At 65.0% G+C, this 56,483-nt stretch carries 54 protein-coding genes and 1 pseudogene (2 of these 55 cut by a window edge); 12 read left to right on the plus strand and 43 right to left on the minus strand.

Features of this window, described 5'->3' with window-relative positions; genetic code table 11:
• The 8 genes from QCE83_RS25250 to QCE83_RS25285 form a co-directional block, all read right to left on the minus strand.
• Positions 1-710, minus strand: the 5' portion of a protein-coding gene (locus QCE83_RS25250) for a ribonuclease activity regulator RraA (RefSeq protein ID WP_309817832.1). 22 nt of this gene lie to the left of the window's left edge; 710 of the gene's 732 nt are visible here — the first part of the coding sequence; it begins with the start codon at positions 708-710; the stop codon falls past the left edge of the window.
• Between the two features lie 7 nt (positions 711-717).
• The gene (araD, locus tag QCE83_RS25255) at positions 718-2,451 is read right to left on the minus strand and encodes an L-arabinonate dehydratase (protein ID WP_309817834.1); all 1,734 of its coding nucleotides are present in this window, start codon (positions 2,449-2,451) and stop codon (positions 718-720) included.
• 33 nt (positions 2,452-2,484) lie between these two features.
• Complete coding sequence (locus QCE83_RS25260) at positions 2,485-3,156, minus strand: MarC family protein (protein ID WP_309817836.1); 672 nt, start codon at positions 3,154-3,156, stop codon at positions 2,485-2,487.
• A gap of 110 nt (positions 3,157-3,266) precedes the next feature.
• Positions 3,267-3,728, minus strand: coding sequence for a hypothetical protein (locus tag QCE83_RS25265; protein ID WP_309817837.1), 462 nt, complete (start codon positions 3,726-3,728; stop codon positions 3,267-3,269).
• Between the two features lie 13 nt (positions 3,729-3,741).
• Positions 3,742-4,083 carry a hypothetical protein gene (locus QCE83_RS25270; protein ID WP_309817839.1) on the minus strand — a complete coding sequence of 114 codons (342 nt, stop codon included), beginning with the start codon at positions 4,081-4,083 and terminating at the stop codon, positions 3,742-3,744.
• A 99-nt stretch (positions 4,084-4,182) separates the two neighbouring features.
• Positions 4,183-4,941 carry a flagellar brake protein gene (locus QCE83_RS25275; protein WP_309817841.1) on the minus strand — a complete coding sequence of 253 codons (759 nt, stop codon included), beginning with the start codon at positions 4,939-4,941 and terminating at the stop codon, positions 4,183-4,185.
• Positions 4,942-5,155: 214 nt separating this feature from the next.
• The gene (locus QCE83_RS25280; protein ID WP_309817843.1) at positions 5,156-6,136 is read right to left on the minus strand and encodes a hypothetical protein; all 981 of its coding nucleotides are present in this window, start codon (positions 6,134-6,136) and stop codon (positions 5,156-5,158) included.
• Positions 6,137-6,362: 226 nt separating this feature from the next.
• A complete protein-coding gene (locus QCE83_RS25285) occupies positions 6,363-7,448 on the minus strand; it encodes an alpha/beta fold hydrolase (RefSeq protein WP_309817845.1) in 1,086 nt (361 codons plus the stop codon).
• A gap of 188 nt (positions 7,449-7,636) precedes the next feature.
• Here QCE83_RS25285 and QCE83_RS25290 point away from each other — a divergent pair, with 188 nt between their 5' ends.
• The gene (locus QCE83_RS25290) at positions 7,637-8,074 is read left to right on the plus strand and encodes a DUF2000 domain-containing protein (RefSeq protein ID WP_309817847.1); all 438 of its coding nucleotides are present in this window, start codon (positions 7,637-7,639) and stop codon (positions 8,072-8,074) included.
• Positions 8,075-8,076: 2 nt separating this feature from the next.
• Here QCE83_RS25290 and QCE83_RS25295 read toward each other — a convergent pair whose 3' ends face one another.
• Positions 8,077-8,904, minus strand: coding sequence for an AraC family transcriptional regulator (locus tag QCE83_RS25295; RefSeq protein ID WP_309817850.1), 828 nt, complete (start codon positions 8,902-8,904; stop codon positions 8,077-8,079).
• Positions 8,905-8,911: 7 nt separating this feature from the next.
• Entirely contained in the window at positions 8,912-9,544 is a 633-nt protein-coding gene (locus tag QCE83_RS25300) for a TetR/AcrR family transcriptional regulator (protein ID WP_309817852.1), read from the minus strand.
• A gap of 175 nt (positions 9,545-9,719) precedes the next feature.
• On the opposite strand from QCE83_RS25300, the gene QCE83_RS25305 reads away from it, so the two are divergent.
• A complete protein-coding gene (locus QCE83_RS25305) occupies positions 9,720-9,992 on the plus strand; it encodes a hypothetical protein (protein ID WP_309817854.1) in 273 nt (90 codons plus the stop codon).
• Positions 9,993-10,005: 13 nt separating this feature from the next.
• On the opposite strand, the gene QCE83_RS25310 is transcribed toward QCE83_RS25305, so the two are convergent.
• The 8 genes from QCE83_RS25310 to QCE83_RS25345 are packed head-to-tail and all read right to left on the minus strand — an operon-like array spanning position 10,006 to position 16,837.
• Positions 10,006-11,295, minus strand: coding sequence for an MSMEG_0569 family flavin-dependent oxidoreductase (locus QCE83_RS25310; RefSeq protein ID WP_309817855.1), 1,290 nt, complete (start codon positions 11,293-11,295; stop codon positions 10,006-10,008).
• A gap of 23 nt (positions 11,296-11,318) precedes the next feature.
• The gene (locus QCE83_RS25315) at positions 11,319-11,603 is read right to left on the minus strand and encodes an MSMEG_0570 family nitrogen starvation response protein (RefSeq protein ID WP_309817858.1); all 285 of its coding nucleotides are present in this window, start codon (positions 11,601-11,603) and stop codon (positions 11,319-11,321) included.
• Positions 11,582-12,781: an MSMEG_0565 family glycosyltransferase gene (locus tag QCE83_RS25320; RefSeq protein WP_309817860.1), complete on the minus strand. Its 1,200-nt coding sequence runs from the start codon at positions 12,779-12,781 to the stop codon at positions 11,582-11,584. The genes QCE83_RS25315 and QCE83_RS25320 overlap by 22 nt, the downstream gene beginning before the upstream one ends.
• Positions 12,769-13,719: a sll0787 family AIR synthase-like protein gene (locus QCE83_RS25325; protein ID WP_309817863.1), complete on the minus strand. Its 951-nt coding sequence runs from the start codon at positions 13,717-13,719 to the stop codon at positions 12,769-12,771. Before QCE83_RS25325 ends, QCE83_RS25320 begins: the two co-directional genes overlap by 13 nt.
• The gene (locus QCE83_RS25330) at positions 13,716-14,276 is read right to left on the minus strand and encodes an MSMEG_0567/Sll0786 family nitrogen starvation N-acetyltransferase (RefSeq protein ID WP_309817866.1); all 561 of its coding nucleotides are present in this window, start codon (positions 14,274-14,276) and stop codon (positions 13,716-13,718) included. The genes QCE83_RS25325 and QCE83_RS25330 overlap by 4 nt, the downstream gene beginning before the upstream one ends.
• 2 nt (positions 14,277-14,278) lie before the next feature.
• The gene (locus tag QCE83_RS25335) at positions 14,279-15,349 is read right to left on the minus strand and encodes an MSMEG_0568 family radical SAM protein (protein WP_309817867.1); all 1,071 of its coding nucleotides are present in this window, start codon (positions 15,347-15,349) and stop codon (positions 14,279-14,281) included.
• On the minus strand, positions 15,342-16,349 hold the full coding sequence (locus QCE83_RS25340) for a Nit6803 family nitrilase (protein WP_309817868.1): 1,008 nt from the start codon (positions 16,347-16,349) through the stop codon (positions 15,342-15,344). Before QCE83_RS25340 ends, QCE83_RS25335 begins: the two co-directional genes overlap by 8 nt.
• Positions 16,350-16,354: 5 nt before the next feature.
• Positions 16,355-16,837 (minus strand): MSMEG_0572/Sll0783 family nitrogen starvation response protein, encoded by a 483-nt coding sequence (locus QCE83_RS25345; protein ID WP_309817869.1) that lies wholly within the window; start codon positions 16,835-16,837, stop codon positions 16,355-16,357.
• Between the two features lie 388 nt (positions 16,838-17,225).
• On the opposite strand from QCE83_RS25345, the gene QCE83_RS25350 reads away from it, so the two are divergent.
• Positions 17,226-18,617, plus strand: a complete 1,392-nt coding sequence (locus tag QCE83_RS25350; protein WP_309817870.1) for a PLP-dependent aminotransferase family protein — start codon at positions 17,226-17,228, stop codon at positions 18,615-18,617.
• Positions 18,618-18,629: 12 nt separating this feature from the next.
• On the opposite strand, the gene QCE83_RS25355 is transcribed toward QCE83_RS25350, so the two are convergent.
• From QCE83_RS25355 to QCE83_RS25390, 8 genes are all read right to left on the minus strand, one after another.
• On the minus strand, positions 18,630-19,532 hold the full coding sequence (locus QCE83_RS25355) for a hypothetical protein (RefSeq protein WP_404985551.1): 903 nt from the start codon (positions 19,530-19,532) through the stop codon (positions 18,630-18,632).
• A 26-nt stretch (positions 19,533-19,558) separates the two neighbouring features.
• Complete coding sequence (locus QCE83_RS25360; protein ID WP_309817874.1) at positions 19,559-21,970, minus strand: NfrA family protein; 2,412 nt, start codon at positions 21,968-21,970, stop codon at positions 19,559-19,561.
• 20 nt (positions 21,971-21,990) lie between these two features.
• Positions 21,991-24,171: a glycosyl transferase family protein gene (locus tag QCE83_RS25365; protein ID WP_309817875.1), complete on the minus strand. Its 2,181-nt coding sequence runs from the start codon at positions 24,169-24,171 to the stop codon at positions 21,991-21,993.
• On the minus strand, positions 24,168-24,812 hold the full coding sequence (locus QCE83_RS25370; RefSeq protein ID WP_309817877.1) for a hypothetical protein: 645 nt from the start codon (positions 24,810-24,812) through the stop codon (positions 24,168-24,170). Before QCE83_RS25370 ends, QCE83_RS25365 begins: the two co-directional genes overlap by 4 nt.
• 147 nt (positions 24,813-24,959) lie before the next feature.
• Entirely contained in the window at positions 24,960-26,432 is a 1,473-nt protein-coding gene (locus tag QCE83_RS25375) for a hypothetical protein (RefSeq protein ID WP_309817880.1), read from the minus strand.
• A gap of 676 nt (positions 26,433-27,108) precedes the next feature.
• Positions 27,109-27,420 (minus strand): hypothetical protein, encoded by a 312-nt coding sequence (locus QCE83_RS25380; RefSeq protein ID WP_309817883.1) that lies wholly within the window; start codon positions 27,418-27,420, stop codon positions 27,109-27,111.
• Complete coding sequence (locus tag QCE83_RS25385; RefSeq protein WP_309817886.1) at positions 27,407-28,762, minus strand: acyclic terpene utilization AtuA family protein; 1,356 nt, start codon at positions 28,760-28,762, stop codon at positions 27,407-27,409. Before QCE83_RS25385 ends, QCE83_RS25380 begins: the two co-directional genes overlap by 14 nt.
• A gap of 18 nt (positions 28,763-28,780) precedes the next feature.
• Positions 28,781-30,085 (minus strand): citrate:proton symporter, encoded by a 1,305-nt coding sequence (locus tag QCE83_RS25390; protein ID WP_309817888.1) that lies wholly within the window; start codon positions 30,083-30,085, stop codon positions 28,781-28,783.
• A 100-nt stretch (positions 30,086-30,185) separates the two neighbouring features.
• Here QCE83_RS25390 and QCE83_RS25395 point away from each other — a divergent pair, with 100 nt between their 5' ends.
• Positions 30,186-31,076: a LysR family transcriptional regulator gene (locus QCE83_RS25395; RefSeq protein WP_309817891.1), complete on the plus strand. Its 891-nt coding sequence runs from the start codon at positions 30,186-30,188 to the stop codon at positions 31,074-31,076.
• A 54-nt stretch (positions 31,077-31,130) separates the two neighbouring features.
• Here the strand turns inward: QCE83_RS25395 and QCE83_RS25400 are convergent, their stop codons facing one another.
• Positions 31,131-32,189: an NAD(P)-dependent alcohol dehydrogenase gene (locus tag QCE83_RS25400; RefSeq protein ID WP_309817894.1), complete on the minus strand. Its 1,059-nt coding sequence runs from the start codon at positions 32,187-32,189 to the stop codon at positions 31,131-31,133.
• 395 nt (positions 32,190-32,584) lie between these two features.
• On the opposite strand from QCE83_RS25400, the gene QCE83_RS25405 reads away from it, so the two are divergent.
• Positions 32,585-32,881 (plus strand): hypothetical protein, encoded by a 297-nt coding sequence (locus QCE83_RS25405; protein ID WP_309817895.1) that lies wholly within the window; start codon positions 32,585-32,587, stop codon positions 32,879-32,881.
• Here QCE83_RS25405 and QCE83_RS25410 read toward each other — a convergent pair.
• Positions 32,873-33,190, minus strand: a complete 318-nt coding sequence (locus tag QCE83_RS25410) for an HNH endonuclease signature motif containing protein (RefSeq protein WP_309817898.1) — start codon at positions 33,188-33,190, stop codon at positions 32,873-32,875. The genes QCE83_RS25405 and QCE83_RS25410 overlap by 9 nt on opposite strands.
• A gap of 159 nt (positions 33,191-33,349) precedes the next feature.
• On the opposite strand from QCE83_RS25410, the gene QCE83_RS25415 reads away from it, so the two are divergent.
• Positions 33,350-33,652, plus strand: a complete 303-nt coding sequence (locus QCE83_RS25415; RefSeq protein WP_309817900.1) for a hypothetical protein — start codon at positions 33,350-33,352, stop codon at positions 33,650-33,652.
• Between the two features lie 4 nt (positions 33,653-33,656).
• On the opposite strand, the gene QCE83_RS25420 is transcribed toward QCE83_RS25415, so the two are convergent.
• Positions 33,657-34,856: a nitronate monooxygenase family protein gene (locus QCE83_RS25420; RefSeq protein WP_309817903.1), complete on the minus strand. Its 1,200-nt coding sequence runs from the start codon at positions 34,854-34,856 to the stop codon at positions 33,657-33,659.
• Between the two features lie 337 nt (positions 34,857-35,193).
• Here QCE83_RS25420 and cyoA point away from each other — a divergent pair, with 337 nt between their 5' ends.
• The 4 genes from cyoA to cyoD are packed head-to-tail and all read left to right on the plus strand — an operon-like array spanning position 35,194 to position 39,032.
• The gene (gene cyoA / locus QCE83_RS25425) at positions 35,194-36,081 is read left to right on the plus strand and encodes a ubiquinol oxidase subunit II (protein ID WP_309817907.1); all 888 of its coding nucleotides are present in this window, start codon (positions 35,194-35,196) and stop codon (positions 36,079-36,081) included.
• A gap of 3 nt (positions 36,082-36,084) precedes the next feature.
• Positions 36,085-38,091: a cytochrome o ubiquinol oxidase subunit I gene (cyoB, locus tag QCE83_RS25430; protein ID WP_309817910.1), complete on the plus strand. Its 2,007-nt coding sequence runs from the start codon at positions 36,085-36,087 to the stop codon at positions 38,089-38,091.
• Positions 38,092-38,700, plus strand: coding sequence for a cytochrome o ubiquinol oxidase subunit III (gene cyoC, locus QCE83_RS25435; RefSeq protein ID WP_309817913.1), 609 nt, complete (start codon positions 38,092-38,094; stop codon positions 38,698-38,700).
• Positions 38,700-39,032 (plus strand): cytochrome o ubiquinol oxidase subunit IV, encoded by a 333-nt coding sequence (gene cyoD / locus QCE83_RS25440; RefSeq protein ID WP_309817914.1) that lies wholly within the window; start codon positions 38,700-38,702, stop codon positions 39,030-39,032. Before cyoC ends, cyoD begins: the two co-directional genes overlap by 1 nt.
• 48 nt (positions 39,033-39,080) lie before the next feature.
• Here cyoD and QCE83_RS25445 read toward each other — a convergent pair whose 3' ends face one another.
• Positions 39,081-39,359 (minus strand): helix-turn-helix domain-containing protein, encoded by a 279-nt coding sequence (locus QCE83_RS25445; protein WP_309817917.1) that lies wholly within the window; start codon positions 39,357-39,359, stop codon positions 39,081-39,083.
• A 14-nt stretch (positions 39,360-39,373) separates the two neighbouring features.
• A pseudogene (locus QCE83_RS25450) lies at positions 39,374-39,748 on the minus strand (thiamine pyrophosphate-dependent enzyme); the annotation flags it as partial.
• Here QCE83_RS25450 and QCE83_RS25455 point away from each other — a divergent pair.
• Positions 39,653-40,030 (plus strand): heme-binding protein, encoded by a 378-nt coding sequence (locus QCE83_RS25455; RefSeq protein ID WP_309817918.1) that lies wholly within the window; start codon positions 39,653-39,655, stop codon positions 40,028-40,030. The pseudogene QCE83_RS25450 and the gene QCE83_RS25455 sit on opposite strands and share 96 nt — an antisense overlap.
• Before the next feature lie 169 nt (positions 40,031-40,199).
• Here QCE83_RS25455 and QCE83_RS25460 read toward each other — a convergent pair whose 3' ends face one another.
• From QCE83_RS25460 to QCE83_RS25485, 6 genes are all read right to left on the minus strand, one after another.
• On the minus strand, positions 40,200-42,440 hold the full coding sequence (locus QCE83_RS25460) for a DUF262 domain-containing protein (RefSeq protein ID WP_309817919.1): 2,241 nt from the start codon (positions 42,438-42,440) through the stop codon (positions 40,200-40,202).
• A gap of 469 nt (positions 42,441-42,909) precedes the next feature.
• Positions 42,910-44,280 (minus strand): MFS transporter, encoded by a 1,371-nt coding sequence (locus tag QCE83_RS25465; protein ID WP_309817921.1) that lies wholly within the window; start codon positions 44,278-44,280, stop codon positions 42,910-42,912.
• Positions 44,281-44,313: 33 nt separating this feature from the next.
• Positions 44,314-45,075: an enoyl-CoA hydratase-related protein gene (locus QCE83_RS25470; RefSeq protein WP_309818751.1), complete on the minus strand. Its 762-nt coding sequence runs from the start codon at positions 45,073-45,075 to the stop codon at positions 44,314-44,316.
• Positions 45,076-45,163: 88 nt separating this feature from the next.
• Positions 45,164-45,949 carry an enoyl-CoA hydratase-related protein gene (locus QCE83_RS25475; protein WP_309817923.1) on the minus strand — a complete coding sequence of 262 codons (786 nt, stop codon included), beginning with the start codon at positions 45,947-45,949 and terminating at the stop codon, positions 45,164-45,166.
• Between the two features lie 19 nt (positions 45,950-45,968).
• Complete coding sequence (locus QCE83_RS25480) at positions 45,969-47,177, minus strand: CoA transferase (protein ID WP_309817926.1); 1,209 nt, start codon at positions 47,175-47,177, stop codon at positions 45,969-45,971.
• Between the two features lie 120 nt (positions 47,178-47,297).
• Positions 47,298-48,191 carry a LysR substrate-binding domain-containing protein gene (locus QCE83_RS25485; protein ID WP_309817929.1) on the minus strand — a complete coding sequence of 298 codons (894 nt, stop codon included), beginning with the start codon at positions 48,189-48,191 and terminating at the stop codon, positions 47,298-47,300.
• A gap of 845 nt (positions 48,192-49,036) precedes the next feature.
• Here QCE83_RS25485 and QCE83_RS25490 point away from each other — a divergent pair.
• Positions 49,037-50,329 carry an NAD(P)/FAD-dependent oxidoreductase gene (locus QCE83_RS25490; protein WP_309817932.1) on the plus strand — a complete coding sequence of 431 codons (1,293 nt, stop codon included), beginning with the start codon at positions 49,037-49,039 and terminating at the stop codon, positions 50,327-50,329.
• A 30-nt stretch (positions 50,330-50,359) separates the two neighbouring features.
• Here QCE83_RS25490 and QCE83_RS25495 read toward each other — a convergent pair whose 3' ends face one another.
• The 6 genes in view from QCE83_RS25495 to QCE83_RS25520 are tightly spaced (at most 45 nt apart) and all read right to left on the minus strand, a layout consistent with a single transcriptional unit that may run on beyond the window.
• On the minus strand, positions 50,360-50,914 hold the full coding sequence (locus QCE83_RS25495) for a carboxymuconolactone decarboxylase family protein (protein WP_309817935.1): 555 nt from the start codon (positions 50,912-50,914) through the stop codon (positions 50,360-50,362).
• Positions 50,911-52,248 (minus strand): AtzE family amidohydrolase, encoded by a 1,338-nt coding sequence (locus QCE83_RS25500; protein WP_309817939.1) that lies wholly within the window; start codon positions 52,246-52,248, stop codon positions 50,911-50,913. Before QCE83_RS25500 ends, QCE83_RS25495 begins: the two co-directional genes overlap by 4 nt.
• The gene (locus QCE83_RS25505) at positions 52,232-52,399 is read right to left on the minus strand and encodes a hypothetical protein (RefSeq protein WP_309817942.1); all 168 of its coding nucleotides are present in this window, start codon (positions 52,397-52,399) and stop codon (positions 52,232-52,234) included. Before QCE83_RS25505 ends, QCE83_RS25500 begins: the two co-directional genes overlap by 17 nt.
• Positions 52,396-53,739 carry an aspartate aminotransferase family protein gene (locus tag QCE83_RS25510; protein WP_309817945.1) on the minus strand — a complete coding sequence of 448 codons (1,344 nt, stop codon included), beginning with the start codon at positions 53,737-53,739 and terminating at the stop codon, positions 52,396-52,398. The genes QCE83_RS25505 and QCE83_RS25510 overlap by 4 nt, the downstream gene beginning before the upstream one ends.
• Before the next feature lie 45 nt (positions 53,740-53,784).
• Positions 53,785-55,101, minus strand: coding sequence for an MFS transporter (locus QCE83_RS25515; protein WP_309817948.1), 1,317 nt, complete (start codon positions 55,099-55,101; stop codon positions 53,785-53,787).
• A gap of 16 nt (positions 55,102-55,117) precedes the next feature.
• On the minus strand, positions 55,118-56,483 hold the 3' portion of the coding sequence (locus QCE83_RS25520; protein WP_309817953.1) for a D-aminoacylase. It continues 68 nt past the right edge of the window; the window shows 1,366 of its 1,434 coding nt (coding positions 69-1,434); its start codon lies beyond the right edge, outside the window — the gene reads right to left on this strand; the stop codon is at positions 55,118-55,120.

Here is a 56,483-nt window from a genome sequence, read left to right on the forward strand (position 1 = left end):
TCGCGGTACGCGGCGAGCGTCTGCTCGTCGGGCGGATAGGTGCCGCGTAGCACCGCGCCGTCCGCCACGCGCGCCGCGAGAAATTCTTCCAGACGTTCCTGCTCGGCCGCATCCCGCGCGACCTCTTCGGCCATGTGGCGCGGCACGATCACGACGCCGTCCACATCGCCGACGACGATATCGCCCGGATACACCGCCACGCCGCCGCAGGCCACCGGCACGTTCATGTCCACGGCGTGATGTTTCGCGAGATTGAGCGGCGCGCTCGCGCCCGCGCAGAACAGCGGCAGGCCGATATCGCCGATCGTGCCGCTGTCGCGCACGCAGCCGTCCGACACCATGCCGGCGACGCCGCGCACCTTTAGACGCATCGTGAGAATCGATCCCGTCGACGCAACGCCGCGCTCGCCGCGGCAATCCTGCACCAGCACGCTGCCGGGCGGCGCGGTTTCGACCGCCTTGCGCTGAGGATGATCCGGGTCCTGGAACACGCCGACATGATCCAGATCCTCGCGTGCTGGAATATTGCGCAGCGTGAACGCCGGGCCGACCATGTTCGGCGCGCCGGTCGAGGGCTTCACCAGCGGCGCGACGCCTTGCAGGAAGACATTGCGCAGGCCGCGCTTGAAGAGCTGGGTCGTGAGCGTCGCGGTGCTGACATGGCGCAGCAGGTCGAGCGTTTCGTCTGAAATGGCGATGGTCTGGGTCATGGCGGGATCAGTGAATTTCGGGTTCGTCGGGGGTAGCGGGCTGGGATTCGAGGAAGTCGAAGTCGCAGCCCTTGTCGGCCTGGGTCACATGCAGTTGATGCATGACGCCGAAACCACGTTCGAAAGGCCGCTTCGGCGGCTGCCATGCGGCCCGGCGCGCGGCCAGTTCGTCGTCGCTGACCGCGAGATGCAGGCGCCGCGCCGGCACGTCCAGTTCGATCATGTCGCCGTCGCGCACCAGCGCCAGCGGCCCGCCGACAAACGATTCCGGCGCCACGTGCAGCACGCAGGCGCCATAGCTCGTGCCGCTCATGCGCGCATCGGAGATGCGGACCATGTCGCGCACGCCTTGCTTCAATAATTTTTGCGGGATCGGCAGCTGGCCCCACTCCGGCATGCCCGGCGCGCCCACCGGCCCGGCGTGCTGCAACACGATCACGGAATCGGCGCCGATGTCGAGCGTGGCGTCGTCGATGCGCGCGGCCATGTCGGCGTAATCCCTGAACACCACCGCCGGGCCGCGATGCCTGAGCAGGCGCGCTTCCATCGCCGCCGGCTTGATGACCGCGCCATCCGGCGCGAGGTTGCCCGTCAGCACCGCAAGGCCGTCGCGCGGCACGAGCGGGTTGTCGCGGCGGCGGATCACGTCGTCGTTGAAGATCTCCGCATCCGCGATGTTCTCGCCCAGCGTGCGGCCATTCACCGTGCGCTGCGTGCCGTCGATCAGCGGCCCCAACTCCGCCAGCAAGGCCCGCAAACCGCCCGCGTAGAAGAAGTCTTCCATCAGGTATGCGCCCGCCGGCCGGATGTTGCCGAGCACCGGCGTCACGCGCGCCAGTTCGTCGAAACGGGCGGTCGTCAGCGGCACGCCTGCGCGCCGCGCCATCGCCACCAGATGCACGATCGCATTGGTCGAGCCGGACAGCGCCAGCACCGTCGTCACGGCGTTGTCGAATGACTTCGGGGTGAGCAGGTCGGACGGCTTCAGGTCGCTCCACACCATCTCGACAATGCGCTGCCCCGTCAGCGACGCGTGCTGCGCATGGCGCGAATCCACCGCCGGTATCGACGCGTAGCCCGGCAAGGTCAGGCCGAGCGCTTCGGCGGCGCTGGTCATCGTCGATGCGGTGCCCATCGTCATGCAATGTCCCGGCGAGCGCGCAATGCCGCTTTCGACGCCCTTCCACTCGTCCTCGCTGATCTTGCCCGCACGCAGTTCGGCCCAGTACTTCCACGTGTCCGAGCCGCTGCCGAGCGTGCGGCCCTGCCAGTCGCCGCGCAGCATCGGGCCGGCGGGCAGGAAGATGGCCGGCAGGTTCATGCTGATCGCGCCCATCAGCAGGCCGGGCGTGGTCTTGTCGCAGCCGCCCATCAGCACGCAGCCGTCGAACGGATAGGAGCGCAGGACTTCCTCGGCTTCCATCGCGAGGAAGTTGCGGTACAGCATGGTGGTGGGCTTCTGGAACGGTTCGGCGAGCGTCATCACCGGCATTTCGACCGGAAAGCCGCCCGCCTGCCATATGCCGCGCTTTACTTCCTCCACGCGCTGCCGGAAGTGCGTATGGCACGAGTTGATCTCGCTCCACGTATTGAGCACGCCGATGACCGGCTTGCCCAGATAGTCCGACGGGTGATACCCCATCTGCGCGGTGCGCGAGCGATGGCCGAACGACCGCAGATCGTTCACGCCATACCAGCGATGGCTGCGCAGCTCTTCCGGCTTCTTGCGATGCGTGGTCAAGCGCTGTCTCCTTGTTTTGCGGCGAACCTGCGTCTAGGGCAGTTTGAGCGGCACGGAGGCGAGCAGTTCGGAGAGTCCGAGCCAGAGAATCTGCACGCCGATGCAGAAGATCACGAAGGCGAACAGCCGCACGGCCACCTGCGTGCCGACCGTGCCAAGCAGCCGTTCCAGATGCCCGGCGAAGCGCACGCACACGTAGATGCTCGCGCACAGGATCAGCAAGCCGATGCCGACGCCCGCCAGATGCACCGGCTGCAGGCCGTGGCGCGGCGAGCCGGTGCCCAGCGCAATCGCGACGGCGATCGCGCCCGGTCCCACGGTAATCGGCAAGGTCAGCGGATAGAACGCCTTGGCGCGCAGGGACGCGCCGCTGCGCGGCTTGGGTGCGGTGTCGGCGGGATCGTCGGGGTCGGCGTCGGGGGCCTGGAGCAGCGTCCAGCCCGCCATCGCGACGACCAGCCCGCCCGCCACGCGCAGCACCGGTATCGAGATGCCGAAGAACGACAGCACATAAGCGCCGATCGACAGCGAAGCCAGCAGGATCGCAAAGCTGTTGATGGAAATGCGCCGGGCCAGTTCGGCGCGGTCGGCGTCGCCGATGTGCGGCAGCATGCTCAGCACCACGAGCGCGGTCGCCGGCGGGTTGATGATCGGAAACAACCCGGCGACGATCACGAGAACCGTCCTGGCGAATTCGTTGAGCATGGGCGTCGTGGTCCGCGTGTGTGTTCGTCAAGAATCACGCTCGTGCAAGCCGGGACATTGTGCACGTTCAACGACGCGCTGCGCCAGACAAACGTCCGCCGCCCGAACACTCAGTCGAGATTGAAGGCGGTGATTTTCACGTCGGACTGCTTGCACGCCTTGTCGCGGCAGACGCCGCTGAACCAGATCTCGCCATTGCCGATCATCGCGCCCTGGTCGCGCACGAAGAGCGCCGCGTATTTCTGCTGCGCGACGATGTCGACGAGTTTCGGCGTGAAGATGGACGCGTACTGCGCGATGAAGTCGCGCTGGGTGCGCAGCGTGGTTTCCGTGCCCGCGCGATGCACCGCGACCGGATACGACACCAGCGCCGCGACGGCTTTTTTGTCGTTGGCTGCGACCGCGCTCTGCAAGCGGTCGAAGAACGTCCGATACGGCTCGTGCGCGCCGAACAGCGCGTCCATGCGGGCATCGACATCCGTTTCGGTCTGTGCGCCTTGTGCGAAGGTTGCGGCGGGAAGCGCCAGCGTCGCGACGAGTCCCATTCCGGCGAGAAGCCTGGTCCAGTTCATCGTGTCTCCGTGGTCAAGCGAATGGCGCCATGAGGACCAGCGCGCATTCGGTGAAAAACGAGCCGAGCCCCACGCCGATCAGCACGCGCGCGATGATCGTCCAGATGCGGTTGTTCACGTTGCCGGCGCAGCGCCACGCGAGCACGCACCACAGGAGATACAGCGCGGAACAGACCGCGAACAGGCCCAGCATGGCGGGCCAGAACCAGACTGTGAGCAGCAGGAAGGATTCGGGAGAGAGACCGCTGGCCCAGAGGTCGAGATAGACGAACCACCACGCAAGGTGAATGGGCACGCCCAGCAACCACCAGATTTTCCAGAAGCGCTCTTCTCCGCGCCAGGCTCGACGAAGCATGCGTCGCGTCAAAGTGTAGGAGGCACGCATTTTACCAATGGATGCGTGCCGCGCCCGAAGCGCGACCCGAATGGTCCGACCAATCAGCTAACCAGCCAATCAGGCCGACAGGCTGCGGCGGCGGGCTTCCATGCGCGTGATGAGCCGCTGCAATACGCTTTCCGCCGCGCCCGAGAGCCGCGTGAAGCGAAAGCCGACGACATAGCGCACGTCGCCGCGCGGCGTGGTCACGCTGCGCGGGGAGACGAGTTCGATATCGATCGACAGGATGGTGCCCGGTCCCAGATGCAGCACGACGTCATGGAATACGGTGCCGATCTCGGTCTCCGCGAGACGCGGCGCGTCCATGCGCAGGGCGATGCCGCCGAGCGACAGGTCGTGTACTTCGTAGCGGAACGCCGCGCCGTCGGCGAAGGCGCCTTTGGCGTAGTAGGGATCGAGAATCGGCGTCGGCACGCGGAAGTATTCGCGCCGCTGGAAGTGATAGAGCTTCTCGGGGAACGAGACCTCGAAGGCCTGACGCCCTTCGTACTCGACGGCGCGCGCCGCCTGCGTCGTGAACTCCACCCGCACGCCTTCGGGCGCGGCCTTAAAGTACAGTTGCTTCGCTTCGAGCAGCGCGCGGTTGTCAAATTCGACGCCGCCCCAGTCGAACACGATGCGCGCCTCACGCGCGTCCACTTCGAGCAGCTGGGTGACGATCTGCCCGTGTCCGCTGGTGACGGTGAGCATGTCGCGGCGCAACACGAGATTGCGCAGGACGACGGATATTTCGGCGGGGATGTGTCGCGCGAAGCGTTCGTGATCTTCGGCGAATTTCTCGATGTCGGATGTATGCGGCAATGACTCGGCGAGCATGATGATCCAATCTAGTTATCGGTGTTGAGACAGCGGACTGCATGCTACTGCGAAACCCTCATACGGCATATGGTGCACTAAAAAAAACGCGGCCAGAAGGCCGGTAACAAGTAGATTTCACCGCCAATTCAGCGTTTTGCGGCGTCGCGAAGCGGGTTTCTTGCACTTTGCTTTCGCGCAGGAAAAAGGCCGGGCTTCGTGCCCGGCCTTGACGTCACATCAGCTTGTCGACTTCGCTGGTCAGCGCTCGGCGCCGCAGCGGCGCGAGTGCCGCGCCGAGCCGTTCACCGTGCGCTTCGGTGATGACGCGCCCCAGGATTTCGCCGAAACGCGGCTCATCGACACCCGATACGATGTACTGCCAGCGATACGCATCGAGCAGACCCGCATGCACGCGCGCTTCTTCATCGGACGACAGCGGGCGATCCAGTTGCGCGATGAAGTATTCGGCGTCGGCGGCGGCCTGCGCCTGCAACATGCCGTCGATCGCGCCCACCAGATCGATCAGGTCGCCAATGGCGGCGTCGCGTTCCGCCGCGCCGATGCGCGCGTCCTCGCGCATCCATTCCAGCTCGTCGATGATCGCGTGCTGCGATTCCTCCTTCCAGTGAAACAGGAAGATGTCCTTGAACAGCGGCGACAGGCTGCTGTCGCTCTCCATGCTCTGCCGGTAATGCACCTGCGTGACGATCTCGATGCAGCACGTCAGCGCCAGGATCGACCAGGTGGACTTGCCGAGCACGAAGCGCGCGACATCGTCGGCATCCGGGACGAAGCGATAGCCGGGTGGCAGCGCCTCGGCCGCGAGCGCCTCCACGCGGCGGAACAGTTCCTGATGCTTCAGTTCTTCGTCGGTGAAGCGGACGATCGCTTCCAGCGCCGTCTGGTCCGACAGCGCATGCTCGCGGCCGACTTCCATCATCTTCGCGCCGATGAAGCGCTCGATCATGCCGAACATGTTCGCGTAGGTACGGCCCTGCACCTGCGACATCAGCCGGCGTTCGGACGCGCTCAGGAACGGCAGCCGGTACACCTCGCTGAGGCCGTGCGGCATGAAGGTATGGGCGGGATCGAAATGACGGCCGCGCAGCACGTCCTGATCGATATCCCAGCGGATGCGGCGGGACACTTCGATGCACTTCGCATAGCGCTGTTGCGTGGCGGGGTGCATGGCTTGCGGGGACATTTCTTTCATGACGGCATTCATGTGTGCGGACTCCGGATGATTCAGCGTCGATCAGGGCAGGCGCGCGGCCTGGCGGGGATGAACAGATCGGCTGGGGAATCGTCAATCGTCGCGTCTCCGTTCTGTGGAGCATTCTCGGCAGATGGACGCGGTCGCACATGAGGCGCAAGTCCCGGACGACGACCGGGAAAGACTGCACAGGAGGCGGAAACCCGGGACCGGTGTCCCGGAACGGTCAGGCGGAAGGTGCGTCGAAGCCCGCGCGGCGCGCCAGCACGATGGCCTGCGCACGATTCTCGACCTCGAGCTTCGCGAAGATGCTGGTGATGTGATTGCGCACCGTCTTCTCGCTCAGCGTCAGACGCGCAGCGATCTGCGCGTTGTCGCGTCCGCCCGCCAGCAGTTCGACGATATCCCGCTCGCGCGGCGTCAGCGTCGCGAACGCGGGATCCGCCGGCGGCGCCGATGGCAGGAACGCCCGCACTTCCTCGCGCCAGCGTCGCCAGGCGGCATCGGTCTCCAGCACGAGATGGTTTTCGCTCTCCAGCGGCACGAAGCGCGCGCCGGGAATCTGGCCGGCGAGCAGGCGGCTTTCGTCGAAGGGCACGCGCGCGTCGCCGCTCGCATGCAGCACGAGCGTCGGACACTGCACTTGCGACAGCAGGTCCACCACGTCGATCTCGTTGAACACGCGCATGATGCGCGCCGCATTGCGCGGCGTGGTCGTGAGCCGTTCGAGTTCGTTGAACCAGTGATGCTGTTCCGGCGTGCCGCCCGGGATGAACTGCGTCGTGAAAAACTGGCGGAACGCGGGATTCTGCTTGCCCCAGCCCAGTTCCGCGAGCTTCACGAGCATTTCGGCTTCCTCTTGCTGCGCCGGGTCGCGAGTGCGCTTGAGCCGTCCGCGCGCATAGCCGCCGTGCAGCACCAGATGCGTGACGCGCTCCGGATGCGCCACCGCATAGGCAATCGCGATGGACGCACCCTGCGAGATGCCCAGCAGCGGAAAGCGTTCGAGGCCGCTCGCGTCGACCACCGTTTCCAGGTCGCGCAGCCACGCAGTGAAGGAGATTTCGCCGACTTCACGGTCCGACAGGCCGCAGCCGCGCTGGTCGTAGCGGATCAGCGTATGACGGCCGCACAGCTCGACCATCAGATGGCTCCAGACCGGACTCGCAAAATCCAGTTCCAGATGACTGAGCCAGTTCGCGGCCTTGACGATCGGCGGACCCGAACCGCACACCGCGTAGGCGATGTGCACGCCGTCGCTCGCGGTGCAAAGGCGGATGTGCTGGCGGGGCGTGGGCGGGCGCGTCACCATCGTTCGAAAGTGTAAGTAGGGACACCATACAAGCACGAACGCCGCGCCGGACGCGCGACTGTTCATGCTTGCGCGTAATGGAATGGAAAGTCAAGAACGTAAGGCAGCGGACGGCGTGCAACAGGATTCAAGACCTGGCCGTGCGGGACGGGTCATGATCCGGCTTTATCGATGAAAGAGGACTGTTCGTGACGGAAGCCAATCATTCGGATCAGCCGGTGCGCCCGCAGCGTTGCGTGATCGTGGTCGACCAGAACCTGCCCGCGGGCAAGGCGGCCAATGCAGCAGCCGTGCTGGCGCTGACGGTCGGGCAGCGCCATCCGGCGCTGGTCGGCGAAGCGCTCGTCGATGCCTCGGGTTGCGCGTATCCCGGTCTCATTCCTGTCGGCATTGCGGTGCTCGGGGCGGATCAGGACACGTTGTCGGCGATCCGCGACAAGGCGATCGCCGCCGCGTGCGACGTCGTCACCTTCCCGGTGCAGGGACAGCAAACCACCGACTACGGCGCGTTTCGCGATGCCGTCGCCGGTGTCGTGACCGAGGAGCTTCGCTATGTCGGGCTCGCGTTGATCGGCGATCGCAAGCCGGTCAGCAAGGCGGTCGCGAATCTCGGTTTGCTCAAATAGCGTCAGGTGCGCGTGGCCGTCTTGTATGCGCCCGGCGTCACGCCGAGCATGCGGCGGAAAGTGCGCGTGAGATGCGCCTGATCCGCAAACCCGGTGGCGGCGGCGATATCCGAGAGCGCGCCGCCGTGACGGATCATCTGCATCGCGCGGCGCACGCGGGCCTGGCGCTGGTATTCGTGAGGCGTCATGCCGGTTTCGCGGCTGAAGGCGCGAAACAGCCGGAACGGCGGCAGTCCCGACGCCGCCGCGATCTCCTCCAGATGCAGTTGCTCGCCGATACGCTCGTCCAGGAAACGGCGCGCCGCCGCCACCGCGTGCGGCTCGCGCGGCGTGGCGGCAATGCCAGCGCCTTCTTTCAGATGCCGCCCGACGAGCCGCGCCGCGAACGCCAGATAGCGTTCGTCGCGTTGCAGCGACGGCCCGTGCACCTCGGATGAGCGATGCACGTCGAAGAGCGCCGCGCACAGCGCCGGATCGCGGATGATCGGCCCGACGACGCCGCCCGGACGTCCCGCCGCACGCGCGTCGCCGGTGAGCGCGCGGAGATGCGCGACATCCACGTACAGCGTGCGCTGCGTCCAGCCGGCGTCGTCGACTGGCCAGCCGGCGTGCGGTTCGTCGGCGTCGATGGCGTACAGGTCGCCGCGCCGCGCGACGAACTCCGTGCCGCGCATGCGGATGCGGATCGCACCGCCCGTCAACAGCGCGAAGCAGGCGGTGTCGTGCGCGTGGACATCGTAGGAAAAGTCCGCGAAGCGCCCGCGCAACAGCTCCGCGCCGAGTTCGGGCGCGCGCCAGATTTGCGTGTCGGCTTTGGGCGTTGGCTTCATGAGGGGTTCAGCGCTTCGTGCGCAACGGCAGTGTCGCGATGAACTGATCGATCGCAGCGAACAGCGCGGGCTTGCGCACGCCGTCCTGCGCCTGAATCGACAGACCGGCAAACAGCGTCATGCACAGCGCGGCGAGCGCGGGGACATCAGTGCGGGCGTCGAGTTCGCCGGATTCGACCGCCTGCGCGAGCCGCGCCGCGACCGTGCTCGCAACCTTGCGCCGGAGCTTCTGCAACTCGGCGCGCAACTGCGCGTGTTCCGCGCCCACCGACATCGCGCCGAGAAAAATCATGCAGCCACGTGGATGCGATGTGCCGGTGAACAGTTCGGTGCTGGTGCGGAACATGGCGCGCAGGCCGTCGCGTACGGACACATGCGCTTGCAGATTCCGCAGCGCCGCGCCACCCTCAGCGGCGACATAGAGTTCGACGGCCTCGCGGTACAGATCTTCCTTGCTGCCGAACGCCGCGTAGAGACTGGGAGAGTTGATGCCCATGGCGTCGACGAGATCGGCCATGGAACAGGTGTCATAGCCTTTCGACCAGAACACTTCCATCGCGCTTCTGAGCGCCGTTTCACGGTCGAAGCTGCGCGGACGGCCGCGCGTCTTGAGTTGCGTTTGATGAGCCAGTGACGACATGTCTCGCTCCGCTGAATCAACCGGACTGCCCTGCGCGTCATTCCTGCGCACAGCGCAATTCTGAATTATGTGTCGATCATAACAAAATAACTGGACGTCGTCGCGTCCGGATGGTCCAATATCTGTGTCGATCGTTACATAATCAGCCGGTTTAAATTTTCAGGAGTGTGTCGTCATGAAAAAGTCCTTGTCCACGCTTGCCGTCGCGTTGCTGGTCGCGAGCCCGTTTGTTGCCGCGTCCGCCTTTGCCGAGGACACCGGCACGCCCGCGCCCTATTCCGTCTTCGTCGATCAACCGACCGGCTATACCTTCGTCAAGCTGCCCGCCGGATGGAAGTTCGTCGGCGCGGTGTCGCAGGAAGAAGCGCAGCATGTGCCTTCGAACGTGTTGACGTCGGTGCTGCCGGCCGAATCCGCCCGGTCGATCAATACCGCTTCCTCGAAGTAAGTCTACGCACCCTTCATGCGGCCGCAATCGAGACGCTCTCCGGCACAGACGCCCGCTCGGCACTGATCGCATCGACGACATGTTGAGCATCGCGCGCGACGCCCGAGAAGCGTCCCGATCCCCACGTATGCAGCCACGGCAAGCCAACGAAGTAAAGCCCCGGCACTGCCGTCACTCCGCGCGTGTGTGACGGATGACCGCGGCCGTTGAATACCGGCGCGTCCAGCCAGCCGAAATCCGGCGTAAAGCCGATGCACCAGACAATCGACGTGATGCCGCTTGCCTGAAGGTCGAGTTCCGCGCGCTCTTCATGCGGCTGCCAGAGCGGCACGTACGGCGCGGCAGGCGGCGCCTCGATGCCATGCTTCGCGATGAAGCCATCGATGCTCGCGTTGATGCGGTTATAGATATCGTCGGCTTCGTCGAGGTTCTTGCGCAGGTTGGTCGCGAAGCGCAGCGTGCCGTCACGGAAATCCTCCAGCCGCCCGAACAGTTCCATGCCTTCGAGCGCGAAGCGGCGCAAGTCGATATCCCGTCCGCCATCGCGGCCAGTGACGTAATGATTGGTGTTGTCGCGCACGCCTTCGCGCAGCGGATGATCGGTCACGGGCATGTCGTAATAGCGCATGTCCGCGAGCCAGTCCACCACGTCGCGGCCACGATGAAAACGCGCACAGCGCGGCGCTTCGCCCACGGCAAGATGCACCTTGCGGCCCGACAGATGCAGATCCTCGGCGATCTGCGCTCCGGACTGCCCCGAGCCGACGACCAGCACCGCGCCGGGCGGCAAGGCATCCGCATGCCGATATTCCGATGACTGCACCTGCGCGATGCCCGGCGGCAGGCGCTCGGCCATGCGCGGCACGATCGGCGTGTGATAGCCGCCGGACGCCACCACGAGTTGATCGGCGGTAAAGTCACCGCCCGTGCTTCTCACGTGATAGCGGCCGCCTGCATCGCGTGTCACGCGCGTGACCGCCGTGCCTTCGAGCACCGGCGCATTGACCTTCGCGATGAAGCCGTCGAGATAGGCGATGATCTCGTCCTTCTTCATGAAGCCGTGCGGGTCCGCGCCCTCATACGGATGTCCCGGCAGCGCGCACTGCCAGTTGGGCGTCACGAGACAGAACGTGTCCCAGCGCTGCGTGCGCCAGGTATGGGTGACGCTGTGCTTTTCCAGCACGAGATGATCGATGTTCGCCTTTTGCAGGAAGTGGCTGACCGAAAGCCCGGCCTGCCCGCCGCCGACGACGATCACACTGACATGCTTCGGCGCGCCGCCGGTTGAATCGATGCTGGACATGGTGCATCCCCTGAACGAATGAGTTAATCGAGCGCGAGCACGGTGACCTGAGCTTCCTGCGCATCGCGGAAACGGCGCGCATCGTCTTCGATGCGTGCGAGCTGATCGAGCGCGGCGGAGCATGCGAAACCGTATTTCTCGCGCACCCGTTCCGAGCCGATGTTCAAGGCTTCACGGGAACGCGCGACAAAGTCATCGACGGCATAGCGCTCGCCCGCTGTGAAGAACTCGCTGACGACGGTCGAAGGCGAATAGCAGTTCGCTTCGACGCCATCGGGCCAGCGGATCAGGAAGTGCATGACGGGCATGAGGTGGCTCCGTTTGAAGGTTGATCGGCGTCAAGCCACGCACGATAAAGGTCGAGATGACGCGCGGCGCTCGCTTGCCACGTGAAGCGCCGCAACAGCGCGGGCACGGCTTGCACGAAGTCGATGCCGCTATTGCCCTCGAGCGCGGCGGCAATCGATGACGCGTCATGTGGATCGGCGAAGATGCAGGTGCGGCCGTCGAGATACTCGGTGAAGGGCGCGATGCGCGAGACCACGACCGGCCGTCCGCTCGCCAGCGCTTCGAGCACCACCAGACCGAAGCCTTCGCGAAGCGAGATCATCGACACGACATCAGCGAGACGGAACAGCGCGGGCATTTCAGCGTCCGGCAGCGCGCCCGTCACGATCACCGGCGTGCCGCGCGCGCCGACTTCCAGTTTCAGCGCCGCCGCTCGCGCAAGGAAGCGGCGCGTGTAGTCGTCGTGGTCGAGCAGACTCGCGCCGCCCGCCAGCACCAGTTGCGCGCCGGGCCAACGGGCGTGCAGCAAGGCGAAGGCTTCGAGCAGCATCGACGTGTTCTTGCGTTCTTCGATGCCGCCCACCGCCAGCACGACCGGCCCTGCGCTCATGCCGAACCTTTCCCGCAACGCATGCATGTCCGAGTCGGCACAAACGCCGTAGCGCATTGCGTCGATGCCATTCGACACCGTGTGCGCCGTGATCCCGTAGGTCGAACGCATGATGCGCGTCCATGCGTCGCTGACGCAGAACACGGCATCGGCGTCCTGCCAGGCGCGGCGTTGCCAGTGGTCGAGTTGCGGGTCGTCGAAGTGGTCGAGATGATGCACCGTGCGCACGAAGCCGCGAATCGTGCGCTCATCCTTCAGTTCCGCCAGCGCATTCCCGCTGATGCTGTCCTGCGCATGCAGCACGTCGAAGCCGTCCGGACCGACGTCTGCAAGCGCACGCTTCAACGCCCGAATGCGTTGCGCGACCATGCCGGTCAGTCCCTTCGCCTCGCCTTCGATACGCGCCAATACGATCCGGCATGGCGACGCGCGAAACATCGACTCGCCCGGCCGTGCGGGTGCAAAAACGGTGACATCGTGCCCGGCGTCGTGCAACGCGCGCGCCAGTTCGAGCGTATGCACGACGCCGCCGCGCGGATTCACCGAATGCGTCAGCAGTCCAATTCGCAGTGCGTTCAGCGCGCGCATATGAACGGCTCCTCGCGGAGGTTCCACAGCAAGGCCGCTTCGTCGCCGCGCGTCACGACCACTTCGCGCGATGCGTCCACCTCGCCGATCACCGCGCTCGCAATATCGCGCGATGCAAACCGCGCGAGCACCTCGCCCACATGCTCCTTGTGTACCGAAAGCACGAAGCCGAAGCTCGGAAACGCCGTGAGCCAGCGCTCGAAATCGACTTCCGGAGGACGGGGCACCGCATCGAGATCGATACGCGCGCCGGCATTCGAGCATTCGAGCAGCATCAGCGCCGTGCCGAGCACGCCCGCCATGCTGATGTCCTTCGCCGCAGCGCACAGTCCGTCCTCGGCCAACGCGGGCAACAGTTCGAAATCGCCGCGCGCGCGGCCTTCCGGCGCGCCCACCGATGCATTCCAGAACGGATACGGTTCCTCGAAACGCCCGCGCAGATCAACCGCCAGGACGAGCGCATCGCCGGGACGGGCGTCGAAGCTGGTCAAGAGCCTGCGCGCACGCCCGACGATCGCCACCGCAAGCTGCGCGCCTTCGCTGCGCACGTTGCTGTGTCCGCCGACGATAGGCACGCCATATATCCGCGATGCCGCCGTCATGCCCGCGAGCACATCGCCTGCGGCCTGTGCGCTGCCGCTCCACAGCGCATCGACGACGGCGAGCGGGCGGCCGCCCATCGCGTAGATGTCGCTGACGTTCACCATGACGCCGCTGTAGCCGGCGAACCAGGGCATCGTCTGGACGAAGTCGCTCACCAGACCTTCGATCGCGAACAGCAGGAAGCCGTCGCCGTCGGGAATGGCGGCGCAATCGTCGCCGATGGCCACGTCGCGTGCACCGGCCGGCAAGTGCGCAAGCACGCGCGAGATATCGCTCTTGTGCTGAAAGCCCCGGCTTGCCCTGAGTCGCTCGACCCAACCCGCCAAAGGCTTCACGGCAGCCTCCGCGCGAGCGCGACGAAACCGCTCTGCGGCGTGACGCACGGCGGATAGGCATCGAGTTGCGCGCGCATCAGATGATGAGCGCGGCCGAACAGCGTTTCCTCCTGCTGCGTGTCCCAGCGCAGTCTTCGGAACAGCGGCACGTTCTGCTCCTGCACATGCGCGAGGAAGGTCTCGCAGCCGAGCGCATGCGCGCTCGACACGGCCAGCCGGATGAGCGTCGAGCCGATTTTGCCGTGCGAGCGGAATGCCGCATGCACCGCGAGCCGCGAACCGAGCCACACGCCCGGCTCGCGCTCATGGATGCGCACCGTGCCGACGACCTGATCCGGCATGCCCGCGACACAGCTCACTGCAACCAGCAACTGCGCACGCGTGTCGATCTCGTCGCGATCGTCGCCGACGAACACGCCCTGCTCGATGCAGAACACCGCGCGCCGCAGCTTGTACGCTTCCTCCGCTTCCCAGGGCAGCGTCGCCCATTTGACGCGAAATTCGACCGGCGTGTAGTCGAGATCGAGTGCATCGCCTTCAATGGCTTCGACGAACATGGTCAGGCCTCGTACGATGACAGCGACGAACACGCGCCGCATTTACCGCAGCCCGCCTTGATGTCGGCGGAGCGCATGCCGGCTTCGCCGAGCATCGCGCCGATGGGCGCCAGCACCGCACGCATGAACTCGGGCGCGGGCGCGGGATGATCTTCGAGCGGCGTGCCGCTGATCGGCACGAAGGGCACGACGAACGGATACACGCCGAGCGCGATCAGCTCGCGCGCCATCCCGACGATGTCCTCCGCGCTGTCGCCCAGTCCCGCGAGAATGTACGTGCTCACCTGGCCGCGGCCGAACACCGCGACCGCCGCTTCGAACGCTTCCATGTAGCGCGTCAGCGGCACCGTCGCCTTGCCCGGCATGATGCGCTCGCGCACGGCCGGCGTAACGGCTTCCAGATGCATGCCGAGCGTATCGATGCCGCTCGCCTTCATGCGCTCGAACCAGCGGTCGTCGTCGGGCGGCTCGCATTGCGCCTGGATCGGCAGATTCACGGCGGCCTTGATCGCGAACGCGCTCTCGCACAACACCCGCGCGCCGCGATCGGGCGTCGGCGGCGTGCCGGTCGTCAGCACCATGTGCCTGACGCCGTCCAGCAACACCGCCGCACGCGCCACTTCGGCGAGCTGCTCCGGCGTCTTGTGCGCAATCGTGCGGCCCGCCGCCAGCGACTGGCCGATCGCGCAGAACTTGCACGACTTGCGACGGCTCTCATAACGGATGCAGGTTTGCAGCACGGTGGTGGCGAGCACATCGGCGCTGTGCAGCGTCGCGATATGCGAGTACGGCACGCCGTCGAGCGTCTGCATCGCGTAGAAACGCGGCGCCTTTGGAAAGCTGATGCTGGCGATCGGGATGGCGTTGCGCGTCAGCGCGCTGATGCCGTGCGCGTCCGGCTGACCCGCGACGAACGGCGAATCCCACGCGCTGCTCGTATGCACGGGCACCATGATGGTCACGCCGTCCACCGTCACGGCCTTGTGGTCCGACGGCCCCGCGCCGCCCCGCCGGCTCGACACGCCCGCGCGTGGATCGACCAGCCGCAGGCCGGCCGACTGCAGTTCAGTCATCAATTGCCGGCTCGATGCCGGCAGTTTCTCGCGGGCGTTCATCGTCGTGGGTGTCCTTGAAAGAGGTGACGGGCGATGCCGGGCGGTCGTTGATCGCGAGGCTCAGCAACTCGGGCCGCGCATAGTGACCGACGGAATCCATCATGCGTTTGCGCTTCGTGATGAGCGCCATGTCGAGGTCGGCGATCACCATGCCTTCGCCCTCGCGCAGCGGCTCGGCGAGATGCTGGCCTTCCGGCGACACGATCGCGGTATTGCAGCCGCCGCGCAGCGCGCGTTGCAGGTTGGGATCGGGCGTGATGGCTTCGATCTGCGCATCGGTGAGCCAGCCGGTCGCGTTGACGACGAAGCAGCCCGACTCCAGCGCGTGATGGCGGATCGTCACTTCGATCTGCTCCGCGAAGATCGGTCCCACCAGCGAGCCGGGGAACTGGCTGCAATGGATCTCTTCGTGCTGCGTCATCAGCGCGTAGCGCGCGAGCGGGTTGTAGTGCTCCCAGCACGCCAGCGCGCCGACGCGTCCCACGCCGGTGTTCACCACTTTCAGACCCGCCGCATCGCCCTGGCCCCAGATCATGCGTTCGTGGAAGGTCGGCGTGATCTTGCGGCGCTTGAGGCGCAGCGTGCCGTCGGTATCGAAGATGAGCTGCGTGTTGTACAGGCTGCCGTGATCGCGTTCATTCACGCCCAGCACGACGACCATGTTGCACAGCCGCGCGTGCTCGGACACGGCCTGCGTGACCGGGCCGGGGATCACCACGGCCTGCTCGTAGAGCTTCATGTGATCCGCGCCCGATGCCACCGGCGCGCGCACGAACGAGAAGTACGGGTAGTACGGCACGAAGGTCTCGGGGAAGACGATCAGCTGCACGCCCTGCGCCGCAGCTTCGTCGATGGCCGTGCAGACGCGGTCGAGCGTGCCGTTCGGGCGCTCGAAGTCCGGTGTGATCTGCACGGCCGCCGCGCGCACGATGCGCGGTGTCGAAAGGGCATCGGGCATGATCGTCACACGGTCCAGGTGTGGATGATCAGCGCGTTTTCCTTGCGATGGAGCAGCTGGATATCCAGCACGTCGAGCGGATTGATCGGCCGGATGCCTTCGATGAGCGACGCCTCGCCGTGTCCATACAGCGCCTGCAACGCGAAGCGGCAGGCGTAGACCTTGCCGCCTTCGGCCATGAACTTCTGCAGTTGCTTGTTGAAGTTGAGGTGACCGGGGAAGGCTTCGTCGCCGAGCGTCGGAAAGCCGCGTTGCAGGCCGAGCGTGACGCCGGGGCCGTACAGCAGCACGGAGGTATCGAAGCCCTTGCGTTGCAAACGCGTGGCCTGCAACAGGTTCACGAAGCCGATCGACCCTTCGAACGCGACCGTATGAAACGTGACGAGCGCTTTCTCACCGGGCTCGGCCTTCACGTCCTCGAAGACTTTCTCTTCGTAGTCGACCAGATAATCGCCGTTCTTGTGAAGCGGTTGATTGACTGCGGGCATGACATTCTCCGATGAGTGTGAGGTTCGAGGCCGGTGCGCTCGTCCATGCAGCGCGTCGACGGGTCCTCAAACGCAACGGGTATGCCAATGATTGGCCCGCGAAATGCAATCACTTTGCAATCAAGCAAAACGAACTTGCTCGACGGAACCGAAAAATTTTTGCCGGAGCCTTGCTGGAAGGGCTTTCGCGACGCAAGCGGGAGACGGTGCGTGGTTGCGCTTCGCACGATTTCAGCGCAGACGGGCGTGAGCATGGTGCGTCGTACACCGAAGACGTGCATCGATGCGATCAATGCAATCAAGTCCAGTCTGCCGATGCGATCTTTTTCCCTTCGATTGTTTTGACATGCCAGGATCGAGCGAACCTGTGGCGAGGATCACCGCGGACATGAATCAGCCGGCACATCACTGGATCAGGAAACTCGAAGAAAGCAGGAAGCCTGCTTACCTGACGATCCCTGATCTGATCGAGGAAGATCTCGCGAGCGGCCGTCTGCGGCCACGCGACCGGCTGCCCGGCCTGCGCGATCTCGCCGGCCTGCTGAGTCTCAACTACACGACCGTCGCGCGCGCCTATGCGGAAGCACGCAAGCGCGGCCTGCTCGACGCCCGCGCGGGCAGCGGCACCTTCGTGCGCGGCAGGACGCAGACGTTGCCGCTGGCGGGTGGCGGGAGCGTCGAGATGTCGATGAACATGCCGCCGGAGCCGCCCGCGATGGCGGCACGGCTGCGGGCTTCGGCGGCGCGCCTGATGGAACGCGCCGATCCGTTCCAGCTGCTGCGCTATCAGGATTTCGGCGGCTTGCCGGTGGATCGTGCGGCGGGACGCGACTGGCTGCGTCCGCGCGTGCCCTCCTGCGAAGCCGAAACCGTGCTCGTGTGCCCGGGCATCCACGGGGCGCTGGTGGCGCTGGTGTCGCAACTGGCGCGGCCGGGCGAGATGATCTGTCTGGACTCGCTGGCCTATCCGGGCATCAAGGCGATTGCCTCGCAACTCGGCGTGCGCCTTCAGGCGCTGCCGCGCGACGACGAAGGGCCGCTGCCGCATGCGTTCGAGGCGCTGTGCAGGACAGAGCAACCGGGCGGCTTCTACTGCAATCCGACCTTGCAGAATCCGAGCACGCTGACGTTGACGCGTCGTCGGCGTGAAGCCCTCGCCGACGTGGCGCTGCGCTACAACGTGCCGATCATCGAGGACGAGCCCTACGGCATGTTGCCGCCCGATGCGCCGCCGACACTGGCCGAACTCGCGCCCGAGCTGACCTATCACGTGACCGGCTTGTCGAAGACGCTGGGCGCGGGATTGCGCGTGGCTTACCTGAGCGCGCCGACGCCGCGCCAGACGCAGCGGATTGCCGGAGCCTTGCGCGCGACCTCGGTAATGCCGAGTCCGTTCACCGTGCTGCTCGCGACGCAATGGGTCAATGACGGCACCGCCGCCGACGTGCTGGATGCAATCCGCGAAGAAGCGGCCGCACGGCAGGCGATTGCCTCAGCGGAACTGCACGAATTCGCCTTCGATGCCAACCCGCACGGCTTTCATCTCTGGCTGCCGGTGCCATCGGTATGCGACTGGAGCGCGCCGGAACTGGCTTTGCAGTTGCGCAATCAGGGAATCGGCGCGGTGGCGGGCGCGGCGTTTTCGACGGATGGCAATCCGCCGAATGCGTTGCGTCTTTGTCTGGGCGGGCCGCAGGATCGGGAGGATTGCAGGGAAGCGCTGCGGCGTGTGGCGGATATGCTGGGTGATCCGCATCACTTGCATGTGCCGATGTTGTGATGCGGGGCGGGGTTACTCACGAGACGGCGGAGAAGCGACGCTAGGGTGTCCGTGTCCGTAAGCATCCAGCAACTGCTGCACGAGCGTATTCGACACATAATGCGGACCGTCGAACAGATAGACGCGATAACCCCGATACGCATCGATCTGCGGTTTCAACTCCGCCACCGTCGCCGCCCGAAAGCCCCCTCCCACCTGCGGCCGGAACGCCTCCGCGATGATCCTGACGCGCCCCCGCCCCAGCTTCGCCGCCAGCTGATCCGCATACTCCCGCGCCACGTGCGGCTCGCGCGCATACACGCCGCAGCCGTCCTGCAGCAACACGCCGACATCGCGCGGCAGCCATTCGTCGAGCCATGCGGCCAGCGCCGTTCCGCCCACGTTCGCGCGATCGTAGACGCTGATCCACAACGGCCGCGGCAGCGCATCCAGCATCGCACGCAGCGCACCCGCGTTCTGCCAGGTCGGATCGATCTCGACAGGAAAGTAGTAACCCGTGACATGCACCGGCGGACGCGCGTCCACGAGTTGCATCGATTCGTTGAACAGCTGCGCCGTGTTCGCGCGCGCCGCGGCTTCGTCGAAGCGGCCTGCCAGCCCGATGATGACGTCGCGCCCCCACGGCTCCTGCCCGATGCGCTCCCAGTCCGGCATCCGCGCCGCCGCCCGCAGGCCCGTGCCCGGCAGGAACGAGAGACCGTCCACCGCCGTCCACTGCACGATGAGTTCGTGCGCGCCCAGCTTGTCCCAGTCGCCGTGCGGGTCCGCATGGGCGTTGTCGGGTTGCCAGACCATGCCGTGCACCAGCCGTGCCGGCGCGGTATCGGCGCAAGCAACGGAAAAAGCGCAGCACGCGACCGCCAGCACAGCGCAGCGCGCGGCCGTCAGCGGATGAAAATGCAGAAACGGGAACATGGCGCGGAAAGCGAGAGACAGTGGCGTCAGTACGAGAATACCGCACCGAAGAACACGCCTTTCGCGCGGTCGTCGCCTGCGACCCTGAAGCGGTATTGCACCGATACATCGACGAACGAACGCGGCGCGTCATATCTGCCGCCGCGGAACGCATAACGCGCCGACACGCCCGCGCCGACGCCCACCGGCACGCTGTGATCGATCGCCGAGTCGTAGTCCATGCCGACCACCGCATGCGGAAACACGGTCAGGCGCGGACTGAGCGCATCCACGCGATAGCTGCGGCCAAGACGCGCATTGGCCGTCGCGTAGCTCGAATGATTCGCGATGTAATGCCCCGCTTCGCCGTACACGGTGCCGGTCCACCAGCTCGGCACGTCGAGCCGGCGTGCGTCGCCGAAACCGTTCGAGTAGGCGGCGCGCGCCAGCCAGTCCGAGCGCACGTCCGAGCCGAGCGGCACGATCTTCTCGATGGCGAAAATCGCATTCGCCGACGCAAACGGCTTCACCCGCGCGCCGAACGCCGCCTGCAAGGTCGAGGCTCCCGACGGCCCGCCGCCCTTCACGCCAAAGTTCTCGTAGCTGCGCGCATAGACTTCGAACATGCGGTCGCCGAGGCTGCCGAACGGACGCCAGTACGCTTCCACGCCCGCCTGCCAGTTGTTCGACACGCCCGGCACCGGCGAGAACGCCACGCCCTGTTGCGCGCCGCTGCCGCGATAGTTCACCGCCGCGCTGAAGCCCCAGTCGCGCGTGGCTTCGGCGTGCGCCGCGCGGGCATCGTTCAGCGCCTGCGCGGAGAGCGCCTCGTCGGCGGGACCGTCCGCGCTGCGGTCGATGGCATGCTCCAGATAGCGCGCGCCCTCGCCTGCACGATGCATCCCGAGCGCTGCGTAACCCGCATCGGCTTGCGCGGACGCAGGCAACTTGCCGTCGCGGTCCGCACGCGCGAAGTAATGCAGCGCGAGCGCATTGTCCCCGGCGCGCTGCGCGACGAACGCCGCCTGCACGTCGGTCAGCGCGTCGAGCAGCTGCGCGTCGATGACACCGCGCGCCGCCTCCGCCGCCTCGCGCGTACGGCCCTCCGCCACGAGGTCGTCGATCAGCGCGATACGCGGCTGCGGATCGTCCGGCACGGCGGCAATCGCCGTGCGCCAGTGGTCCGCCGCCGCGCCGCGCTCGCCGCGCTGCTCCGCCAGACGCGCCGCGCGGGTCGCGGCCAGCGCCGGATCGTGTGCGTAGACATCGCACGATGCGCCGAATTCATCGGCGTGGCATTCGAACGTCGGACGCGCCAGCGGATCGACTTGCGCGGCCTGCGTCACGCCACGTCGCGCCAGCGCCTGCGCACGATGGCGGCGCAAGGCGATGGCGGCATCGGTGTCGTCTGCGGTCTTCGAGCGTGGTGGAGGCAGCGCATCGAGCGCGCCTTGCGCATCGCCCTGGGCCAGTCGCACGTCTGCGACAATCGTCCGCGCAACGCGGGCATCGCGCTCCTGCCGTTCATCATCCGATGCAACCGACACCGGCGTTGACAGCACCCGCGCGAAGTCCGCATCCGCGCCGCGCGCCGCACGCGCATAGCCGCGCAGCGCCCACGCGAGCGCATCGTCGGGATTCCGGGCGACGGCATCGCCGGTTATCCCTTCCACGCCCGCCAGATCATCGCGCGCGAACATCGTCTCGATCAGCTGCATGCGGTAATCCGCGCGCCACGGCGCATAGTCCAGCGCCTGCTGCGCGCGCCGCTGCGCTTCATCGAGATCGCCCTTCTCGCGCGCCGCATACGCCGCCCGCGACTCGGCCGGCGCAAGCCGGTCGCCGATGAAGCGACGCCGCGTACGCAAACCGTCGCTGTCGCCGAAGCGCGCCGTGGCATCGACGGCGGCGGTCCACGCGGCGGCATCGTCGCCATTGGCGGCGAGGGAGTCGATCAGCAGGACGCGCAAGCGCTCCACCTGTGGCGCAAGCCGCACCGCCTCGCGGCTCGCGCTTGCCGCGACCGCGTAGTCCTTCCGTCCATACGCCCGATATGCAGCCTGCGCCGCCTTGAGCGCCGGCGCCGGCAGATCGCCCGGCACGCCGCTCATGCCGCCCGATGCAATAAGAATCCCGATCTGTCGCCGCCGCGCCGTCAACGCAGGCGTCGGCCCCAACTGTGCGACGGCGTCATCCAGCACGTGTCGCGCTTCCTTCAGACGCCCACGCGCCGCCAGCGCATTCGCCAGCAGCAGACGCAGTTCGGGCACGTCGGGCCGCTGGCGGATCGCCTCGCGCGCGCCGGCGACGGCATCGGCGTATCGGTGTTCGTCGTAGGCCGCGAAGGCCTCGCGCGCCACGCGATACGACGCGCCGCTCAGCGGCAGCGGCAGGTTCGCATCGGCTCGGGAGGCACCCGGCGCGCACAGCGTCGCGGCGGCCCATGCGGCGATGCTCAATCGGCGAGTCAAGCGCGCCGTCACGGCTTGGCGGTCCGCGTGCGATGGCGGCGGCGCTGTTCGCCGATCGCGGCGGTCAGCGCTTCGTGCGTGATCACGCCTTCCGCCACCAGATAGTCGCCGATCCGCCCATGCCGCTCCGGCCGATACTGTTGCAACGCCGTTTCGAACGCGCCGCGCGTGACGAGCCCCATCTCGATCATGAGATCGCCGAGCAGCGGCACGCCGTCCGCCACGGGTTCATCGCCGGGTTCGGGCAAACGCTCGTCATCGAGCGCGTCCGGATGAACCAGCCGCCCGACCGCGCGCAACATCCGCAGACCCGCCGTGATCTCGCTTTCGCGCACCACCTGCAAGCTCACCGCGCGTCCCGCCGCCGCACTCAGTTCGGCGAGCGCGGCATCGTCGAGCAGGCCCGCGCAGACGAACAGCGCGTGCCCGTTCGTATCGAACCCTTGCGGCAGCGCCCGCAGCCGCACGAGTGTGTCCGACGTCGCCACCTGGGTGATATCCATGCGCAGCGGGTCGAAGCGGCCGCGCGGCAAGTCCGCCTGGAACGCGATCGCTTCCGCGAGCGTCTCTTCGTCGAGCCAGCCGCGCGTGATGAGCACACGTCCGATCGGCGCCTCGCGCGCATGCTCGGTGCGGCGCGCCTCTTCGAGCCGCTCGGGATCGATCGCCTGCCACGACACGAGCAGTTCGCCCAGTTCCTGACGCGTATCGCGCAGCCCTTCGTTGCTCGGGAAGTCGTGCATCGTCTTGTCCCACGCGAGCCTGCGCCCCGTCAACGCATGCACGATGAACAGCCGCCACGCGCGCGACACCGCCATGAAGTTGATGACATTGCCGATCACCATGCGCGGCACCGCGAGCACGCCGTGCTCCCAGCCATACAGGCGCGTCGTGAAGATGATGCGTTGCGTGACGCGCAGCATGAGCGCAATCGAATTCGCGATCAGCAACGCCTGGAGCCATCCCGAGTCGATGAACGGCGACGGAAAGAAGCGCGTCGCAATGCGAAAGTACGACGCCGCGGCGAACAGCATGAACTGCCCCGCGAGCAGATACGCGAGCATGCCGACGAACGCCGTCACGACGCCCTTGCGATCGCGCAACAGCAGATAGCGATTCGCCAGCGAGCCGCTCCAGCCCGTCAGCGCCCAGCCTTGCAGGCCGATGCCGAGCGTCCAGCGCGCGCGCTGCCGGTAGGCGGTGCGGAAGGTATCGGGGAAAAACTCGCGCACGCACAGCGGCATGGTCATGCGGATCTCGCGCTCGGGCCCGAGCCCGAACCAGCCCTTGCGGCGCGTCGTGAATTCGACCGGAAACAGCGGAAAGATGGACTGCATGCCGAGCTTGAGAATGCGCGCGCCGATGTCGTAGTCCTCGGTCAGGCTTTCGGTATTGAACGGCTGCTGTTCCGTCTGCTCGACCAGCGCGCGCATGGCGCGCCTCGAGAAGCACGTCCCGACGCCCGCCGAGGGCACCGCGCCCGCCAGGCTTTCGCGCACGACGAGATCCTTCGCGTGCCATTCGGCGAACTCGTCCATGTAGGTGCCCGCGACGAGTTCGAACCAGTGTCGTTCCAGCGACGCCACCGGCAGCTGGATCATGTCCTTGCGCGGCAGGAGATAGTTGAAGAACTTTAGCTCGACGGGATGCAGCACGTCTTCGCTGTCATGCATGACGATGCCCGCGAACTCGATGCCCGCCTCGAACTCGTAATGCATGATGGCCTGCACGAGCCAGTTGAGGCAGTCGGCCTTGCAGGTCGGGCCGTCGTGCGGCACTTCCACGCGGTGCAGATGCTTGTAGCGATGCCGCATGCGCTCCACTTCGGCGATCGTCGCGGCATCGTTCTGATAAGTGCCCACGAACACGGTGTACGCGCGGTAATCCAGCACGCGCACCAGATCCTCGATCATCGCGGCGATCACGTCTTGCTCGTGCCACGCGGGCACCATGATCGCGATGGGCTGTTCGTCGCGCGCATAGAGCTGCTCGACGGTGAGCGGCGCGTAACGGCGCTCGACCGTCACGCGCCTGTAGAGCTTGCGCGTCCAGAACCAGACGTCGATGAAGAGATCATCCACGCTCGACAGCAGGATGATGGCCGCAACCGTCGCGGCCATGTACTCCAGTCCCTGGTAGTAATCGGCGAGCAGGATGCCGCCGTACCACCTGAGCGTCTCCAGCATCACGCGCGGTCCTCGTCCTGCGCACGGCGCTGTTCGTCCTGGTGTCTGCGCCGCGCCCGTCCCGCCAGCACGATCAGCGCGAGCAGCAGCACCACCAGCACGGCCGGAATGCCCCAGCGCGCCCAGTGATGCGTGACCCAGTCGGTGCTGCTCGCGGGTTCGTCGGAGAGTTCGTCGGGATTGACGGTGTTGAACTGCTTGAGCACGCCGCTGCCGTCCACCACCGCGATATTCCCGCGCGACAGCTGGAGCTTGTCGGTGAGCACGGGCGCCGCGCCCGCCGAGCGATAGACGATGCCGCTCTGCCCGCCCGCGCTCGCCACGCTCACCACCCCGACGCGCGACAGACCCGACATGTCGAGCAGCGTGTCGCCCGAGGGCGAACTCAGCGACAGACGCTGGGCCGAATACAACGCCGGGTTCTTCTCGCCGTCGAAACTCACGTCCGCGGCGAGGAACGGGCCGTCCGGCTGCGTGGATGCCTGCGCCTGCGCCTGCGCGGACGCCACCGCGAACTTCGCGGTAGCCGGAGCAATGCCCGCTGCGCCCGTCAGCACGGCCAGACGCGGCACGCTGGCGAGCGCGTCGTCGAGATAGGCGCGCGGCACATACACCGTCGCCGACGACGCATAGCGCGCCGCCATGCCCGCAAAGCTGTCCTCGGGCGTGGCCTTTGCGAGCCGCAGATGGCTCGTCGGCAGGACCGCGACCGGATACGCCTGACGCGCCTGTCTACCGGCATCCGGATGACGTCGGAACGACTCGCGCTACTCGTTGGTGCGCGCGAGCGCTTAGCGCTGGATCGACGCCACCAGCCGCTGGCGCGCGCCATCGACATTGATAAGGCGCGCGCCGATCATCACGTCGTTGAAGTAGACGGTGGCGGTTGCGCCGCCGTTGGAGAGCGTCGGCGACGCCGCCAGATCCAGCACCACCTGCGCCGGCAGGCGTCCGTTGCCCGAGGCCGCGGCGAGGTCGAAGCGCGCGACCCACGAAGCGTCGGTCTGCACGTCGATGCTGCGCGGATCGCCGCCGAGATCCGACAACGGAATGTCGTCGCCGCGCGCCTGCTGCTCCACGTCGATGCGATGCACGATCACCCGGTCCGATACGTCGATGGGCCGCCAGCCATGCGCCAGCGCGCCGATGCCGCGCGTGTCGCCCACCACGATCAGCGCCCGTCCGCCCACGTGCGCGATGCGCACCTCGCCCGGCGCGAGCGGCGCCGTCAGTTGCGAGGCCGTGCGCTTGCGCCAGGTATCGAAGGCGGCGAGCGCATCGGCGGATGTGCCGGTCACTTGCAGCCGCAACGCATCGAGCGCCGCGCCGAGCGTGCGGCGCAGGGGTTCATCGGCGACCACCACGTCGGGGCCGAACGCCGCCCGCGGACCCAGCGCCACCAGCGCGCCCAGTTCCGCCTGATTCGCGAGCACATGCTTGCCGCCGCCGGCCAGCGCGGCGAATGCGGGGATCGCGCGCAGCGGCGCGGGAACGTCGAGCTCGCCCAGATCCACCGTATCGCCCGGCGCCGGCAGCGCCTGCATCACGGGCCGCTTGCCGTCGCGCTGCAAGAGCGCGTCGGTGCGCCACGCGGTGTCGTAGGCGCTGCTTGACAGCTTGCGGCCGGACACGGCCAGCACCGGCGCATACGGCAACGCGCTCCATGCGGTGCGCAGGTCCTGCACGTCGGCGGGATCGAAGCGGAAGGTGAGGCGCGTGCCCGGATCCACGCGCAAGACATTGCCGATGGCCGTCTGATCCGTGCAGTCGTTCTGATTGATCACCGACGCAAAGCCCAGTCCGAGCCGCACGAAGCCCGCGTTGCGCGGTGCGCCGTCTACGCCCAGATTGAGCGAGACGCCACCCGCGTCCTGCGTGAAGGCGCGCGCCAGCACCGGCGAGCCGTCGAGCGAGAGCAGCATGGTCACGCGGCCGCCGTCGCCGCGGACATAGCCGCCGTCGAACTGCAGGGCGGCGTCCTTGAGCGGCACGCCGGCGGGCACGGGCAGGAAGAATTCGCGGCGCGTATCGGGCGCATTGAGCGCGACGCTTTCAAGCAGGCCGAGTTGCCGGAGCGTGACGGTGCGCGTTTCCTGCACATCGGCGGCGAGGTGAGAGAAAGCGTCCGCGAGGCTCGGGTCCGCCGGCGTCGCGGCGGACGCCATGCGCGGCACGATGCTCGCAAACAATGCGCACGCGGCGATGAAGGTCCTGAGGATGCGTAAGGCGCCTCGTTGCTGCCGCTTGAAGTTGTCGTAGATCAAGTTACTTGACTCGTATTTGACGCGATGCGGCGCAGTGGCGATGTCAATGCGTCACCGGCGCCCGGTCGATACCGGTTGCCGTCGAACGTGCATTGACATCGCGAACGCCGCGATAGCGTGAGACCCGAATTCTGGCGAATGACTCAGTGCTGGGTGTTGCTCGACAGAAGCGTCGCGGAACGCCGCGAAGCGCTTCGATCAATACGTGAGGGTGCGGCGCTCCCGTTGTTCCGGGAAGGCCAGCCGCAGTCGCGCGCACGGACAATCCGCCACGGCTTTGCGTGTCAACGAGATGGACGCCCGCATTGATTTCGGGCGATGACGGCTGGCCACGCATGCCACGGAACGAATTGCCGACTGCTCGTTCCGCGCCCTCGTGCGCGACCTTGCCTCGACAGCATCGGGCGCTAACCCGAAGCCGGAAAATTGCGTTGTTGGCTTCGTTTTCATTGTCCAGACGACGACACAATCTTTTGACAAAACGGATTGTATTCAGACGTTTAAAGACAGCCAGACAACAAAAATGTAAAAAAGTCTAACGAGAGCTTCAGAGCGTGGACTGGCTATTTTTTGTCTATCTTCAGACAGAGCTTTTTACTGATTTTGGCCGGGAAGGTTAGTTAGTCCCACGATATGAAGATGCAAATTGCATGCGTATTCAACATTCATCCGACCGTCACACAGGCGCATCGATTTCGATGTCGAGCAGCGCCGCGCTCACCGACTTGCCGTGCGCATCGAGTGCGAGGGAACGCGTGACGCCGCCGCCGAGCGCCTGGCTCAGCACAAAGTTGAACGCATGGAGATTCGGCAGTTCATGGCGCACGACTGCGCCCTTCACGACATCCGCGAGATGCGCCTTGACGCGTTCCGGCGTCACTTGCTCGCGCAGGTGCGCGTAGTGTTTCGGGTCGTAGCAGATCACCGAGACATTGAGCGTGTTGCCCTTGTCGCCGGTTCGGCCATGGGCCAGTTCACGCAGTTTCATCGCTTGTCTCCACGAATTCGAAAGCCGGCTTCACGCGCTCGCACGGCAACAGCACCGACTGCACGGCGATGACTTCGCGCGTCGCCTTCGTCACGCCGCCGCCGCCTGCGGGACCATTGGTATAGAGCGTCTCGACTTCGTTGCCGATGCGCGCCGCTTCGCGCGCATTCGCCGCGCGTCCCGCCACGCGCACGCGGACTTCGACCGGTTCCGCGTGACCGGAGGCCAACGTCTCGCCATACAGCGCGTTCACGCCGATCAGGTCGAAGCGCAGTTCGGATGTCTCAACGCCCGTGAGCGCGAGCCGTTCCCGCACGATATCGAGCGCCAGCCGCGCGCGTGCCAGCGCGCCCGGGCCGCCATAGGAAATCTGCCCTTCGCCGATGAAGCCGTCCTCATACGCCACCGACACCTTGAGCGTCCCGGTGCGTTGATGACCGCGCCCGCCCGTCACGCGCACACGGTCCGGCGCTTCCTGCGCGACGCAGACCTGGGTGAAATCGGCGACGACGTCCGGCTGGAGATAACGCGCCGGATCGTGGATTTCGTAGAGCAACTGTTCTTTGCAGGTCGCTTCCGTGACGCAGCCGCCCGCGTGCGGCACCTTGGTCACGACCACCGATCCGTCCGCGCTCACTTCGCCAATCGGAAAGCCCAGCCGGGCCAGTCCGTTCACGTCCTTGCAACCGGGATCGGCGAAATAGCCGCCTGTCACCTGGCCCGCGCATTCGAGCAGATGACCCACGACCGTCGCCTGTCCGAGCGCGTTCCAGTCGTCCATGCGCCAGCCGAATGCGTGGATCAGCGGCGCGGCAAACAGCGACGGGTCCGCCACCCGCCCGGTCAGCACGATGTCCGCGCCCGCAGCCAGGGCATCGACGATGGGCGCCGCGCCGAGATACGCATTCGCCGAGACGATGCGCCCGGCATAAGCGCCGACCTCGTCGCCCGATTCCTCGAAGCGCAGCGGCGTGCTCAGCACGACATCCAGCACATCGTCGCCGGTCACTGCCGCGATCTTCAGCGACAGGCCCAGTTGGCGCGCGATCTCCGCCGTCCGGCGTGCCGCCGCGCGCGGGTTGGCCGCACCCATGTTCGAGATGATGCGCACGCCGTTCTTCGCCGCGACGGGCAGCACGGCGCGCATGCGCGCTTCGAGCAAGGGGTCGTAGCCGGACGCCGGATCGTGGCGGCGCGACTGTTGCGCCAGCGCGATGGTGCGCTCGGCGAGACATTCGAACACGAGATAGTCGAGCGCGCCGTGTTCCGCGAGTTCGACGGCCGGCTCGATGCGGTCGCCCGAATAGCCCGCCCCTGCGCCAATTCTGATGATGTCCTTCATGACTTCGTCCAGTCCGGATTAAAGCGGAAACACGCCCAGCAGCACGCACGCGAGCGTCATGACGAGCGACGCGCCGAACAGCAGCGGGAAGGTGAATTTCTGATGGTCCGCGAGATCGATGCCGCACAGGCCGACAACGAGGAAAGTCGCGGGCGTGAGCGGGCTCACGGGAAAGCCGGTCGTCATCTGTCCGAGCAGCGCCGCCTGGCCGACGTGCACCGGCGCGACGCCGAGTTGCGACGCCACTTCGGCGATCACCGGCAGCACGCCGAAATAGAACGAGTCGGGATCGAACAACATGGAGAGCGGCATCGACAGCACGCCGAGCACAACGGGAATGTGCCCCGCCATCGCGGGCGGCACGAAGCCTACCGCCGCCTGCGCCATCGCCTTGAGCATGCCGCTGCCCTGCATGATGCCGGTGAACACGCCCGCCGCGAGCAGGATGCCCGCCATCATCAGCGCGGCGCGGGCGTGCGCGTCGATGCGCTTGCGCTGCATCTCGACGTTCGGGTAGTTCACCATCAGCGCGATGCACAGGCCCACCATGAACATGATCGCGGGCGGGATCTTCTCGCCCATCACGACCATCGTGCCGAGCACGATGACCGTCAGCACGATGTTGAACCAGAAGTTCTTCGGGCGGCGCAGCGCCTGCTCCTCGGGCGTCAGTTCGCGCTTCGGCAGCGGCACGGCGCCGCTCGCGCCCGAGTAGCCGAGGCGCTTTTCTTCGCGCCGCCCGAGCCACCACGCCATGCCGAACACAAACACCAGACCCACGGCCTGCACCGGAATCAGCGGATTGAACAGCGCCGAGATGGGCAGATGCAGCGAGGCGGACGCGCGGATCATCGGCCCGGTCCAGGGCAGGAAGTTGATGCCCGCCGCCATCGAGACCGCCGCCGCCAGCACGCGCTTGTCCATCTTGAGGCGTTCGTAGAGCGGCAGCATCGCCGGGATGGTGACGAGGAAGCAGACCGCGCCGGAGCCGTCCAGATGGATCAGGAGCGCGAGCAGCGTCGTGCCCATGACGATGCGCGTCGGCTTCGTGCCGACCGCGCGCAGGATGCGGTCGATGATCGGATCGAGCGTGCCCGCGTCGGTGATGGTGCCGAAATAGAGGATCGCGAACACGAACATGCCGACGACCGGCGCGAGGCTCTTCAGGCCGTCGATGACGAACTTGCTGGTCTGCAGGCCGAAGCCGCCGAGCAGCGACGCCGCAATCGGCACGATGATCAGCGCGACGAGCGGCGACATGCGTTTTGAGAGGATCGCCCCGAGCAGGACGACGATGGTGGCCAGGCCGAGCAACGGCAGCATGAACGTGTCTCCGAATCTTGTTTTTTGATGCCGTTCAGCGTAAGTTCGATGCAGCGATAACACAATTGAAATGATTTGATCGCAGCCATCACATCCCATAATGGATCTGAATCTTCGCGACATCCGGGCGCTGGTCGCGGTGGCGGACACCGGCAGTTTCACGCGCGCGGCGCAGCGGCTCAATCTGTCGCAACCGGCGCTCACGGTGCAGATTCGCCGGCTGGAAGAGGCGGTCGGCGCGCGGCTGTTCGACCGCAATAGCCGCAACGTCGCGCTGACGCCCACCGGGCGCGAACTGCTGCCGCTGCTGCGCAAGTCGCTGAACGACATGGAGAACGTGCTGCGCGACGCTCGCGCGCTGGGCGAAGGCGGCAGCGGCACGATCCGCCTGGCGTGCCTGCCCACCTTCGCGGCGAGCATGCTGCCGGAACTGATCATCGGCATGAAGCGCGAAGTGCCGCGCGTGGCCTTCCAGATCCGCGATGTGGTGGCGAGCGCCGTCAACGCGCTCGTGCGCAGCGAGGAAGCGGATATCGGGCTGACGGGCGGCGAGGTCGCGGACCCGTTGCTGGAGGTGCTTTACGCGGGCGTCGACCGGCTGGTCGCGGTGTGTCCGCGCGGGCATGCGCTGGCGAAGAAGCGGCGCATCGGTCCGGCCGATCTCGCCCGCGAGCCGCTCGTGCTGACCGCGCCGGGCACCAGCGTGCGCACGGTCGTCGATGCCGCGCTCGGCGCCACGGGCGACACCCTGGAGATTGCCTGCGAGCCGACTTACATGATGACCGCCGTCGCGATGGTGCGTGGCGGCCTCGGCGTGACGATCCTGCCCGAGACGGCGCGCGAGGTGCGCGCGGAGCCGGGGCTCGTCGTGAAAGCCATCGATCACCCGGCCTTCGTGCGGCCGGTCGCGCTCATCAGGAAGAAAGGCCGGACCTTGCCGGCGGTGACGGAGCGCTTCGTCGAGAGACTGCGCGCGGCCATCGCGCAGTGACTGCGGATCCGGCAGGCGCGGCAATCACCGCCGCGCCTGCCGATGCAACGTGGCTTAGCTCGGCATCGTCGACATGTCGATCACGAAGCGATACTTCACGTCGCTCTTCAGCATGCGCTCGTAGGCGTGATTGATTTCGTCCATGCGGATCATCTCGATGTCCGAGGTGATGCCGTGCTTGCCGCAGAAGTCGAGCATCTCCTGCGTCTCCGCGATGCCGCCGATCAGCGACCCGGCCAGCGCGCGCCGCTTGAAGATCATGTTGAACACCGCCGGCGACGGATGCGGATGCTCCGGCACGCCCACCAGCGTCATGGTGCCGTTGCGCTTGAGCAGCACCATGAACGGATCCAGGTCGTGCGACGCGGCCACCGTGTTCAGGATGAAGTCGAAGCTGTTGGCATGCGCCGCCATCTGCTCCGGGTCTTTCGAGATGACGACTTCATGCGCGCCCAGGCGCTTCGCGTCCTCGATCTTGCCCGGCGACGTCGTGAACAGCACCACGTGCGCGCCCATCGCGGCGGCGATCTTGACGCCCATGTGGCCGAGCCCGCCCAGTCCGACGATGCCGACCTTCTGCCCTTTCTGCACGTTCCAATGACGCAGCGGCGAGTAAGTCGTGATGCCTGCGCACAGCAGCGGTGCAACAGCCGCGAGTTCGAGATTCTCCGGGACGCTCAGCACGTAGGCTTCATCGACGACCATGCTCGTCGAATAGCCGCCGAAGGTCACGCCGCCGGACTGGCGGTCGGGCGAGTTGTAGGTCTGGATGAAGCTGTCCGGACCGTCGCAAAATTGTTCGAGGCCTTCCTTGCAGGCGTCGCAGACGCGGCAGGAATCGACCATGCAGCCGACGCCCGCGAGTTGCCCCACCTTGAACTTCGAGACGTCCGCGCCGACCTCGACCACCCGGCCGACGATCTCGTGGCCCGGCACGATCGGATAGTTCGACGCGCCCCATTCGTTCCTGGCCATGTGCAGGTCCGAGTGGCAGACGCCGCAGAACAGGATGTCGATACGAACGTCGTTCGCTCCGACCTCGCGCCGCTTGATTTCGAGCGGACCGAGCGGTTTGTCGGCTGCTGCGGCGGCGTAGGAATACGCTTTGTACATGGTCTGCTTCCCTCCGGTGTTTGAAACTTTTGCGAACGAACGAGCATCTTTCCACGATGGAAAAACGTGTCCGTTGCAGTGTGACAGGGTGATGTTATGTGCGACAGCGAACGTTCGCCGTGACGCTGCGTGCTGCTGGCGAACGCCGTGCGGATCGCGCCGATGTTTCGGCGGCCATCCGCAACGCCAGTACTGTATGCCTATAGGGGAATTTCTGCCGGGACGGTTGGACATTCGCGACGCCGCTGGAGAATCCGGCAATCGCGCCCCCGGGTTCGATCCCTGCTAAGGCGGGACTGGCCGTTTCGAACGTTGCGGTCCAAAGTGGTCTGCAACGAGAAAGAAAGCGCGCCGGGTACGACAAAGCAACGCACCGAGAGAGAGACCAAAAAATCATGAAAGCGAAAGCCATCACGTCGAGCATCGACATGCCGGGGGGCGCGGTGAGCGCCGAATTTCACATCGATACCGGGCGGCTCAGGATTTTCGAGCGCGGCCTGTTGCGTGTCGAGCTGTTCCAGCCGCAATCGTGGTTCGCGGTGGCATCGGTGGCGGGCAACAGCCGCTGGGGCACGCGGCCGTGCGAAGCGGACTTGAAGCTGGTGGTCGAGAGCTTCATCCTGCAGCGCTTCGGCATGACGGCTTACCGGCGTGAGACGCCGTGCGTGCGCGAGGTGCCGGTTTCAGCGTGAGCGTGAACGGCGTGTGCGCTGATAGAAGCTGTCCGGCTTGGTCTTCACCCACTCGACAAACCCGCGCACCGCTTCGTGCGCGAGCAGTGCCTCGACGGTCGAATAGCGCTGCGCCAGTTCCTTCTCCGTGAAGAGCGCATGCAGCTGCCGATGGCAAATTCGGTGCAGGACGGCGGTCTGCCTGCCGCCCTGCGACTTCGGCACGAGATGATGCAAGTCGCGTTCGGCGGGCGGCACCTGTCGCCCGCACAGCGCGCAGACTTCTTCCTGGGGCGGGCGATACCACGGTTCAGGCAAGCGTCTGGCCATGACGTGACTCGCTGCGATCGGTTTTCATGGATCGAGTCTACGCTTCGATGCCTGTTCCTGCGTCGGGCCGTTTTAATTTGCTCGCGCCCGTGGCACCATGAAGACGCTGTGCATTGTTCACTGTTCACCGTCCACGCAGTGCCTGAGCCGGGAGAAGCCATGGAAGTGACCATCAGCGAATTGACGGGCATGCTCGCAGAACTCGAACGCGAAGATCCGGTCGACTACGGCGATCTTCCCTTTGCAGAACCCGAACTGCGCAGCCTCGTGATGACCGCGCTCGTGGACAAGCATCGGAAGCTCCAGTCCAGCGGACTCAATCCCGGCGACGTCAATCTCACCTACATGCTCACCACCGCGCTGCTCGTGCTGGAGAACCTCGTCCTGCATACGCGGTTGCTGCTGCTTCAGGGACAACGCATCGACGTGAACGCGCTGTTGCGCAAGTATTCGGGCGGCTGACCGCTCAGCAACCGGCGGGCGTGGCCGGGGTCGCGCCCGTCAGCAGCACCTCGATCAGATCGCGCACGCTGCGAATCGCCGCGCCGAACGGCAGCCGTTCCTTGCCGCGAAAGAACAGCCCGTTGCCCACGTCGCCGCGCAGCGCCGCAGCCAGACGCGTATCGATGCAGAAGTGCCCGAACTTCTCGATGCCGTCGCGCAGACCGCACGCGCTCAGGCAGTCGAGCGCCGTCGGACAGGCTTGCGGCCGCGCGCCGATCTTCGCCCGGATGCGCTCTTCATTGCGCAGATAGCGCATGAGCCAGGGCGTCTTCACGGCTCGCGCGGGCAGCCCGGTCACGCTGACGAATTCGACGATATCCTCCGGCCGCGCTTCCGCCAGCACGCGCTTGAAGGCCGGATGCGCGTCGCCTTCCTCGGTGACGGCGAACGGCGTACCCACCTGCACGCCGTTCGCGCCCGCGCCGAGCCATTGACGCACGGCTTCATGTCCATCGATACCGCCCGCGACGATCACCGGCACCTCCGCGCGCGCCAGCCCGAGCGCAGCAAACGACGCATCCAGTTCCGCCAGCACGCGCTCGAAGCCGAAGCGTTCGTCGTGCATGTCGTCGAGGCTCGTTACGCCGAGATGTCCGCCCGCGTGCGCCGGATGCTCGATCACGACGGCATCGGGCAAGCGGCCCTTCTTCATCCACTTCCGGAGCACGAGCGTGACGCCACGGCTATCGGAAAGAATGGGGATCAGCGCGATGTCATGCCCTTGCGTGAGATCGGGCAAGTCGAGCGGCAGACCCGCGCCCATCACGATGGCGTCCGCGCCGTGCTCGCAGGCGGTGCGCACATAATCGGCATGCGCGCTGACGGCTTTCATCACGTTCACCGCGAGCATGCCGCGCCCTTCCGACACGACGCGCGCCGCTTCGATCTCGCGCCCCAGCGCGATCAGGTTGGCGCGTTCCAGCGTGGCGCGCGACGGGTCTGCGCGGCACATCGCGAGCAGGTCTTCATGGTGATGACGCAAGTCGATGCTCGCGATCGTGCCCATGGCGCCCTCGCGCGCCACGCTGCCCGCGAGCCGATGCGCCGAGATGCCGACGCCCATGCCGCCCTGCACGATCGGCAGCAGGCTGCGGCCGCGTATCAGGAGCGGGGCGAACGAATGAACATGAGGAGTCGAGGCGGAGTCGGGATGCAGGTTCATGACAAGACGATGGCGGCAAGATGCTGCGGATCGTAGCCGCGCGGTCTTCGTCACGACAAGCCGGCGCCGGACACATCTCTTGACGTTCATCAGAGGCACGGCGCCTCGCACGAATATTTTTATTACACCTGCGCGCATCGAAGCGCGTTGTAGACTCGCCGCTGTTTCGCAAAACGTTTTGGAGATCCGCGACACCCTGTCGCATCCCATTGATCTGAAACAAAATTTCAACCATTCGCGTCATCACGGGAGACCGTCGGTGGCATGATCCTGACGCGGCGCAATGCCGTTCAACGGCGTTCCTCCAACGCCTCGATCATCGAAACAAGCGAATGCAATGAATGACACTACTCAACGTTCCGCTGTACCCGCGCTGACGGCGTTGATGCTCGCCGCCGGCCTCTCGGGATGCAAGCTGGAAGTCCTCGATTCCAAAGGCGCAATCGGCGTGGCCGAGTCCTCGCTGATCGCCACCGCGACCTACGCGATGCTGCTCGTCGTGATCCCGGTGATCCTGCTCACGCTGTTCGTCGCGTGGCGCTATCGCGCGTCGAACACGAAGGCCACCTACGCACCGAAGTGGGCGCACTCCACGGCCATCGAAGTGGTCGTGTGGGCCATTCCCGCGCTCATCATCCTGTATCTCGGCATCCTCACGTGGAAGACCACGCACGCGCTCGACCCGTACAAGCCGTTGAACTCGCAGGTCAAACCGATCAACGTCGAAGTGGTCGCGCTCGACTGGAAATGGCTCTTCATTTATCCGGACCTGGGCGTGGCCTCGGTGAACCAGCTGGCGTTTCCGGTGGGCACGCCGGTGAACTTCCGCATCACGTCGGATTCGGTGATGAACTCGTTCTTCATCCCGCAACTGGGCAGCCAGATCTACGCGATGGCCGGCATGCAGACGCGCCTGCATCTGCAAGCCGATCACGCCGGCGACTACGCGGGCATCTCCGCCAACTATAGCGGCGCGGGCTTCTCCGACATGAAGTTCCGCGCACTCGCTTTGTCTCCCGCCGACTTCGATGCGTGGCTGAACAAGGTCAAAACCGCGCCCGAGACGCTCAGCATGGACGTCTATGCGGGCGTCGCGCGCCCGAGCGAGAAGGTGGCGGTGCGTTACTTCTCCACCGTCGATCCGCGGCTCTTCAACAACATCGTCGCCAAGTACAACGACGGCCGTTTCGACGTGAACGGCAACTACTGCGTAACCAAGGGGTAAGCCATGTTCGGCAAATTAACGCTCGAGGCGGTCCCGTACCACGAGCCCATCATCATGGGGGCGACCGTCTTCATGGCGATCGCGGCGCTCGGCACGGCCGGCCTCATCACCCGCCTCGGCAAGTGGGGCTGGCTGTGGCGCGAGTATCTGACTTCGGTCGATCACAAGCGCATCGGCGTCATGTATCTGGTCGTCGCCGGGCTGATGCTCGTGCGCGGCTTCGCGGACGCTGTCATGATGCGCATCCAGCAGGCCATCGCGCTCGATTCGCCGGGCTATCTGCCGCCGCATCACTACGACCAGATCTTCACCGCGCACGGCACCATCATGATCTTCTTCATGGCCATGGCGCTGCTGGTCGCGTTCTTCAACCTGATCGTGCCCTTGCAGATCGGCGCGCGTGACGTGGCCTTTCCGTTCATCAACTCGCTGTCGTTCTGGATGACGGCCGTGGCGGCGATCCTGATCAACCTGTCGCTGTTCGTCGGCGAGTTCTCGGCCACCGGCTGGCTCGCGTATCCGCCGTTGTCGGAGACGCAGTTCAGTCCGGGCGTCGGCGTGGATTACTACATCTGGGCGTTGCAGCTGTCGGGCGTCGGCACGCTGCTGACCGGCGTGAACTTCTTCGTGACCATCGTGAAGATGCGCGCGCCCGGCCTGACGTGGATGAAGCTGCCCGTCTTCACGTGGACCGCGTTCTGCGCGAACGTGCTCATCATGGCGACGTTCCCGATCCTGACCGTCGCGCTCGCGCTGCTCGGCCTCGACCGCTATGCAGGCATGCACTTCTTCACCAACGACGGCGGCGGCAACCCGATGGTCTACCTGAACCTGATCTGGGCCTGGGGGCATCCCGAGGTCTACATCCTGGTTCTGCCGGCGTTCGGCATCTATTCGGAAGTGGTCGCCACATTTTCGAAGAAGCCCTTGTTCGGCTATCGCATGATGGTGTATGCCACCTGCTGCATCATGGTGCTGTCGTTCCTCGTGTGGCTGCATCACTTCTTCACGATGGGCTCGGGCGCGAACGTCAATGCCTTCTTTGGCATCATGACGATGATCATCTCCATCCCCACCGGCGTGAAGATCTTCAACTGGATCTTCACGATGTACCGCGGCCGCGTGCAGATGACCTCACAGATCATGTGGACCATCGGCTTCATCGTGACCTTCACGCTGGGCGGCATGACGGGCGTGATGCTCGCGATTCCCGGCGCCGACTTCGTGCTGCACAACAGCCTGTTCCTGATCGCGCACTTCCATAACGCGATCATCGGCGGCGTGGTGTTCGGCTACTTCGCGGGCGTGTCGTACTGGTGGCCGAAGGTCTTCGGCTTCAAGCTCGACGAGAAGCTCGGCAAGAAGGCTTTCTGGTGCTGGTTCGTGGGCTTCTTCGTGGCTTTCGTGCCCATCTACATTCTCGGTTTCATGGGCGCGACGCGCCGCCTGAATCACTACGACAACCCCGCCTGGCAGCCTTACTTCACGGTGGCGGCGATCGGCGTGGGCATCATCGCGCTCGGCGTGGTGTTCCAGATTGCGCAGATCGTCGTCAGTGTCTTGCGCCGCAATCAGCCCGCCTACCGCGACGTCACCGGCGACCCGTGGGATGGCCGCACGCTCGAATGGACCATGAGCTCGCCGCCGCCCGCGTACAACTTCGCGCGCGTTCCGGCCGTGCGCGCGCTGGACGACTTCGCCGATGCGAAGGAAACCCGGCGCGTCGATACCCGTCCGTATGGCGACATTCACATGCCGTCGAACACGAGCGCGGGCCTGTTCATTGGCTTGTTCTCGCTGATGTTCGGCTTCGCGGCGGTCTGGCAGATCGTCTGGCTGGCGGCGGCAGGCCTCGTGGGCGTGGTGGCGATGGTGATCGGCTACAGCTTCCGCGACAACGCCGGCTTCATCATTCCGGCGGCCACGATCAGGTCGATCGAAGAACCGAACGCGCCGCGACCGCCCGTCAAGGCCGGCGCGGAACGGGAACTGGAAATGGAGGTGCTGTAAATGTCGCAATCGACACTGTCCGCGCGCGGCGCGCACGACCACGGGCACGAACATCAGTCGCACTCGGTGTTCGGTTTCTGGGCCTACCTGATGACCGATTGCGTGCTGTTCGCGTCGCTCTTCGCCACCTTCGCGATGTTCGCGATGCAGACCGTTGGCGGGCCCACCGGCAAGGACCTGTTCAACCTGAGCGACGTGGCGCTCGAAACCAGCCTGCTCCTGACGAGCAGCCTGACCTTCGGCTTCGCGATGATCGCCGCGCTGCGCCAGCGCACCGGCGCGGTGCTCGGCTGGCTGTTCGTCACGTTCGCGCTCGGCGCGGGTTTCCTGTGGCTGGAACTGAACGAGTTCGCGCACCTCGTCGCGGAAGGCGCGGGACCGCAGCGCAGCGCGTTCTGGTCGGCGTTCTTTACGCTCGTCGGCACGCATGGCCTGCACGTGACGGTCGGCTTGCTCTGGCTGGTCGTGCTCGTGGTTCAGATGCTGGGCAAGCGCAAGCTAAGCGAACGCGACCTGCGCCGGCTCGCCTGCCTGAGTCTTTTCTGGCACTTCCTGGACATCGTCTGGATCTGCGTGTTTTCCTTCGTCTATCTCGGGAGCATCGTCTGATGGCTCATTCGCACGGCAATTCAAGCGAGTTTCCGCACGTCACCGCGCGCGGCTATCTGATTGGCTTCGCGCTGGCGGTGGCGCTGACCGTCGCGTCGTTCTGGGCCGCGACGTCAGGCGCGTTCAGCGGGGAGAAGGCGATCGTCATGCTGGCGGTGCTGGCCGCCGTTCAGGTGATCGTCCATGTGGTGTTCTTCCTGCACGTCAATGCGTCGAAGGGGCAACGCTGGCATGCGATGTCCTTTGCCTACACCATTCTGATGTCGCTGATCCTGATTGTCGGCACGGTGTGGGTGCTGCATAACGTGCATGCGTTGATGATGGCGCGTTGATCCACCGAACGACGGCAATTTCCGAGACGCCGTCTCGGAAATTGCCGTTCACAAACTGCTCCGCAACTCCGCGATAAACGCCCCGATCACCTCCTCGTTGCGCGACACGATGATGAACTGGCCCACGTGCCTCGCCACGAGCAAGCCGGCCTCGATCATCGCGGCAACATGCGCAGAGATGGTCGACTGCGACAGACCGCTGCGCGCCTGAATCGCCTTGATCGGCAGGCCGCTGCCGAACGCGCCTTCCGGCTCCTTCAGCCACGTCAGAATCTCGCGCCGCACCGGACTGGCGAGCGCCTTGTGGATCAGATCCGCATTCATCATGTCCGTGCTCCCCGTCAGAACATGTCGCTGGGCGCGCCAGCCGCCATGCTCCCGGAACGCGCATCCGGATCCGAACGCGACGGAATGAACGGGCCCGTAATCATCGTTTCATAGGTCTGTCCTGGACCGACCATCGGAAACACATCGGCGTTCTCGTCGATCATCACTTCGAGAAACGCGGGACCGTCGAAGGCCACGAAGGCTTTGAGCCTTTCTTCCAGTTCATCCTCCCGCTCTACCCGGCACGCAAACTCGAAGCCATCCGCCTGCGCTGCCAGCACGAAGTCCTTGCGATGCAGCGCCTTGTCGCTGACGGACATACGGCCGTCGTAGAACAGACGTCGCCATTGACGGATCATGCCGTCGCCGCGATTGTTCAGCAGCAGGACGGCGCCCCGCTAGGCACGATCGAACTTGCTATCGGCAAGGCAATGAGCGCTGTATTGTTCGCGCGATCGACAGCGGAACTGGCGACGTTTGCTCAACCGGGCGGACCGTTCTACGGTATCCAGCAAACGCACGCGGGAAAGGTCGTGATCTTCGGCGGCGGCGTTCCGGTCTTCGATGGCGCCGCTATCGTCGGTGCGGTGGGCGCCAGTGCGGGGATGATCGAACAGGATATCGAAGTCGCGGATGCCGGGTTGACGGCGTTCGGGCATTCGCTTGCTTGATGCGCTTGTCACGCGATGACGGCCGGATGGACGATTGCGGTGCCGTGTTTGTCAGCGCGGATATACGAACTAAGTGAACGTGGGCTTCCACGGGCTTTCCCAAGCAGCGCTGACGGACGTTCACGACGGGCGCCCTGCGCGGCGCCCCCCTATATTCTGATTCGCCAAATCAGAATCGCTGCGCAACGTAGTCGGTGATGGAGTTGCCCATCAATTCGGCCGTCGAGTTACCGCCCCGGACGAAAAACCTCACTTGATTGCCGTCTTTCACGAACGCAGGCTTGGGCCCACGCTCGCAACGAATCGACAACACGCTCTCGCCGTCCTGTTGTTCAAAATGTGGATGAACATACGGCAGAAAAATGTCGCCAATTCGATCCTTGATCAGATTCACCAGATGCAGGCCCATCTTGTCCTCGTTAGGGAAGCTGTCGGATGCAATGCCCAGCACTTCACCGTTATCTGCCACTCCGATCAACAACGTGCCTCCGTTGGCGTTGAGAAAGCCCGCGATAGTCTTCAGTACCGCCACTTGCATCTTGTCATCAGGTTGCCCTGTGTGAAGATTCGTGCGTAATGTTGACTTGAATTCGACTGCTCCCGTTTCTCCTCCAGCAACGAGTTCAGCAACAGAAGGAGGCGGAGCAACCTCGGATTTCGTATCGCCGCAAAGCAGCTGCCATGCTTCGCGGACTATCTGCGCCATTCTGAGCCGGCGCGCCACGAGGAAATCGTTATAGGGTAGTTGCCACCAGAGCGGGGGTAGGGCGTGGAGTTTGTAAACACGGGTACGCAATTCGCCCGACATCGCTGCGTCCAGCTCCGGGACATAGACGGACGGCGCTTGCTTGCCGATCTTGATGTTGTCGGGCCATTCCAAGGCGGCGAAGTTGGCGATCTGGTTGATGCGTTTGAGGTCTTTTATTCCTTGATCTTCCAGATAGCCACGCGGGAAAAGATGATGTTGTTCCAAGGCGGCCTTCGACCCCTTGACCGCCGGATCGATCATTGCCGAGATCTTCATCGGGCTGAACAGCACTGGCGCATCGAGTTTGATCAGCGCCGCTTGGTACGCGAAGAGCGAAGGGCTACGCGACGCGGACGTTGCTAGCTGGCTGGGAAGTGTGATGTCCCAGTAATCGTTTGTGAGCGTCGTATGGCAAATCTCCCTCAGGCGTGCGAGAAAGCCATCTCCGTCGGAAAGTCCCCGGACGATCGCCAAGTCTGCCTCGAATCGCGTTTCCGGTGAATTCGTGTACCGTCCGGTCATCGCTGCCATGAAAAAGAATTCGGCGATTGCCTGGCGGACTGCGGTACGTCCGATCCCATAATCATGGACGCCAATCAGGTAGAGCACATAGCAATAGATGATGGCTGCTTCGGAACTGATCATCTTCTGCCCGCGGTACCCGGCGAGCTTGAGAGCATCGAGAAAGTGATGCCAATTCGAAAGATTGAGAACTGCCTTCTGCGCCTCGCGCATCAAGGAAAATTGACCGTCACGCTTCTGCGTATCGTCTTCACCCGTCACTGCATCTTTGCCGCGCAGTGCGCTGTAGACGTTCTCGAGCCGTGCGCGCTTGAGCGCCAGGCCGACAGTTGCGCGAAGCATCTGGTCGGGGGAAGGTTTGATGAAGTGATTGAAGGGCGATGACTGTCCATCGCTAGGCTGGGTTGCATTCAGCGCAAATCTTTCCAGTTCGGCACGGCCTTCGTCCCAGAACACCGACATCAGCGTCATGATGAAGTCTGCTTGATTCAGCGGCTTGCCGGTTCCATTGATTCGAACGAACACCTCCGCGATTGTCTCTTCATTCACGGAGGATGCCAGAGTCAATGCAACGAACTGATAATTCGGTAGATTCCGCAGATGGTCGATCGCGTCCTCGATTTTCGCTTCTTCATCATCAGTAAGGTCGCGAATCTCAGAGAGCTGCTTGATAAAGGCTTTGCGGAAAACGCCCGGCTTGAAATCCGCTGTCCAAAGGACCGAGATGTCCGGGATATAGTTTCGGTCCTTTCTGATTGCTGCATCGGCTACATCGAATCGGCCTGAAAGCGGATTGAAGGCGATGTGAATTCTTTCCTTCTTGAAGTTCGCTCGCAGCACTTCCGCGCCCTTGATCACCGCGTAAAGTGACGTCAGTCGCTGTTGTCCATCTACGATGGCTTGATCAGGAACAGACTGCTTCTGGTCAGTTCCGATATTCTTGAGATTGTCTGTTACACCCGTTTTCCAGAACAGAAGAAATCCTGCTGGATAACCTCGATACAGAGAATCCAGAAGATCTCGAACATTTACGTTCGGCCAGACGAAGGGACGCTGCAGTTCGGGTAGGCCTATTTTTCCGGTGTCGATGTCTTCTATTAACGACACAATTGGAATGTTGCTGGTGGTGAAGATTGGCATGGTTGAACGACCGTCGCGAGTTATGTTCTTTGTACTCGAAGTGTGTCTCCGCACTCCACGACCGGCGTTGCTTGCTGGCTTTCGGCAGCAATTCCACGGAACGGCTCCTTCCGATCGCAGACATCGACGCGTGACATTCTGGCCGAGTAATCTTCGCAGATCAATGGCTGAATGGGAATCTTCGTCGCGAACACACAGGCAACGCATCTCGCGCGGGCCAGGAACAAATTCAAGATGTCCGAGCGAGGTAGTCTTGCTGAGGAGACGCATCGAATAAGAGTCTAAGATCGCAAAGGCAATAAGGCTTGCATCCCATATCGCGTCGTTGCAAAGTCTCGTGTCAACTGCCGCCTTTCAGGCACAGTTACCGCTTTCGTCCCCCGTTTTTCAAGTGCACGGGAAGAATCTTTAGTGGAAGGGCAAGAGCCGCCACCGCCAACCGCAAGCTTCTTCCCGAGCCGCAAACCACTCAACGCATCGACACCGGCTCCCTCGCCCCACGCGCCGACACCCCACCTGCCCTCGCGCTTCTCGCGCGTGCATCCTGCTTCAACCCCCAGATCCACGTCACCGCGAGACACGGCAGCAGCGAAGCAATCGAATAGCCGACGCCTGCAAGCGGATTGCCCGTGAACTTGACGAGCGAGAGACTGATAAGCGGAAGAAACCCACCGAACACCACATTACCGAGTTGCTGCGCGAGGCCGAATCCAGTCGTGCGGCTTTGCGGCGGAAAGCACTCGGCGATGAACGCCGGCAGCGGCGCCATGATCATCGCGGTGAGGATGGCGAGCACTGCGATCAGCAGCGACACCGGCACCCACTGCGCCGACACCACGCTCGACCGGATACCCGCGAACGCCGGATAAGCCGCCGCGATCCACAGCACGATGCCGATCAGCATCACGCGCGCGCGTCCGATCGCATCGGACAGCTTGCCGAAGACGGGATACAGCGGCGCCGCGATCAGTATGCCGAAGCCGAGACACAGGTTGGCCTGCATCGGCTCGACCTTGAGGACGTTCTGCAGGAAATACAGCATGTAGACGATCGATGTGTAGAGCGAAACCGACGTGCCGCCCTGCGCGCCGAACATCGCGACGAGAATGGCCTTCCACGACGTGCGGCTCGACAGCGTCTCCTGCAATGGCCGCTTCGAAAGACGCCCCGCTTCCTTCATCTCGGCGAAGACCGGCGTCTCCGTCATGCCGAGCCGGATCCAGGTCGCGACGGCTACGATCGGCGCGGAAATCACGAACGGCACGCGCCATCCCCATGAAACGAAGCTTGCCGCATCGAGCGACAGCCGCAACGCGCCCACGATGACCAGCGCGAGCAGCAGGCCGATGCTCGCCGTGCTTTGCAGCACGCTGGTCGCCGCGCCCTTGCTGCCTTCCGGCGCATGCTCCATGACATAGACGACGGCCGACCCGTACTCGCCGCCGAGCGCGACGCCCTGCACGATGCGCAGCGTGAGCAACGCGATCGGCGCGGCCACGCCCGCCACGGCGTAAGTCGGCAGGCAACCGATGCCGACCGTCGCAATTCCCATGATGGCCAGCGTGATGACGAAGGTCTTCTTCCGGCCGATGCGGTCCGACATGGGACTGAAGATCACCGTGCCGAGCGGCCGCGCGACATAGGCGATGCCGAACGTCGCGACACCAGCGAGCGCGGCGACGGTGCTGTCGGTGGCAGGCAGAAACAGTTGCGTCAGGGTCGCCGTGAGCGCGACATAGACGAAGAAGTCGTAGTACTCGAGCATCGTGCCGAGACTCGATGTCGCGATGATCCGCAACATGCCGGGACCACGATGTTGCGCGTGAGGTCGGGAAGTCATGCCTGTCTCCATCGTTGATTGTGTGGGTCCGCTTCAGATGCGGGACGCCTTCTGCCGTGCCTGTTGCTCCAGAAAGCCGGAGACCGCCTGCTTGTGCTCGCTGCCGCACAGGAGGATGGCCTGCATGTTCGCCGCCAGTTCGAGCGACGCGGAGAGCGTGCCGTGCGCCGACTCCTGCACGAGCTTCTTGGCCATGCGCAACGCACGCGGAGGATTCGCGGCGATGCGCAGGGCAAGCGCACGCGTTTCGTCGTCGAGCGCGGCATCGGGATGAACGTGAGCGACGATGCCCAGGCGCTGCGCCGTGTCGGCGTCGATGAACTCGCTGGTGAGCGTCAGTTCGAGCGCCTTCGCGGGCCCGACGATGCGCGACAGGAACCACGCACCGCCGATCCCCGACACGAGACCGAGCCGCAGGAAGCTTTCCGCGAACACGGCCCGCTCGCCCGCCAGCCGGATGTCGCACATCAGCGCGAGGTCGCAGCCCGCTCCCACCGCCGCGCCATTCACGGCGCACAGGGACGGTACTTCCATCGAGCTGAGCGCCCGCGTGATCCGGTGCAAACCATGGCGCAAGCGCTCGCGCACCGCTTCGATGCCGCCGTCCATCAAGTCCTTGCCGCTCTGCATGTCCTTCACGTTGCCGCCCGTGCAGAAATGCTTCGACGATGAACGCAGCACGACACACTGCACGTCGTCCCTGCCGTTGACGCTTTCGAGCACGTCCGAAAGCGCCTCAGTCATGGCAAGCGTGAGCGCGTTGCCGTTCGACGGCTCATCGAGCGTGATGGTCATCACGCCCGCTTCCACTGCATGGCGTACCAGCGGCCTGGCGCTTGTATCGGGTTCTTTGTCGTTCACGGTTCGTCCCCTCCTCTTTGTTTCATCGATTGACGAAGGCTGCAGTGCGCCGTTCGAGAAACGCAGCCATGCCTTCTTTCTGATCCGCCAGCGAAAAGCCCGCATGAAACAGGCGTCGCTCGAACAACAGCCCTTCCGCCAGCGACGACTCGAAAGAACGGTCGACCGCCTCCTTGACGGCCACGATCACCGGCAGCGAATGCCGCGCGATCTGCTGTCCGATCCGCAACGCTTCCTCGATTAGCGCGTCCGGCTCGACCACCTTGGAGATCAGCCCGCACGCCAGCGCGTCGGAGGCCGAAAGCGCTTCGCCCGTGAGGCACGCGAGCATCGCAGTCGACTTGCCGGCAGCGCGTGGCAGACGCTGCGTGCCGCCCGCGCCCGGCACGATCCCGAGCTTGATTTCCGGCTGGCCGAAGAGCGCGTCGCTGGCTGCGATGGCGATGTCGCACATCATCGCCAGCTCGCAGCCGCCGCCGAGCGCATAGCCCCTGACCGCCGCGATGAGCGGCTTGCGCAGCCTGCGCAGGCAGTCCCAGTTGCGGCCGATGAGGTCTTCGGAGAACGCCGTCGCGTAGTCGAGCGGCGCCATCGCGACGATATCCGCGCCCGCAGCAAACGCCTTGGCCGATGCGGTCAGCACGGTCGCATACACGGCGGGGTCCGCCTCGATGCGCTGCATTTCGCCGACGAGCGCGTCGATCAGCGCATCGGTCAGCGGGTTCAACGGGTTGTCGGAAGCAAGCCGCACGAGCGCGACGCGGCCATGCATTTCCCTTTGTACGATGGGTACGATGGGTTGTTCCATGCGGGATCTCCTGGAGCGTTCAGGCGTGCGCTGCCGCGGCGCGGATCACGCCGGCATTGAGCAAGGTGGCGATGGCGTCTTCATCGAAGCCGTACAGGCCGAGCATGTCGAGCGTGTGCTGGCCGGTGACGGGCGCGGGCGTTTCAGCGCCTGCCGGAGGATCCGACGGCCCGAGCGCAAAACCGTGTGTCCTGATGGAACCCGCTACCGGATGCTCGACGGTGCGTGCAATGCCGCTCTGCCGATACTCCACCGTCTCCATCACCTCGCGATACGTCGTGACGGGCGCGCAGAGAATGTCCCGCGCCGAAAGCAGCTCGATCCACTCGGCCGTGGTCCGCTTCGCGAAGCGCGCCGCGAGAATCTCATGGAGTTCGGCGCGATGCCGCACGCGCGCGTCGTTGCTGGCGAAGCGCGTATCGGCTTCGAGTTCCGGCGCGTCGAGCAGCTCGCACAGCGCGCTCCAGCGTGCCGCGTGATAGGCGACGACCATCATCCAGCCGTCGCGCGTAGGGAAGGCCTCGTTCGGACAGGCATAGGGCGCCGCGCTGCCGACCTTCTCCGGCTCCGAACCCGAAGCGAAGAACGCGGCAAAGCCAATCTGCTGCAGCATCAGCGTCGCGTTATAGAGGCTCACGTCGAGGTGCTGGCCCTTGCGCTGCGTGCGCGCCGCATGCAGCGCGCCCAGCACGGCGATGGCGGCGAGATAGCCGCCCATCATGTCGGCGACGGGCACCGGCACCTTCAGCGGATCGCCCCGCGTGGTGCCGAGCGTGCTCATGAGCCCGCTCACCGCCTGGATCACGCCGTCGACACCCGGCCGGCGCGTGCTCTCGCCGCGCTGCCCGAACGCCGAGATCGAGCAGTAGACCAGCTGCGGATTGAGCGTGCGAAGCGTCTCGTAGCCGAGCCCCATCGACGCCATCACGCCCGGACGGAAGTTCTCGACCACCACGTCCGCCTGACGCGCCATCTCGGCGACGGTGCGGCGCCCGGCGTCGGTCTTGAGATCGATCGCCACGCTGTACTTGCCGCGATTGACGCTCATGAAGGCCGGGCTCACGCCGTTCACCCACGGCGGGCCGATCTGCCTGCCTATTTCGCCACCCGGCGGCTCGATCTTCACCACGTGCGCGCCGAGATCGGCGAGCGTCATCGAACATACGGGGCCGGCCAGCACGTGCGAAAAATCGAGCACGCGAACGCCCTTCAAGCTGTCTCGGATCATGTCGTTGTCCTGTCTCCGGGTTCGACGCTGCATCGAACCATGGCCGCAGATTAGAGTTGCGCGACCGGCGGAACAATCGACTTTTTGGAAACGAGGCTTTGACTTTTTGTTAAAGGGTGGTCAAAGGGTGGCGTCCGTCTCCACCAGCGACACCAGCCAGTCGCGAAAGGTCGTGAGCGCCTCGGAGGCGTGCCGCGCCGGCCAGGCGAAGTAGTAGGTATAAGCGCCGCGGTCCAGCTCGAAACGGAACGGCGCGACCAGTTGCCCGCTGTCGAGTTCGGCGCGCACGAGCGCCTTCTGCGCGACAGCGACGCCATGTCCTTCGATGGCCGCCTGATACGCCAGCAACGAAGTCTCGTAACGCATCTCGCGGCGGCGCGGATCGCGTGCGAAGCCGGCCGCTTCCATCCAGATGGCCCAGTCGTCGGCGCGCGCGAGCGAATGCAGAAGCGTCTCGCCGGTCAGCTTGCTGCGCGCGCGGATCTTGCGCGACGGCGCCGCGACCGGCACGAGTTCGTTGGGAATCAGCCGCTGCACGGAGAGGCCGGGCCAGCGACCATCGCCGAGCTGGATGCCGCCGTCGATGTCCTCGCGCCTGAAATCCAGCGGCGCCGACGACGTGGTGAGCTGCACGTCGATGTCCGGAAACTGCCGATGGAAACTCGCGAGCCGCGGAATCAGCCAGCGCACGGCGAACGTGGCCGGTGAACGGATCTTGAGGACGCGGGAGCGTCGGCCTGCGGTGCGAATGCTGTCGGTGGCCTGGCGCAGACCGGCGAACAGCGGCATCAGTTCGGCCAGATAACGCGCGCCCGCCGACGTCAGTTCGAGCCGTCCTCTGACGCGCTCGAACAGCTGCAGCCCGAGAAAGCCTTCGAGCGCCTTGACCTGGCGGCTTACCGCGGCCGGCGTGACCGCCAGCTCGCTTGCTGCCTTGGAAACGCTCAGCGTGCGGCCCGTCGCTTCGAATGCCCGGATCGCGTTGAGCGAAGGAAGAGTGACGGCACGGTTCATGAGGGGTTTGGGCGGGGTCTGACGTGACGGTTCGGAAATTTTTTTCAGCGGGTGTGACGGAGCGAAGAAGCGATCGCGTCCAGACGTTACCATGGCCGCCGCGCAACGCCTGATCTCGCCTGGTGCTCATAAGCCCGCGTCCTCGGGTCTCGATCTTGCTGCCGTCCAGCTTCTGAAAAATGCTTGGATGCGCTGATGTCGGCGTCCGCCGCACGAGATCGTTCTGGACTTCGTCATGACGCAGAAGAACCAGATTGCGACGTCGATCATCCTGCCGTTCCGAGCACGGATGCGCAACCTGACCGGACAAACGGACGGGTTACGAGTTTCAATGACGCCGACTTCGACGAAGCGGACTTCCTCGTCGAGGCAGACGGCAACGACACCACTACCAGGGATGATTACGTCGGCGGAACACATGTTTTATACGATTCTGTCGCTGACCGCGTCGCACGACGCAGACAGCGGCGAAGCGCGTCCGCCCGTCACGGCGATGCCAGCAGCAACGCGCGATCCGGGCCATGCACTGTCCGCAGAGCATCGGCCACAAGCTGGCAGTAATCGATGCCGAACCCGCCCGCCTCGACGGCGAGGTCTGACGCGCGTTACACCTTTATCGTGCGGCCATCAAAGAAAGGCGCGGAACGCGAAGGCTTTCTTCAGGACGAGGCCATCGCCGAATGGCAATGGCGATGAAAGCCGGGTTTGATCGCATTTCACCGAGCCAGTCGATATTCCGAAGCTGGAGGCGTTTGTGGATGGGGTGGGGGATGTCGGCTAGGTTTTGACGATCGTCCGAAGGCCTGGACTGTACCAATCAGCGTTTCTGGAAAACAAGAGGACCCGTGACACATCCTGCGCGCATTGTCATTGTCGGCGGCGGCATCGCGGGAATTCTGCTGGCGACCAAGCTCGGCAGGGAAATCCGCAACGGCCTGGCGGCGACGGTCACGCTTGTCGACATGAGCGCGACCCACATCTGGAAGCCCATGCTGCATACCATTGCCGCAGGCACCCGCGATGTGAACCATCAGCAAGTCAGTTTCATCGCTCACGCCGCCGCGCATGGCTATGCCTATCTGCCCGGCGCAATGTGCGGCCTGGACCGCGAGCGAAAGCAGGTCCAGGTCGCGGAAATACGTGCGGCCAACGGGGAAAAGGTGCTGGACGCGCGGACCATCGACTACGACGTCCTGGTACTCGCTCTTGGCAGCCGCGCCAATGACTTCGGCACTCAAGGCGTGGCGCAGCATGCGCATTTCATCGACAGTCAGGCGCAGGCCGAGGCATTCAACGAAATCCTCCGGGCTCGCCTCTTCAGGAGCATTGCGCGTGATCAACGGTTCCGTGTCGCGATTGTCGGCGGCGGCGCAACCGGCGTCGAACTGGCGGCGGAACTCAGCTCGCTGCTGGATATTGCGTCCGGCTATGGCGATCCCACGGTGCGTCAGCGGCTGGAACTGACCTTGATCGAGAGCAGCCCGCGCATTCTGGCAAGCTTTCCGCCCAACATCTCGGCTTCCAGCGAAACCTTGCTCACGCGAATGGGCTTCAGTGTGCTCACGCAAACGCGCGTGACCGGTGCGACGGCAGACGGCTACTTCCATGGGTCCGGCAACCTCGTCCCTGCCGACTTGATGGTCTGGGCCGCGGGCGTCAAAGCGCCTGAATTCCTGGCCGGTCTGGCGGGGCTGGAAACCACGCATTCCAACCAGCTCGTCACGCGCGCCACGTTGCAAGCCACTCGTGATGACCAGATCTTCGCGCTCGGCGATTGTTCCAGCCTTACCTTGCAGAATGCCGAGCGGGCGCTGCCGCCCACCGCACAGGTCGCCACGCAACAGGCAGAGCATCTCGCGAAGACGCTACCCGCGTGGTTGACGGGAGCGCCGCTCCGGGACTTCGCGTATCACGACTTCGGCTCGCTGGTATCGCTCGCGAACTACGATGCCTTCGGCACGCTCGGCAAGTTCGGCTTCTTCAAGGGTGGCTTCATCAAAGGGCGGCTTGCTCAACTCAGCCACGCGATGCTGTATCGACGTCATCAACAGGCGATACACGGCGTCGGCAAGGCTACCCTTCTCCTGGCAGCCGATGGATTGAACCGGCTGACGCAACCGCAGATCCGTCTCGCCTGAGACGGTCGAACAACCCAATCCCGATACGGTTCATTCGGCGAAAGGCAGACCGGTTTGCCCTTCGGCGCGCATCTCGAAGGTGTTGAGCGTCATCGCGACGAGCGCGTAATACCCGAGCAGGCCGACCAGATTCACCACCACCGCATGGCCAAAGCGCGCAACCGCTGCGTCATAAGTCGCATCGCTCACGCGCTTCGTTTCGTAGAGCTCGGTTGCGAAGTCGACGATCAGCTTGTCGTCGGCATCGGCAAAAACCGGCGGCTGGCTCGTGCGCAGCGCTTCGGCGAGATCGGCGGGCACGCCTGCATCGAGCGCGATCGGAAGGTGTATGTGCCATTCCGCCTGCGAGCGCCAGCGCGCCGCCGTCACCAGAATCGCGAGTTCGGACTGGCGCAGCGGCAGGCCCGTCTTGTAGCGGCAGAACGCGCCAAGTGCCTGTGCGTTCTGCGCAAGCTCCGGACTGAAGATCCAGCCAAGGAATGGACCGTTGAGGTTGCCGCGCGGACCGCTCAAAATGCTCTGCAACACGGCTTTTTGTTCGTCCGATGCGCTAGCCATGTCGAAGTCGGGAAGTCTCTTGCTCATGTTTGAATCGATGTTCCTGATGAGTTGCTGAAGCCTCGCTCGATGCGTCGCGCTGCTGCGAAGCAGGCGGTTTCATCGAACGCAGCGCCGATGATCTGCACGCCCAGCGGCATGGCGCCTTTGCGCACAACGGGCGCGACGATGACGGGAAGACCCGCAAAGGAAACAGGTTGCGTCAACATGCCGAGGTGCTTCGCGGGTTCGAGAGCGTGATCGCCGATCGCGATGGTCGCGTCGGTGAAGCGCGGCGCCGGGAAAGGTGTGCACGGTGCAAGCAGGATATCGAATCGGTCGAAGAGCCGTGACATGCGTGCACGAAAACGCTGCTGGTAACGCAGCGCCTGCGCGTGCCAGGTGCCCGGACTCAACGCGCCCGCCAGCAGACGCGTACGCAGGCGCGGCGACAGGTGTTCCTCGGGCGCATGAAGAAGATTGCCATGCGCCGCGGCAACTTCCACGTTCGAGATGATCGTCGCCGCGCCGCGGACGCGTTGCATCTCGTCTTCCGGCATATCGATGATCTCATGCGGTCCGAAGACCAACGCGCTTTCGATGACGGCGTCCCACGCGTCGCGCGAGGCGTAGGTCCGGAAATACCCGCCGAGCACGGCGACCCGCGGAACTGCGCGTGAGTCATCTGCCGCGCCGCCGTCGAGCGCCGCATGCAGGGCGGCAAGGTCATCGACGTTGCGCGCAAAGCCGCCGATGCAATCGAGCGAATCGGCATAGGACAGCACGCCGCATCGCGACAGCCGTCCGAAGGTCGGCTTCACGCCCCACACGCCGCACAACGCGGCGGGCGCGCGGATCGAGCCGTTCGTGTCACTGCCGAGCGAAAGCGGGACGCAGCCCGCCGCGACGGCCGCCGCCGATCCGCCGGACGATCCCCCCGTCATGCGCTCGATAGCGCGCGGGTTGCGCACGTTGCCGAAGAAGGGATTTTCGCCGGTCGCGCCGCACGCGAGTTCGTCCATATGCGTGGTGCCGACCAGTACGGCGCCCGCCTGTTTCAGACGCGCGATCGCTTCGGCATCGCGCGTTGCAGCAGGGATATCGAGCCGCGCACACGAGCCGGCAATCGTCGTGTGGCCTTCGACATCGAACAGGCTTTTGGCGGCGAATGGCACGCCCGCGAGCGGACCCGGATCGATGCCGCCCGCGATGCGTTCATCAATGCGCGTTGCCTGGGCAAGCGCTTCGTCGTGAAACACGTGATGGAACGCGTTGATCGCAGCATTTTCGCGTGCGATGGCCGCAAGCGTCTCGCGCGTCACGTCGATCGCCCGGCGTCGCTGCGCGCGGACGTCGGCGGCGATATCAAGCGCGCGGTTCATCGCAGCCGGGTTCCGCTGAGTCTGGCGCCACGTCGAGTTGCCGCGCGCTCGCGTGCATGGTGTCGAGCAACGCGGCGACATCGCTCAGCAACGCGTCAGGCAGGGCGATGCCGAGTGTCGCGGCCCATGCCCGCAACGAGGCCTCGTTCATGTCGCCTTCGCGCCGATCGCGGCAAGCGCGCCGTCGATCGCATCCGCAAGACGATCGACGATGATCTCGATCTGCTCGCCCGTCGTGATGAAAGGCGGTGCAATCAGAACATGATCGCCCATCCGGCCATCGACGGTGCCGCCCATCGGATACACCATCAGGCCGCGCTTCATCGCCTCGCTCTTGATGACGCTGTGCAGCTTGTGCTTCGGATCGAAGGGCGTCTTGTGCTCGCGATCCTGCACGAGTTCGACTCCGGTGAAGAGGCCGCGCCCGCGCACGTCGCCAATGAACGGATGCTGTGCGTGCCGCTCGCGCAAGGCTGCGCGCAGCTGCTCGCCGCGCGCCTTCACGTTGTCGAGCAGCCTGTCTTCGACGATGACCTTCTGGACTTCGAGCGCCGCCGCGCACGCCGTCGCGTGGCCGATATACGTGTGACCGTGCTGGAAGAAACCCGAACCGCCGACGATCGTATTGAAGATCTCGTCGCTCACGAGCGTCGCGCCGATCGCCTGATAGCCCGCACCGAGCCCCTTCGCGATGGCGAGGATGTCGGGGGAGACATCGTCCTCTTCACAGGCGAAGAGATAGCCCGTGCGGCCCATGCCCGACATCACTTCGTCGAGGATCAGCAACACGCCGTACATGTCGCAGACCGCGCGGATCTTGCGGAAGTACGCGCGCACCGGAGGCACGGCGCCCGCCGTCGCGCCGACGACCGTTTCCGCAACGAACGCGGCCACCGACTCCGGCCCGAGTTCGAGAATCTTCGCTTCGAGTTCGTCGGCAAGGCGTTGCGCAAAGGCTTCGTCCGATTCGCCCGCGTGCTGCTCGCGATACGCAAAACACGGCGTGACGTGATGCGCTTCGATCAGGATCGGCAGGAACGGCTCGCGACGCCATGCGTTGCCGCCGATCGCGAGCGCACCGAGCGTGTTGCCGTGATAGCTCTGCCGCCGCGCGATGAAGTGCCGGCGCGCGGGCTGTCCCTTTTCGACGAAATACTGGCGCGCGAGCTTGAGCGCGGCTTCCATCGCTTCGGACCCGCCCGAGACGAAATACACGTGGCCGAGATGCTTCGGCGCGGCGTCGATGAGCAGGTCGGCGAGTGCTTCGGCAGGCTCCGTCGTGAAGAACGACGTGTGCGCGTAGGGCAAATGCTGCACCTGACGCTGAATGGCTTCTATCACCCGCGGATGGCTGTGGCCGAGACATGAAACGGCTGCGCCGCCGCATGCATCGATATAGCGTTTGCCGGTCGAATCGACGATTTCGATGCCGTCACCGCGCACGGCGACGGGAAGCCTGGCGCGCGGCGCGCGATGAAATACCGTGGTCATGGTTCTGCCTTTCAGGTTCGATCAAGTGCGAAGTCTTTGTGCATCTCAGTGCGCCGTCCTGATGTAGCGCGCCGGAATGGCAAGGATCAGCAAGGCGGCGAGAAACAGCGTGATGGCGAGTAACGCGACGCCCGCGGTCGTGCTGCCGGTGATCTGCTTGAGAAAGCCCATGATCGACGGCCCGACGAATCCGGCAACAGCCGCGCCCACGTTGACCAAGCCCGCACCGCCCGCCGCTGCCGTGCCTGCGAGTATGCGCGATGGCAAGCTCCAGAACATCGCCAGCGTGCTCATGATGCCGGCGACGGCAACCGTCAGGCACGCAACCGCCGCCACCGGCGCACCCGATGCCGCCACGCTGCCGATCAGCGCGATGCCGCCGATGAACACCGGCGCGGCCGTGTGCCAGCGACGCTCGCGCGTCTTCACGGAATGCTGCGCGTTGATGACCATCGCAGCAGCCGCAACAAGATAGGGAATTGCGCTAATCACGCCGATCTCGAAGTTGGAGCGATGGCCGAGCGCCTTGATCATCGTCGGCATCCAGAAGACGAGGCCGTAGTTGCCGACGTTATAGAGAAAGGAGATCGCACACAGGAGCCACAGCGTCGGCTCCTTCAACGCGGGAAGCAGCGCCTGCTTCTTGTCCGACGACTCCCGCGCCAGTTCGCTCTTCACGACCGCGAGTTCCTCGGGCGAGAGCCAGCTTGCGTGCTCGATGCGATTCACGACCCTCGCGAACAGCACGAAACCAAGCACGACGGCGGGCAGGCCTTCGATCAGGAACATCCACTGCCAGCCGTTCATGCCCCAGCCGCCATGCGTCGCATCCATGATCCAGCCCGACAGCGGACCGCCGACGATCACGCCCAGCGGCATCGCGAGAAACAGCAGGGACATCACCTTGCTCAGCCGGTACGACGGAAACCACACGCTGAAATACGCGATGACGGCCGGAAAGAAGCTCGCCTCCGTCAGGCCGAGCAGGAAGCGCAGCGCATAGAACGTGGTCTGGCTGCGCGTCGCCAGGGTCGCGATGGAGACGATGCCCCATGCGACCAGCGAGCCGCCGAGACAGGCGCGCACGCCGATACGCCTGACGAGATAACCTGCGGGCACCTGCAGCAGCAGATAGCCGACGAAGAACAAGCCCGCGCCGACGCCATATGCGGCTTCGGTCAGGTTCAGGTCGGTCATCATCTGCAGCTTGGCGAAGCCGACGTTCACGCGGTCCAGATAGCCGAAGAAATAGCACAGCAGGATGATCGGCACGACGTGAAGCGTCACCTTGCGATACACGGTGTCGGCTGACAGCGCGAGCGGCGCGGCGGCGTGCGGGCTTGCCTGATGGGGAGTGGCCATGTCGGTCTCGTGATTATCAGTGGTTCTTGCGCAGCGCGCGGCCGGGTCTCGCGCCGGTCGGTTTGCCGTGGGCGATGACGGGCGCGCCGTTCACGATCACATGCTCGATGCCTTCCGGCGCGAGCCGGGGTGCTTCGAACGTCGCGCGGTCGATGACTTCGGCGGGATCGAACACGACGAGATCCGCATAGCTGCCGACGGTGACATGCCCACGCCCCTCGATGCCGAATTGCTCGGCCGTGAGGCCCGTCATCTTGCGCACGGCGGTTTCGAGCGGAAACAGCTTCAGTTCGCGCGAGTAGTGGCCGAGCACACGCGGAAACGTGCCCCACAGGCGCGGGTGCGGCGCGCTGTCGTTGGGGAGTCCATCAGAGCCGACCATCGTTTTTTCATGACGGAAGATGCGCTGCACGTCCTGTTCATCCATGACGAAATAGATGGCGCCGGCCGGTTTCAGGTCTTCAATGGCCGCCTCGACCGAACCGTCGTAGAGCGGCAGGATCTCGCTGAAATCCTTGCCCGCGAGTTCCGGCCGCTTCGTCGACCACGCGAGCATCACACGCGAAGACTGGCGGATGCGGTCCGCGCGCAGCATCGTCGAGGTCGCCGGATACGGATGACAGTCGAGGCAGAGCGGTTGGCGTTCGCCTTGCGCGTCGATGAGCGCGAGCGTTTCGACCGAGCGTCCGTGGTTCTCCTTGCCCGCGACCTTGTGATGCGAGAGCACGAGATTCGCGCCCACCGCCTGGCCAATCGCGAAGGCCTCTTCCATCGAGGGAACGATGTCGGCGGTTTCGTCGCGCAAGTGCGTGGCGAAGACGCCGGGATAACGCGCGAGCGGTGCGCAGACGTCGATCAGTTCCTGCGTGCTTGCCGCTGCCGCCGGCGGATAGAACGTTCCCGACGATACGCCGAACGCCCCTGCTTGCATCGCCGCTTCGACATCGGCCGCCATGTCTGCGCGTTCCCCGGCCGTGGCTTCGCGCGCGAGATCGTCCATGTGACGGACGCGCAAGGTCGAATGTCCGATCAGCGCCGCCACGTTCACAGCAGCGGGCGACCGGTCGAGCGCATCGAGATAGTTGGAGAAGCTGTCGTAGGCGAAGCGCTCGGGCACGCCGAGAAGATCGAGCGGCTGAGGGACGGCGTCGGCCCGCAAGGGCGCGAGGCTGATGCCGCAATTGCCGGCGATCACCGTCGTCACGCCCTGCACGATCTTGGGCATGACGTCGGGATGCGTGAGCACGAAGGCATCGTCGTGCGTGTGGCTGTCGATGAAGCCCGGCGCGACGATCTTGCCCGTGGCGTCGATCATCCTGTCCGCGCTCGCCGCCGACAGATCGCCGATCGCATCGATGCGCTCGCCGTTTACGCCGACATCG

It is taken from the genome of Caballeronia sp. LZ034LL (assembly GCF_031451215.1).
In the GTDB taxonomy this organism is placed as follows: Bacteria; Pseudomonadota; Gammaproteobacteria; order Burkholderiales; family Burkholderiaceae; genus Caballeronia.

Coding starts and splice junctions, on each gene's coding strand:
- QCE83_RS25370 (WP_309817877.1), bottom strand. CDS start 24,812: ATGGCGGCGCGCTATGCGTCGTCGGCGACGGTGTATGTGCCGCGCGCC.
- cyoD (WP_309817914.1), top strand. CDS start 38,700: ATGGCTCATTCGCACGGCAATTCAAGCGAGTTTCCGCACGTCACCGCG.
- QCE83_RS25295 (WP_309817850.1), bottom strand. CDS start 8,904: ATGAAGCCAACGCCCAAAGCCGACACGCAAATCTGGCGCGCGCCCGAA.
- QCE83_RS25495 (WP_309817935.1), bottom strand. CDS start 50,914: ATGAGCAAGAGACTTCCCGACTTCGACATGGCTAGCGCATCGGACGAA.
- QCE83_RS25350 (WP_309817870.1), top strand. CDS start 17,226: ATGAATCAGCCGGCACATCACTGGATCAGGAAACTCGAAGAAAGCAGG.
- QCE83_RS25340 (WP_309817868.1), bottom strand. CDS start 16,349: ATGCCCGATGCCCTTTCGACACCGCGCATCGTGCGCGCGGCGGCCGTG.
- QCE83_RS25260 (WP_309817836.1), bottom strand. CDS start 3,156: ATGCTCAACGAATTCGCCAGGACGGTTCTCGTGATCGTCGCCGGGTTG.
- QCE83_RS25460 (WP_309817919.1), bottom strand. CDS start 42,440: ATGCCAATCTTCACCACCAGCAACATTCCAATTGTGTCGTTAATAGAA.
- QCE83_RS25500 (WP_309817939.1), bottom strand. CDS start 52,248: ATGAACCGCGCGCTTGATATCGCCGCCGACGTCCGCGCGCAGCGACGC.
- QCE83_RS25470 (WP_309818751.1), bottom strand. CDS start 45,075: ATGACCATCACGCTCGATGAGCCGTCGAACGGCAACGCGCTCACGCTT.
- QCE83_RS25395 (WP_309817891.1), top strand. CDS start 30,186: ATGGATCTGAATCTTCGCGACATCCGGGCGCTGGTCGCGGTGGCGGAC.
- QCE83_RS25485 (WP_309817929.1), bottom strand. CDS start 48,191: ATGAACCGTGCCGTCACTCTTCCTTCGCTCAACGCGATCCGGGCATTC.
- QCE83_RS25505 (WP_309817942.1), bottom strand. CDS start 52,399: ATGAACGAGGCCTCGTTGCGGGCATGGGCCGCGACACTCGGCATCGCC.
- QCE83_RS25330 (WP_309817866.1), bottom strand. CDS start 14,276: ATGTTCGTCGAAGCCATTGAAGGCGATGCACTCGATCTCGACTACACG.
- QCE83_RS25510 (WP_309817945.1), bottom strand. CDS start 53,739: ATGACCACGGTATTTCATCGCGCGCCGCGCGCCAGGCTTCCCGTCGCC.
- QCE83_RS25310 (WP_309817855.1), bottom strand. CDS start 11,295: ATGTCCAGCATCGATTCAACCGGCGGCGCGCCGAAGCATGTCAGTGTG.
- QCE83_RS25380 (WP_309817883.1), bottom strand. CDS start 27,420: ATGAAACTGCGTGAACTGGCCCATGGCCGAACCGGCGACAAGGGCAAC.
- QCE83_RS25315 (WP_309817858.1), bottom strand. CDS start 11,603: ATGCCCGTCATGCACTTCCTGATCCGCTGGCCCGATGGCGTCGAAGCG.
- QCE83_RS25355 (WP_404985551.1), bottom strand. CDS start 19,532: ATGTTCCCGTTTCTGCATTTTCATCCGCTGACGGCCGCGCGCTGCGCT.
- QCE83_RS25320 (WP_309817860.1), bottom strand. CDS start 12,781: ATGCGCGCGCTGAACGCACTGCGAATTGGACTGCTGACGCATTCGGTG.
- cyoC (WP_309817913.1), top strand. CDS start 38,092: ATGTCGCAATCGACACTGTCCGCGCGCGGCGCGCACGACCACGGGCAC.
- QCE83_RS25405 (WP_309817895.1), top strand. CDS start 32,585: ATGAAAGCGAAAGCCATCACGTCGAGCATCGACATGCCGGGGGGCGCG.
- QCE83_RS25455 (WP_309817918.1), top strand. CDS start 39,653: ATGCAGCGCCTTGTCGCTGACGGACATACGGCCGTCGTAGAACAGACG.
- QCE83_RS25390 (WP_309817888.1), bottom strand. CDS start 30,085: ATGCTGCCGTTGCTCGGCCTGGCCACCATCGTCGTCCTGCTCGGGGCG.
- QCE83_RS25465 (WP_309817921.1), bottom strand. CDS start 44,280: ATGACTTCCCGACCTCACGCGCAACATCGTGGTCCCGGCATGTTGCGG.
- QCE83_RS25335 (WP_309817867.1), bottom strand. CDS start 15,349: ATGACTGAACTGCAGTCGGCCGGCCTGCGGCTGGTCGATCCACGCGCG.
- QCE83_RS25300 (WP_309817852.1), bottom strand. CDS start 9,544: ATGTCGTCACTGGCTCATCAAACGCAACTCAAGACGCGCGGCCGTCCG.
- QCE83_RS25445 (WP_309817917.1), bottom strand. CDS start 39,359: ATGATGAATGCGGATCTGATCCACAAGGCGCTCGCCAGTCCGGTGCGG.
- QCE83_RS25420 (WP_309817903.1), bottom strand. CDS start 34,856: ATGAACCTGCATCCCGACTCCGCCTCGACTCCTCATGTTCATTCGTTC.
- QCE83_RS25265 (WP_309817837.1), bottom strand. CDS start 3,728: ATGAACTGGACCAGGCTTCTCGCCGGAATGGGACTCGTCGCGACGCTG.
- QCE83_RS25415 (WP_309817900.1), top strand. CDS start 33,350: ATGGAAGTGACCATCAGCGAATTGACGGGCATGCTCGCAGAACTCGAA.
- QCE83_RS25285 (WP_309817845.1), bottom strand. CDS start 7,448: ATGGTGACGCGCCCGCCCACGCCCCGCCAGCACATCCGCCTTTGCACC.
- cyoB (WP_309817910.1), top strand. CDS start 36,085: ATGTTCGGCAAATTAACGCTCGAGGCGGTCCCGTACCACGAGCCCATC.
- QCE83_RS25275 (WP_309817841.1), bottom strand. CDS start 4,941: ATGCTCGCCGAGTCATTGCCGCATACATCCGACATCGAGAAATTCGCC.
- QCE83_RS25385 (WP_309817886.1), bottom strand. CDS start 28,762: ATGAAGGACATCATCAGAATTGGCGCAGGGGCGGGCTATTCGGGCGAC.
- QCE83_RS25270 (WP_309817839.1), bottom strand. CDS start 4,083: ATGCTTCGTCGAGCCTGGCGCGGAGAAGAGCGCTTCTGGAAAATCTGG.
- QCE83_RS25475 (WP_309817923.1), bottom strand. CDS start 45,949: ATGGAACAACCCATCGTACCCATCGTACAAAGGGAAATGCATGGCCGC.
- QCE83_RS25345 (WP_309817869.1), bottom strand. CDS start 16,837: ATGCCCGCAGTCAATCAACCGCTTCACAAGAACGGCGATTATCTGGTC.
- QCE83_RS25480 (WP_309817926.1), bottom strand. CDS start 47,177: ATGATCCGAGACAGCTTGAAGGGCGTTCGCGTGCTCGATTTTTCGCAC.
- QCE83_RS25410 (WP_309817898.1), bottom strand. CDS start 33,190: ATGGCCAGACGCTTGCCTGAACCGTGGTATCGCCCGCCCCAGGAAGAA.
- cyoA (WP_309817907.1), top strand. CDS start 35,194: ATGAATGACACTACTCAACGTTCCGCTGTACCCGCGCTGACGGCGTTG.
- QCE83_RS25280 (WP_309817843.1), bottom strand. CDS start 6,136: ATGAAAGAAATGTCCCCGCAAGCCATGCACCCCGCCACGCAACAGCGC.
- QCE83_RS25400 (WP_309817894.1), bottom strand. CDS start 32,189: ATGTACAAAGCGTATTCCTACGCCGCCGCAGCAGCCGACAAACCGCTC.
- QCE83_RS25305 (WP_309817854.1), top strand. CDS start 9,720: ATGAAAAAGTCCTTGTCCACGCTTGCCGTCGCGTTGCTGGTCGCGAGC.
- QCE83_RS25515 (WP_309817948.1), bottom strand. CDS start 55,101: ATGGCCACTCCCCATCAGGCAAGCCCGCACGCCGCCGCGCCGCTCGCG.